We start from the raw sequence: 57098 nt of genomic DNA, 5'->3' as shown, positions 1-57098 counted from the left end.
ACATTGCCCCGCGACGGAAAGGGATGCTATAAGTACAAGGTTTGCGACCACAGGCAACCCTGTGGTCTTTTCATTTTTCGCAGAAGGAGCACCGCATGATCAGCGCATCAAACGTCACCCTCTCCTATGGCAAGAGGGTGCTCTTCAAGGACGTAAACATAAAGTTCACCCCGGGCAACTGCTACGGGCTCATCGGCGCCAACGGCGCCGGGAAGTCGACCTTCCTGAAAATCCTCGCCGGCGACATCGATCCGGACAAGGGGGAGATCTCGATCGGCAAGGGTAGGCTCGCGGTCCTGAAGCAGGACCAGTTCGCCTACGACGAGCACACCGTGTTCAACACCGTCATCATGGGACACAAGAAACTGTACGAGGTGATGGCCGAGCGCGAGGCGATTTACTCGAAGCCTGAGTTCAGCGAGGAGGACGGCATCCGTTCCGCCGAACTGGAGGCCGAATTCGCCGAGATGAACGGCTACGAGGCGGAGAGCGAGGCTGCAGTGCTCCTAAACGGCCTCGGTATCCCGGAGGAGTTGCGCGGCAAGCTGATGAAGGAACTGGAAGCGGGTGACAAGGTACGCGTGCTCCTGGCACAGGCCCTTTTCGGCAACCCGGACGTACTGCTTCTGGACGAGCCGACCAACCACCTGGACCTGAAATCGATCGCGTGGCTCGAGGACTTCCTGTACCGCTTCCAGAATACCGTGATCGTCGTATCCCACGACCGTCACTTCCTGAACCAGGTCTGCACCCACATAGCCGACATCGACTTCGGCCGCATCCAGGTCTACGTGGGGAACTACGACTTCTGGTACCAGGCGAGCCAGCTGAACCTGAAGCAGCGCCAGGACGAGAGCAAGAAGGTCCAGGACAAGGCCGCCGAACTGAAGGAATTCATCCAGCGCTTCTCGTCCAACGCCTCGAAGGCGAAGCAGGCGACCTCGAGGAAAAAGCTTCTCGAGAAACTCACCATCGAGGACATGCCGGTATCGTCCCGTAAGTACCCGTACGTGGTGTTCAAGCCGGAGCGTCCCTGCGGCGACATCATCCTGGAAGTGAAGGGGCTCTCCAAAACGGTGGACGGCGTGCAGGTGTTCAAGAACCTCGACCTCATCGTCAGGAAGAACGACAAGATCGCCTTCGTGGGAAGCAATTCGCTGGCGAAGAGCACCCTGTTCCAGATCCTCGCGGGGGAACTGGAGCCGGACGAAGGGACCTTCCGCTGGGGCGTCACCATCACCAATGCGTACTTCCCCAAGGAGAACGGCGACTACTTCAAGGGGGACCTGAACCTGATCGAGTGGCTGGGGCAGTACTCCCCGCCGACCGAAGGGGAGAGCTTCGCACGCGGCTTTTTGGGGAGGATGCTCTTCTCCGGCGACGAGGCGACCAAGAAGACCAGCGTCCTCTCCGGCGGCGAGCGGGTACGCTGCATGCTCTCCAGAATGATGCTCACGGGCGCCAACGCGCTCATCCTGGACGAGCCGACGAACCATCTGGACCTTGAGTCCATCACCGCGCTGAACAACGGCCTCATCTCCTACACCGAGGTGGTGCTCTTCTCCTCCCACGACCACGAGTTCGTATCGACCGTGGCGAACAGGATCATCGAGATCACGCCGGGCGGCATCATCGACCGCGACATGAACTTCGACGACTACCTCGAGGACGCCGACGTCATCGCCGAGCGCGAGAGGCTGTGCAACGGCCACGCAGAGCTCAGCCTGTAAGCGTCAGGCAGTTGCAGCAGGAAAAACGAAGGGGGCTTCCGGTTACGGAAGCCCCCTTTTTAATGCCTGTTCCCTACGCCTTCAGGAAGTTCCTGACCCCGGTGAAGACGATCTGGGCGGCGAGCGCGGCGACGAAGAGACCGGTCAGCTTGCTAAGGATGGTGATCCCCTTCTTGCCCACGATGTGCTCGATGAAGGAGGCGCACACGAGCAGGATGCCGACGCAAAGAACCGCCATGGCAAGGGCGGCAAGCCCCACGAAGACCTGCCAGTTGTGCTGCACCTCCGCACCCATGACGAGTAGCGCGCCGGTGGTCCCCGGTCCCACCGTTACCGGGATGGCAAGGGGAACGACGGAGATGGCGCCGCGCTTCTCGCTCGGAGGTGCGCTGTCGTCACCGTGCACCATGTGCACCGCGGAGAGAAAAAGAAGGCTCCCCGCGCCGATGCGGAACGAGTCGAGCGTGATGCCGAAGAGGGAGAAGAGCGTGTTCCCGAAGGAGTAGAGGACGAAGCAGGCGACCAGGACGGCGAGGGTCACCCGGAACGCGGTCGCGCGCCGCTCCTTTGCGGTCAACTCCGGGGTCATGGCGAGGAAGGTGGAGAGGACGAAGAAGGGGGTCAGCAGGAAGAAGAACCTGATCCACACGGTGAAGAAAAAATCCGAATAAGCTTCCATCCTTTGCCTGACTCTCCTGTTAAACACGAAAAGCTTTACCACAGAGGACACCGAGGTCCACAGAGGACACGGAGGAAAGGCATGAAGGCGGGTTTAAAACCTTCAAGCTTTTCTCCGTGTCCTCTGCTACTCAGAGTCCTCTGTGTGACGCTTTTCGCTTTTTGTTAATCAGCTACCTTCAGCACGATCTTGCCGAAGTGTTTGTCTTCTTCCATCATGCGGTGTGCCGCGACCACCTCTTCGATCGGGAACACCTTCTCGATGATCGGGACGATGGTGCGGTCGGCGAACTTCGGCATGGCGCGGCGCACGAATTCGGCCGCGATTTCACCCTTCTCGGAGACCGGGCGGGAGCGGAGCACGCTGCCGATGATCTGCTGGCGCTTCACCATCATGAGGGCCAGGTTCAGCTCCGCCTTGATGCCGGAGATGACGCCGATGATTACGAGCCTCCCCTTGTACCCCAGGGAGTTCATGTTGGGCCCGAGATACTTGGCGCCCACATGGTCGAGGATCACGTCGACCCCCTTCTTGTTGGTGAACTCCTTCACGATCTCGGTGAAATCCGGGTTCTCGCGGAAGTTGATCACGAGATCCGCGCCGAGCTCCTTGACGCGCTCGAGCTTCTCGGGGGAAGCGGTCACGATCAGCTTGGAGTTGGGCGCGAGCGCCTTGCAGAGCTGGACCGCCGCGGTGTTCACCCCGCCGCCGCCGCCGTGCAGGAGCGCGGTCTCGCCGTCCTGCAGCCCGCCGATCATGAAGACGTTCAAAAACGCGGTGATGTAGGACTCGCAGATGCAGGCGGCCTCCTCGAAGCTGACCGTATCGGGGATCGCCATCAGGTGGTTCGCGTATGCCACGGCGTACTCGGCATAACCGCCGCCACCCACCAGCGACACCACCCGGTCACCCACCTTCCAGCCGGTGACGCCCGAGCCTAACGCCTCGATCACGCCGGCAACCTCAAGTCCGAGGATCTCGGAATCGCCCGGCGGGGGGGGATACTTCCCTTCGCGCTGCACCAGGTCGGGACGGTTGATGGAGGTCGCGTGGACCTTTACCAGCACCTCGTTTTCCTTGGGCGCCGGTTTCTCCACCTCACCTACCTTGAGCACATCGACCCCGCCAAAGCCTTCCATCAGTACCGCTTTCATGGCCATCCTCCTGTATGTTTTGAATTCACGGCAGCCGGTGCACCGGCCGCGATAGTGTATACGGCGACACACTATCTCAAAAACAGGCGCCGATAATCAACGGAATTTTCTCGGGCGGAGGAAATAAATCAGCGGAATTTGATGGCGGTTCCCCGCGCGGTCATCTCGCTTCTGGGGAAGATGATGAAGGTTTCCGTCTCCACCTTCACCTCCGGGCTGATGACGGCGTCGGCCCCTATCTTGGCGGCCTCGGCACGCAGGGCGTCGTAGGCCCAGTTGTAGTCGGCGGGGGTCAGGGCTTCGGCGGTGAAGTCCCGGGTCCGGTGCACCTCTATGGTTCCCACCTTCTGGTAGGGGCGCATCACCTCTTCTTCCGACAGGATGGGAGGCCCATCGCCCGTGAAGGCAACCCTGGCACAACCGGTCGTCAGAACCAGGCAAAGCAGCAAAAGCACAGGCAGGAAAGTTTTCAACGGCTGACAGTACCTGTTCATGTTTTCTCCCTATCAGGACGGAAGTCCTATCTAGATCAATTCGGCAACACAGTTTAACCGTCATTTTCCCACTTTACAACAGCATTTTGAGCATGATAGTATCTGGCGTTTCAATCACCAACTGATCGAAAGGAAGCAGCCATGTCAGGCCATAATAAGTGGAGTACCATCAAGCACAAGAAAGGCGCCGCCGATGCCAAGCGCGGCAAAATTTTTACCAAGCTGATCAAGGAGATCACCGTTGCCGCAAAACTGGGCGGTGGCGACCCGGATGGGAACCCGCGCCTGAGAACTGCTATCGATAAGGCCAAAGGCGAGAACATGCCGAAGGACAACGTCGAGCGTGCCATCAAGAAGGGCGTTGGCGGGATGGAAGGGGTCAACTACGAGGAGACCACTTACGAAGGGTACGGCCCGGGCGGCACCGCGGTGCTCGTCGAGGTCATGACCGACAACCGCAACCGCACCGTTTCCGACGTGCGCAGCACCTTCTCCAAGTGCAACGGCAACATGGGTGAGACCGGCTGCGTCTCCTGGCTCTTCGACAAGAAGGGTCTCCTGGTCTTCCCCAAGGCCACCGACTTCGACAAGCTCTTCGAAGCCGCAATCGAGGCGGGCGCCGACGACGTGACCGATGAAGAAGAACAGTACGAAGTGCTGACCGACCCGAGCGCTTTCCACCAGGTGAAGACCGCGCTCGAAGCGGCAGGGTTCAAGGCCGAGTCCGCGGAGATCACCATGATCCCGCAGACCATGGTGAAGCTCGACGGCAAGAACGCCGAGAACATGCTGAAGCTCATGGACCGTCTCGAGGACAACGACGACGTCCAGAACGTCTACGCCAACTTCGACATCTCCGCCGAAGACATGGAAAAGATGATGTAGCAAAGGCGTGTTGTTTTGTGGTACTAAGAGCGCGGGCACTCCCCGCGCTTTTTTTATTCGAACCAGAGTCAAAACCATTGGCCACGGAGAAAATCTGAGGAAATCCGAGAACGGCAAAATCTTGAGAAAGGACTGAACATCTTTTTTGAGTCTTTTGCTTTTGGGTTTCTCCGAAGTTCTCAGATTTTCTCCGTGGCTGATGGTTTTAAGGTTTTTACATGATCATCCTCGGCATAGACCCAGGCTCGCGCAAGACCGGCTACGGCCTCATCTCCAAACAGGGCAACCGCCTGGTCCACATCGATAACGGAGCCATCTTCACCGACAAGGCGAAGGACTTCCCGCAGCGGCTGGAAAAGATCTTCTCCGGGCTATCCTCCATCATCGCCGAATACCAGCCGGAAGTGGTGGCGGTCGAGAACGTCTTTCTCGCCAAGAACGCCATGAGCGCGCTGAAGCTAGGGCAGGCGCGCGGGGCGGCCATCGTCGCCGCGGTGAACGTGGGGCTCCCGGTGCACGAGTACACCGCCATGCAGGTGAAACAGGCGGTGGTGGGAACCGGCCGCGCCGAAAAGGCGCAGGTGCAGCAGATGATCAAGGCGCTTTTGAACCTCCCGGAAATCGCCCAGGAGGACGCCTCCGACGCCCTGGCCGTCGCCATCTGCCACGCCCACTCCGCCGGCATCGGTGCCCTGCTGAAAGGCATCAGGTAAAGAACAACTGCAGACGCGATGTCCTGCTGTATCACGTTGTCAATCGCATCGTTCCTACGCTCCAGCTTGGGAACGTTACTTTAAAAGAACGACCTGCAGAAGCCGTCTCTGCAGCATCACGTTGTCAATTGTCCATTTTCAATTGTCAATTGAGGTTCATATGATCGCCCTTCTGACCGGCAAGATCGCCTACAAGGCCCCCGATTACGTCATCCTCGACGTGAACGGCGTCGGCTACCACGTCTTCATCCCCTTCTCCACCTACTACGCCCTTCCCGCCGAAGGTGGTGCTGCGACGCTGCAGATCCACACCTCGGTGAAGGAGGACGCCATCAACCTGTACGGTTTCCGCACGCTTCAGGAGAAGGAACTCTTCCAGCTCCTGATCGGCGTCTCGGGGGTCGGCCCCAAACTCGCCAACGGCATCCTCTCCAACAGCGAGCCTGCCGAACTTGCCGACTCGCTGGTAAACGGCAACCTCGCGCGACTCTCTGCGATCCCGGGAATCGGGAAGAAAACCGCGGAACGCCTGGTGCTCGAACTGAAGGAAAAGATGAAGAAGCTCGGCATGGCGCATCCCGCACCGGGCGGAGCCGCTCTTCCCGCGAAGCAGGAGGTGCGCGAGGACGTCCTCTCCGCGCTGATCAACCTCGGCTACAAGGAATCCGTGGTGCAGAAAGCGCTCGCCGAACTCAAGGTTCCCGAAGACACCACCGTCGAGGCGCTTCTCAAGCAAGCCCTCAAGATCCTGATGAAATAACAGGCGCACACCCTTCTCATCCATCATGAACATCGCACTCGGGGAATCTATCTGAACCAGGCTGACTGACAGAAGATAGAAAAACGGCGCTTTGATTGCCTGCCTGTCGGGCTGGGTATATACTCACAGAGTATTTTCTTTCGGTCACCGGACAAGAAAGGGGAAGCTATGCGCTCGTTAACGATCGCCGTGATTCTGTTCCTGATGCTCGTCGTGCTGCCGGAAAAAGGAAATTGCGCCCCTCTCAAACAGAGAAGCGGCACAGTCACCTTCTCAATAAGACTCGCCTCCCCTCCCCAGATTCAAGACGTCAAGATGTGGTTCCCCTATCCCACCTCCGATCTCAACCAGAGGATCGACAACCTCCAGTTCAACGGCAACTATTCGAACTTCACCCTGTCCAGGGAACCCCAAAGCGGAGCGCTCTACCTCTACACGGAATGGCACGGTCCGCAGAAAGAGCGCCGCCTCACCGTGACCTTCAAGGCAACGGCCCAGGAACGCAAGGTCGAGAAGCTCGTGGAACAGAAGGTGCCGCTTCCTCCCGAGGTCGCCAAATACGTGCAGGCCGAATTCTGGATTCCTTCCGACAACAAGAAGATCAAGGACCTGGCGCACAAGATCACCGCCGGCAAAAAAGGGATCCTCCCGAGGGCCAGGGCGGTCTACGACTGGGTGGTCGACAACACAAGGCGCGACCCCAACGTGCCGGGGTGCGGTGTCGGCAACGTCGAGGCGACTCTCGCGGCGCGAAGCGGCAAGTGCGCCGACTTGAGCACCTTGTTTGTAGCCCTTAGCAGAGCGGCAGGCGTACCAGCACGCGAGGTTTTCGGGTTGCGACTCGGCAGGCCCGGGCAGACCGACATCACCAACGGACACCACTGCTGGGCCGAATTTTACCTGCCGGGAACCGGGTGGGTGCCGGTAGATCCTGCCGACGTCACCAAGGCGGTGCTGGAAAAGAAACTGGACCGGGCCGGGGCGAAACCGTACCGCGAATACTATTTCGGCGCCGTGGACGAGTTCCGCATCGTGCTGCAGAAAGGGGGGCGCGGCATCGCCTTCAGCGAGGGGAACAAGGAAAAGGTCAACTACTTCATGTATCCCTACGCCGAGGTGAACGGCAAGGCCCTCGACTACTGCCGTCCCGAGACGTTCACCTACACGGTCAGTTTCCATGAGCGCTGACCCGGCGCTCCGTGCGTCAATCATGCAGCCGCAATGCAGTCCGGCCGCTCAACGCCCCCGGGACCCGTTCACATGCGCCTGAGCCTCAACATCTCGATCAACCTGATCCTGCTCCTCGTCATCCTCGCCCTTTCGAGCACCATCGGTGCGTTCTTCATCTCCCAGCAAAAACTCGATCTGCAGCACGACATGGAGCACCGCGTCGAGATCATCGGCCGGCAGGTGAGCAGCGAGGTGCAGGCGCCGCTCGCCGCAGGGGAGTCACACCATGTGGGGCGCCTGCTGGACGCCGCGACCGTCGACCGCGAGGTAGCCTTCATCATGGTGAAATCCCTCGACGGGGAGGTCATCGCGGCAAGGTGGCTCAGCAACGTCACCGGCAACATCAGGGAATATTCCTTTCCGGTACTGGCACGCTCCAAAGAGGAAGCGGCCCGCAGCGAGATGGCATTCGGGACGATCACCTCTCTTGCCGGCCGAAACGAAATCGCCACCGTCGCCATCGGGGTCGACCTGGAGCCGATGGCGAAGGCGGAGCGCTCCCTCGTGGTGCGGACGGTGACGGCGATTCTCGTCGGCTCGGTCATCGCGCTCTTTCTCGGCCTGGCCATCGTGCGAAGGCTGCTAAGCCGCTCCATGACCCCGCTCCTAAACGGCATCCGCGAGATAACGTCGGGCGACTTCTCACGCAGAGTCAGCCCCGACCCGCACGTCGAGATCGCCGAAATCGGCAGCGCATTCAACGAGATGGCGGAGAGATTCTCCACGACCCTCATTTCGAAACACGAACTGGAAGAGATGGTGGCGCAGCGCACCGCGGAGCTGAAAAAGGCCCTGGACGACCAAATCCGCATCAGAGAGGCCCTGGCCCAACGGGAAGAGGACATCCGGCTCCTTTTCAACTCGGCGGCCGAGGCCATCTTCGCCATCGACCTCGCCGGCACCTGCACCTTCTGCAATCCGGCCTGCGCAACCCTTCTCGGCTACGAGGGGACTGAGGAGATCATCGGCAGAAAGATGCATGATTTTCTCGGGCATGCGGCGGCCGACGGCACGCCTCTAAGCGAGGCGGAATGCGGCGTCTGCCGCACGCTCGGCGACGGTCAGGCCATGCACATCATGAACGAACATTTCAAAAAAAAGGACGGCGATTCCATACCGGTGGAGTATTGGTCGCACCAGATCGTGCAGGACGACAAGGTGGTCGGCGCCGTCACCACATTCCTCGACATCACGCAGCGCATCCATTTGGAGCGGCAGTTGCTCCAGGCCCAGAAACTCGAGGGCATCGGCGTGCTGGCGGGAGGGATCGCCCACGACTTCAACAACCTTCTCACAGCCATAATAGGCGGCTCGGAAATCGCCCTCTCCGGCATCGAACCGGGATCCAAAGCGGCCCATTCGGTCCGCAGCGTCATAGACGCGGCCACGAGGGCCGCCGACCTGACCCGCCAGATCCTCGCCTTCAGCAGAAAGCAGGTCCTCACCATGAAGGAGCTGAACCTGAACGACGAGGTGCTCGCGCAGACAAGGATGCTGCGCCGCCTGATCAGCGAGGACATCAAGTTCCAGGTGAACCTCTCGCCCGAGCTCATGTACCTCAAGGCGGACCCGGGGCAACTGCAGCAGGTGCTTTTGAACCTCGCCGTGAACGCCCGGGACGCCATGCTCCCCGGGGGGACCCTCACCATCGAGACCTCCGTAACGAAGCTCCAGGCGTCGGACCGCTGGCTTGAAGAGGGTATGCCTCCCGGCCGTTACGCTTTGATAGCGGTGAGCGATACCGGCGCCGGCATGAACGAGGAGACCAAGGCACGCATCTTCGAGCCTTTCTTCACCACGAAGGGGCCGGGGCAAGGGACGGGGCTCGGCCTGTCCACCGTGCACGGCGTGGTGAAACAGCACCAGGGCGCCATCTCTGTCTACAGCGAGCCGGGCAAGGGGACGACCTTCCGCATCTACCTTCCGCTGCTCGAGAAGGTCGCTGCGACCGGAGAGGAACCGGTGGCGGCCGCCGTACCGATGGGCAAGGGAAACATCCTCGTAGTGGAGGACGAAGAGGCGGTGCGGGACTTCCTCGAAAGCGCGCTCAAGGACAACGGCTACAGCGTGACGAGCGTAGGGGGGAGCCAGGACGCTCTGGCCGCGGCGACCGCCACGAACTTCGACCTCCTGATCTCCGATATCGTCATGCCCGGCATGAGCGGACCAAAGCTCTACCAGGCCATCACGGAACTTCAGCCGGAGCTCAAAGTACTCTTCATCTCCGGATACCCGGCAAGATCCGGGGCGCTTCGCGACATCCTCGACTGGGATGCCCCTTTCCTCGCCAAACCCTTCTCCGTCAGCACCCTTCTCACCAGGACCCACGAAGTGATGTCGTCGTAATCCGGCATCTTCCTTGACCTTTAGTGCGAACTGTTATAATTTGGCTCCCTGCAAAATGCGGCCGACGCCGCAAGAAGGAGAGGTATGACCACCCGCTTTATCAGCGCCGAGAGAACCGAAGAAGACCTCCTCGAAGCATCGCTGCGCCCCCGTGCGCTGGCCGATTACGTCGGGCAGGAAAAGGCGAAAGGAAACCTCGGGCTCTTCATCGACGCCGCGCGCGGCAGGGGCGAGGCGCTGGACCACGTACTTCTTTACGGCCCGCCGGGACTGGGCAAGACCACCCTCGCCAACATCATCGCCTGCGAGATGGGGGTGAACATAAAGTCCACCTCGGGCCCGGTGATCGAGCGCCCCGGCGACCTCGCCGCCATCCTCACCAACCTGGAACCGCACGACGTCCTCTTCATCGACGAGATCCACCGTCTCTCCCACGTGGTGGAGGAGATCCTCTACCCCGCGATGGAAGACTTCCAGCTCGACATCATCATCGGACAGGGGCCGAGCGCCCGCACCATAAAGCTCGACCTCCCGAAGTTCACCCTGGTGGGGGCCACCACCCGCGCCGGGCTCCTCTCCTCGCCGCTTAGGGACCGCTTCGGCGTGATCTCGCGCCTGGAGTTCTACACCCACGAGGAACTTGCCTTCATCATCACCCGTTCCGCCCGCATCTTCGGCATGGTGATCGCGCCGGAGGGGGCCATGGAGCTCGCGCGCAGAAGCCGCGGCACCCCGAGGATCGCGAACCGCCTGCTGCGCCGCGTGCGCGACTTCGCCCAGGTGCGTGCCGACGGCGTGATCACGCGCGAGGTGGCGGACCAGGCCCTGGCCCTTCTGGAGATCGACGACATGGGGTTCGACTACATGGACCGCGCCATCCTTTTGACCATCATCGACAAGTTCGGCGGCGGTCCGGTGGGGCTCGACACCATCTCGGCCGCGATCAGCGAGGAGAGCGACACCATCGAGGACGTGTACGAGCCGTTTCTCATCCAGAACGGGTTCCTGAACCGCACCCCGAGAGGGCGCGTCGCGACCGCCGCCGCCTACAGCCACTTCGGCCGTGTGGCGCCCGAGCCGCCGCAGGGCAAACTGTTTTAGGGGTCATATGCAGCTTATCTTCGATTTCCCCGTCGTCCCGCGCTTCGGTTTCGAGAACTTCGTCGTCTGCAGCGGCAACAGGACCGCCTACCAGTTCGCCCAAAGGCTCGCCTCGGGCAGCGACGCGGAGAACCTCCTCTACGTCTACGGCCCCGAGGGATCGGGGAAAACCCACCTTCTGACCGCGCTTGCCGTCGCCCTGGACGGGAGATACTTCTCCTTCCGCGACGCGGCCTCCCTCTACCGCGGCGACTTCATAAACGAAGGCCCCTCGCCGCTTGCCGAGCACTTCGCCGGCGCCAACGCGCTCATCCTGGACGACCTGAACCTGTTGCCCGACAACCAGGAGGTCCGCGTCGAGCTTTGGGAGCTCTTCAACGCCTTCTACAGCGCCGGAAAAAAGATCGTCATCTCCGGACTCACCCCGCCCAAGGAGCTCCCCCACCTGGACGGGCACCTGACCAGCCGCCTTCTGTGGGGACTCGTCGCACGCATGGACGTCTCGGACGACGACTCGAGACGGATGATCCTGAAAAAGCTTGCCGAGGACCGGCAGATGGCCCTGCCGGACGACGTGATAGACGAGATGCTTTTGAAGGTGAGGCGCGACATCCCCTCGCTGGTCTATGCGCTGGAGACCATAAACCGCACCGCCATCGCCACGAAGAGGAAGGTGAGCCTGAGGCTCGCGAAAGAAATCTTCAAGAGCGGCTGACCTCGCATCCGTACGATCGCAGGCATCAATAAACAAAGGCTTCCGAAGAGATCACCTCTCCGGAAGCCTTTGTCGTTTTAAAACCCGGCGTCATCGACCGGGCAGGTATCAGCTGTCAATTGTCAATCATCCATCGTCAATTGCCCTTCTTCGTTTCCAGCTCCTCCCACCGCTCGAAGGCCCTGGCGAGCTCCGCCTCCAGCCTGCCGTAGTCGGCGGTGATGGCGGCGATACCGCCTTCGACGGAACCGTAGCGCGAGGGATCGCCCAGGAGGGCCTCCACCTCGGCGAACTCCTTTTCCAGCTCCGCGATGCTCCCCTCCAGCTTCTCGAGCTCGATCCGCTCGGCGTAGGTGAGCCCCTTCTTCGGCTTCTCCGCCTTCGCCGCCTGGGCTTCCCTCTTCTCGACGCGCTGCGCCGAGGCCGCCTGGCGGGCCGCCTCCCGGCGCTCACGGTAGTTCGAGTAGTTCCCCTCGTAGAAGGTCACCTCCCCTTCCCCCTCGAAGGCCAGGACGCCGGTCGCCACCTTGTCCAGGAAGAAGCGGTCGTGCGTCACCATCAGCACGCAGCCGGGAAAGGACGAGATGGAAGCATCCAGCAGCTGCAGGGTCGGGATGTCCAGGTCGTTGGTCGGCTCGTCGAGCACCAGGAGGTTCGAGTCCTGCAGCATGAGCCGCGCCAGGATGAGGCGGCTTTTTTCGCCGCCGGAGAGGCTGCCGACCGGGCGCCGTCTGTCCTCAGGGGAGAAAAGGAAGTCCTCGAGGTAGCCGATCTTGTGCCGCTTCTCGCCGCTCGCCGTGGTGACGTAGTCACCCTCGCCGAAGAAGTCGTAGATGGTCTGGTTAGGGTCGAGCACCTCGCGCAACTGATCGAAGTAGGAGATGCGTGTTTTCTTGCCGACCACGACCTTCCCCTGGTCCGGCTCCTCCTCACCCATGATCATCCGGATCAGTGTCGTTTTGCCGCAGCCGTTGGGGCCGATCACCCCGACACGGTCGCCACGCTTCATGCCGAAGCTGAGCCGTTTCACGAGATCTCTCGCGCCGAAGGACTTGCTCACCCCGTCCAGTTCGAGGATGGTGCCGCCGAGCCCCTCCTCGGTGTTGAAGCCGATCTTCAGATCGCGGCGCGCCGGTCCGGAGAGGCTCTCCTCGAGGGCGTGGTAGCGGTCGATACGGGCCTTTTGTTTCGTGGAGCGCGCCGGGGGGCCGCGCCGGATCCAGTCGGTCTCGATGCGCAGAAGGTTCAAAAGGCGCGAGCGGCGCGTCGCCTCGTTCATGAGCCGCTCTTCCCGCTGGATGAGGTAATTCGAGTAGCCGCCGGGATAGGAGATCATGCCGCCGCGCTCGAGCTCTAACATGCGCGTCACCACCTCGTCCAGGAAGTAGCGGTCGTGCGTGATCAGCATCACGGCGCCGGGGTAGGCCTTCAGGTGATCCTGCAGCCACTGGGTCGTGTCGGCGTCCAGGTGGTTGGTCGGCTCGTCGAGGAGCAAAAGCTCCGGGGCCTGCAGCAAAAGCTTCGCCAGGGCCACCCGGCGCTTGGTGCCGCCGGAAAGGGTGCCGATCACCTGGTGCGGGTCGGGGAGCTGCAGATGGGTCATCATCTCGAGGACACGGTGGTCGGTGTTCCAGCCGCCATGGTGCTCGATCCAGACGGAGAGCTCACCCTGGCGCGCCAAAAGCCGATCCATGTCGGGCGGGTTCGCCGCCATCTTCTCGGAGAGTTCGTTGAAGCTCGCCATGGCGGCACGGATCGCGGTAAGGCCGCTCTCGATCTCCGAGGCGACGGTGGCCCCGTCGTCAAGGACAGGCTCCTGGCTCAGGTAGCCTACCGAGGCGCCGCGCTTCATGGCGATGGAGCCGCCGTCACGGTCCTCAAGCCCCGCGAGGATGGTAAGAAGGGTCGACTTACCGGCGCCGTTCGCGCCGATCAGCCCAACCCGCTCGTCCTCTCCGACGGCGAAGGTCACGTCGTCCAGAAGGACCCGCGAGCCGAAGCTTTTGGAGAGCCCGGTGATATCAACAACGTTCATGGATACTCCGATAAAGGACCAGACAGCGCCAGACCACCTGGAAGCAGCCCCGGCGTGCCCGCCCCCGCCTGCGGACCGAAGCCCTACGGTGGGCTAAGACCCGGAGGGGGAGGGGTGCCGAGGCACGACGCCTGCCGCTAAAGAGGTCCTAGAATTTGAAAAAGTCGGCGATTTTGCCGAAGATGGCAGCCGGGCGGTACTGCTTCGGGATGGCGTAGGTGCCCGTGTGCTTCACCGGAACGGTCATCTGCCCAAGCGGCGTATCAAGATCGAGACCTGCCGCCAACTGATAGGGAATTTTGTCCGGATCAGGTTTGCGCTTCAGGATCTCCAGGAGATCGGCGTAAGTGACGCGAATGGGGATGCGGACATCGGCCTCTTCGTTGGCCGGAAAGTTGACCTCCTCGCGCGCCCCCCCTTTGACGAGCGGCAGCGCCATCACCTTCAGGTCATAGCTGTAGCCGTGGAGCTTCAGGTCGAAGTTGTTCGGGTTTTTCACTCTCAGGTACACTTCCATGCCGGCCCCGGCCGGATCAACCGAGACCACACTCAGGTCCTGCATGACGACAACCGGCGTCTTGACCAGCGTATTGCACCCTGAAAGAACGACTAACAGCAACAGCAGCAAAGCGATTCTTCTCAAAACAAACTCCTGGAAAAGGGATTGGTGAAAACAAAGCGGGCGGGCCCCCGAAAGGAACCCGCCCACTATAGCACAACGTCTACTCAAACAGCAAAAGGACTATCGGTTGCTGGCCACCTGCATCAGCATGCCCCTTTGCATCTCCCGCAGTATCTCCGTGCGGAAGCGCTTGCGGATCTTGTCATAGGCCCTGGCAGCCGGCCCCGTTCCACAGTAGAGCCTTTTCGCACGGGCCTTGTTTCCACCGGCCATGTCGAGCTTCTCGTAAAGCTCCTTCACGGCCGCCTCAGCGCACTTCTCGTCGTCCCACATGTCCTGCGGCGTGAAGCCGTGGCTCTCGGCCCGTTCCGGCATCAACTGCCACACCCCAAGGGCACCCTTGGATGATACCGCTCTCGATGAGAGCTTGTGCCCGCCGGTTTCCGCGAGAGCTATCTCGGCCAAATCCAGCGGCGTGAAAATGGTTCCCTCCGTCTTCTCATAGCAAATTTCCGCGAGCCACTTGGCCCTCGCAGGGGTCGTCCTGCGGGCAAAGGTGGCGTAGATTGCGGGAACCAGCTTCTTCCTCCCATCCAGTTCGGTCTGTTTCGGGAGGTCCATCTGCACGGCCATGGGAGCAGAGGGAGCCTTGTTATCTCCCTGCTTCTCGCTCCCCTCGGCCCAGGTCAACAGCGCCCGGTCCGACTCCGACACCGACGGAGTCACCGGTACCTGTGCCTGCTGCAGGTGGGACTGATCGCACGATGCCGTCATCAGGAGCACCGCGATCAGCACTACAATTTTTCTTTTCATGATAGATTTCGTGATATGGCTTTTGCCGGCTTTAGGTAGTGATACTTAATGTCGGTAGTGAAGCCCGCGCCAATCATCTCCTTTCTTTAGAATCCCGTTGGCTCATCGCCAACCCGAGGTGTTCTAGTGTAATCAATTCCGACTACATTGCAATACTTGCATTAATTTTTTGCAATCTACGGAAATAAGAAGGGAGGCCCGCCCGTGCGGACCTCCCCCACTAAAGCCTCAAAATTTCATATATTAAAGCTGCACCCCCATAACATCAGCCACGGTATGGATGTCCTTATCGCCCCTGCCCGACAGACAGACGACGATGCTCTCGTTGGTAGAAAGTGTCGGAGCCAGACGCAGTGCGTGAGCCACGGCGTGGGAAGACTCCAGGGCGGGGATGATCCCCTCCTCGCGTGTTAATACCTGGAACGCCTCCAGGGCCTCATCATCGGTGACCGAGACGTAGCTTGCCCGGCCGAGTTCCTTCAGGTAGGAGTGCTCGGGGCCGACCCCCGGGTAGTCGAGGCCTGCGGAAATGGAATGGGCGTGGGCGATCTGCCCGTACTCGTCCTGCAAAAGGTAGGTCTTGTTGCCGTGCAGCACGCCTACGCTGCCGGCGGAAAGCGGAGCGGCATGCTTGCCGCTTTCGATGCCGTAACCCGCGGCCTCGACGCCGATCATCTGCACGTTCGCATCGTTCACGAAGGGGTGGAAGAGCCCGATGGCGTTACTCCCCCCGCCCACGGCGGCGACCAGGTAGTCGGGGAGCCGACCTTCGGCCTCCAGGTGCTGCTCGCGCGCCTCGCGGCCGATGATGGACTGGAAGTCGCGCACCATGACCGGATAGGGATGCGGTCCCGCGACGGTGCCGATGATGTAGAAGGTATCTTCCACGTAGGTCACCCACTGGCGCATCGCCTCGTTCATGGCGTCCTTAAGCGTTGCGGTACCGGAGCTCACCGGGGTCACCTTGGCACCCAGAAGCTTCATGCGGAACACGTTCAGCGACTGGCGGCGGATGTCCTCTTCACCCATGAAGACCTCGCACTCCATGCCGAAGAGGGCCGCAACGGTCGCCGTCGCCACACCGTGCTGCCCGGCGCCGGTCTCGGCGATCACCTTTTTCTTGCCCATGCGCTTCGCGAGAAGGGCCTGACCGATGGTGTTGTTCACCTTGTGCGCGCCGGTGTGGTTCAGGTCTTCGCGCTTCAGATATATCTTCGCCCCCCCCATTTTCGCGGTGAGTTTCTCGGCGAAGTAGAGCGGATTCGGGCGCCCCACGTACTGACGCAGGTAGTAGGCGAACTCCTCCTGAAACCCCTTTTCATTGCGAAAATGGTTGTACGCCTTCTCGAGTTCGAGCAAGGCCGGCATGAGCGTTTCGGAGACGTATCTGCCGCCGAAACGGCCGAAGTGTCCAGTGTGGTCAGGCGTGTCCAAGGTTGCCTCCAGTCGGTGTATGAGGGGGGCATAATAGACTATCTGTCGATAAATTGCAAGCTTACAGAGCACCCCCCCCAGTCAACCTACCGCCGTTACTCACTTTTAGCCGTTTCTCTTTGCCTTATTTTCGGCTTTGAGCTACATATAAACACTGTTTCTCGAGCTCATTTTCCAGGGTAAAAAACGACTCCTGTGAGGACCTTTTTTCGCTCTGACAGAGCCCCTTTTTTACCCTGCCGATCAATCCCGGAGAGGTGAACCGATGGCGTTGCCGAAACCATTTCACATAGTGCTGGTCGAACCCGAGATACCGCCCAACACGGGAAACATAGCGCGGCTTTGCGGCGCGACCGGCACCGTCCTGCACCTCGTGGGCAAACTCGGCTTCTCCACGGACGACCGATACCTGAAGCGGGCCGGGCTCGACTACTGGAGCGAGGTGGACATCCGTTACTGGGAGGACCTGGAAGCCCTGAAGGCCTCCTTCCCGGAGGGACGCTTCGTCTATACCAGCAAGAAAGCGGACCAAAGCTACGTCGAGTTTTCCTTCCTCCCGGGCGATTTCATCGTATTCGGCAAGGAGACGAAGGGGCTTCCCGAAGAACTCATCGCCGCCAACCCGGATACGGCGGTCAGGATCCCGATCATCGGCAAGGTGCGCAGCCTGAACCTCTCCACCTCGGCGGGGATCGTGCTTTACGAGGCGCTGCGACAGACCGGAGCGCTGCAAGGGGCGTAGCTCCCCTCCCCGCCGGCGCGGACGGCCCCGGCATCTGGAAAGGAGAGACGGATGTTCGAAAAGAAGTGCGGTGCAGGTTATCGGGAAGTCCTGCCGGGGATCATGCAGAAGACGCTGGTGCACGGCCAAAAGACGCTGATGGTCGAGTTCGTTCTTGAAAAGGGGGCCCTGCTGCCGATGCACAGCCACCCGCACGAGCAGACGGGATACCTCGTGAGCGGCCGGATCAGGCTGACCATAGCCGGTGTCCCGCACGAGGTGCAGCCAGGGGACGGCTGGTGCATCGCCGGAGGGGCCGAGCATCGCGCCGAGATCATCGAGGACTCGGTGGCGATCGAGGTTTTCTCACCCGTGCGCAAGGAGTACCTTCCGGGCGGCGTCAGCTGAACTGGTAGACAACCACGCCGAAACTCACGGCGGTCACGGCGAAGGCGATGAGGGCCAACAGACCATCGCGGGAAATGAGCGCCAGGCCGAAAGCGGTGAGGGCGAGCCCGGCGCCGTGTGCGGAGAAAGGGACCAACTCCATCATCGGCATGACGATGGCTATGGATGCACAGACAAACGAGATGAGGTAGGTGCTCCCCCCCTGGATCAGCGCGGACATGCGCGGCCTGAGCCAGCGGTCGATGAAACGGGCCGGGGGACTCAACCACCGCACCGCCGTGTGCACCTTTTCCTTGGCCAGCGAGCGGCGCAGGACCCATTTCGGCAGCCAGAAATGTTCCCTGCGAAAGAAGAGCTGCCCTGCGATGAGCAGGATGAAGATCCCCATCGTAGTCGGCACGCCCGGCATGCCGCTGATCGGGGAGGCCGCGATCACCCCCACCATGAGCAGCAAAGGCCCGAAGGATCGATCCCCCACCGACTCAACTATCTGCCCCAAGGAAACACGCCCTTCGTCGTCGGCCGACTGGTTGATGCGGTCCAGCATCTCCTGAAGGTTGGTGATCTCTCTCTCCATGCGGAGCCTCTCTCATACCGCCGTCAAAGCACCCCTTAGACAGCCTTTCGCAGATTACATTGGATGCGACCAATGTCAAGAGGCTCCGCCACCCCCCTCTGCCCTGCCGAAAACCGTATACATATCAGATAAATATAATCTTTCCATTCCTTGACTGTGGAAGATCTCTGTCTATATTCAAACAGCACATTTTAATAACAGGGAGGAAGAGATGTCGACTAAGGAGAATCTTGCCGAAGCGTTCGCCGGGGAGAGTCAGGCAAACCGTAAATACCTTGCCTTTGCTGCGAAAGCCGAGGCGGAGGGGCTGCCGCAGGTAGCGAAACTGTTCCGTGCCGCGGCACATGCCGAGACGGTGCACGCCCACGCGCACCTGCGGGCGATGGGCGGGATCAAGGGGACGGTGGAAAACCTGAAGGAAGCCATCGAAGGCGAAGGTTTCGAGTTCCAGCAGATGTACCCGCCGTTTCTCGAGCAGGCGAAAAAGGACGGTGATCGCGCGGCGGAGAACTCCTTCAAGTTCGCCCTCGCGGTCGAGGAGGTACACCACGACCTGTACCAGCAGGCGCTGGCCGCCGTGCAAAACGGCGTCGATCTGGCCGACCGCCCGATCTATGTCTGCGAAGTCTGCGGCAACACGGTGTACGACGAGGCGCCCGACAAATGCGCCGTATGCCTGGTGCCTAAGGAAAAATTTTCCAGGATCGCATAACGCGACGAGGGCGCGGCCGGCATCGGCTGCGCCCTTTCTTTTTCACGAACGCCCTTTCCGAGACGATCTCCTTTTCCCTTCCCATCAGGGATTCCTGATGCTGACCCGCCCAGGCGTCGCCCAGTCGTTATGCCCCCCCGGTATCTCGTGAAACACCGTCCCCGGCCTGCTCTCCGCCAGGGCCTTTGCGAAGCGCGCCGGGATGACCTCGTCGTCCTTCGCGCCGAAGATCTCCACCTTTCCCGGGTATCCCGCAAGCGACTTCACGTTGTCCCAGTCGTCCGCCAGAAGCAGGCGCACAGGGAGAAACCGGTAGTGGTACTGCCCTACCCTGTGCAGCTTGTCAAAAGGGGCGATGAGGACGATTTTGTCGGGTGGCGGCGTCACCGTGGCGAGAAAAGAAGCCGGCCCGCTGCCGAGGGATTCTCCCGCCACGCAGACCGGCGTGTGGGGATACTGCCGCCGCAAAAGGAGATACGCCTTTTTGGCCGCCTCGTTGATGCTTTCTTGGGAGGGAGTCCCCTTGCGCAGGCCGTACCCCGGGTATTCCAGGATGTAGACCGCATCGGAGCGGGAAAAGGAGGGGACGGCGTAAGCCCGGTCGCTCGCCTGTCCGCCGTTGCCGTGGGTCATGAGCCAGACGTTCGCCGGGGCGTGGACCGGACGGTAAAAGCCTATGAGCTCGCCCTTGTCGCGCCACGGGGTGAGACCGTTGTCCAGGTCATGATGGGTGGGGAAGTAGAGAAGCTGCCGCTGCCAGGCCATGGCGCTCAGCAAAAGCGCCACCAGGCAGACGGTAAGAAGTTTGAGCGATCTGAGCATGAGCCCTCCCGCGGCATGATCAGGGGAGGCAGAAATAGACGGTTGCGCCCTCGTCGACCACGCCGTGGGCCCACACGCTGCCGCCGTGCCGCTCGACGATCCGCTTCACCGTGGCGAGCCCGATTCCCGTCCCCTCGAACTCGGAACCATGCAGCCGCTGGAAGGCGCCGAAAAGCTTGTTCTGGTAAGCCATGTCGAACCCGGCGCCGTTGTCACGCACGAAGAAGGTGCCTTTCAAAGCCCCCCCGCTGCGCCCCACCTCGATCCTGGCCGTCTCACGCACGCTCGAGTATTTCCAGGCATTGGCCACCAGGTTTTCCAGCATCTGCTCCAAAAGCCCCCGGTCACCGTGCACCTCCAGGTCCGGCTCGATCAGCATCTCCACCCGGCGCTGCGGCTCGGCATCCTGAAGCTTGCTCCCTATGGAGCGGGCGACCTCACTCAAGTTGACCGGCACCTTGTTGAGTTCCGAGCGTCCGATGCGGGAGAGTTCGAGCAGGTCGTCGATCAGGGTCCCCATCCTGCGCGTCGAGGCGCAGACCCGCTCCAGGTACTGCTTCCCATCGGGCGGAAGGTGGGAGCCGTACTCCTCAAGCACGATGGATGTGTAGCTGTTGATGTGGCGCAGCGGCCCGCGCAGGTCGTGAGACACGGAATAGCTGAAGGTTTCCTGCTCCTTCATGGCGGCCTCGAGCCGGGCGGTGCGCTCGACGACGCGCCGCTCCAATTCCTCGTTCAGCAGGCTCAACTCCTCGGCCATCCTGCGGGTCTGCGTGATGTCCCGACTGATCCCGAAGACACCGACCACGTTTCCTTCCTTGTCGTGCAGCGGACCTTTCGTCACCTCTACCAGGATGCGCTCGCCTTTTAACGACGCGATTTCGTGCTCCACGACGCTGACGGCGTTGTTGCGAAGCACCCTTTGATCCTCCTCCATGACCCGCCGAGCCTCTTCCGACGAGAACAGCTCCGTGTCGTCCCTCCCGAGGATCTCCGACAATTCCTTTCCGGTCATCTGCAACGAGGCCTTATTGAGGAGAAGGTATCGCCCGTTGACATCTTTCACGAAAACGGCGTCGGTGGTTCCTTCGATTATCGCATTGAGCAACTCTCGGTTTTGCTGCAATGCACCCTCTACCAGCGACCGCTCCACGATGATTTGTTGCAGCTCTTCGTTGACCGACTGCAGGCGTTTCTGTTCGTGATCGTACCTCTTGATCAAGGCCCAAAGCATGGTCGTACACGCACCTGCCGTCACAACGAACCCAACGACCTCGTCGGCTATCCTGTCGTACTGGGACCGGAAAGGAACCACCCACTCCGGGAAACGCAGTTCCAGTGCAAGGAGCGCAATGACGTCAAGCACGGCAATGGCAACTAGCACCTGGCGCTGCCTGCCCCGGAAAAATATCGGCAGGTACATGAAAATGCATACGAAAAAGAAGGGGATGCTGCCTAAAGACGCCCCGTTTGGAAACCACACCAGGTCAAGCAGGGCCAGAAGAAGGAAAAACAGTTTCTTCGGATGTGACCTGCCGCAGCATGACTCACGGAAAAGGACCAGAGCAAAAACAGCAAATAGGGAGAGCAGCACGTTGATGAAAGGAGGGAGGCCCTGCAGATAATTCGCAGGCATCATGACAAACACGGAAACGACAGCGGCCATCAGGCAAAGTACGCCGAAGAGGACCAGCTCCATGCTGTCCTCCCCATCTTGCCATATGCAGGCCTTCAATCTTTCGATGAAAGATGCTCTACAGCTCATGCGTTGCCCCGTATGTCGGCTGATGTCGCAAACGAACCGCAAAGCTAACACATTAATTCAAATTGATAAAGACTTTATTTGTACAGTGACGGTCGGGCAATGGAAGGAGAGCAACACAGCCTCGTCCTCTCCCGGAGGTTCAGCGCCCTCTGCGCCCGATCACCTTGCGGAAGAGGAGCAGTTGCGCCGTGATGTCAACGGCAAGGACTGCAGTGGTGAAGTACAAAAGCCATGCCTTGTTGTCGAAATAGGCGAGGCAGTTGAAGAACATGTACAGGGTGACCACCCAGGACAGCAGTCGCCGGACGCTGCGCACGGTACGCCCGACCTCCTCCTCGTCGGTTCCGACGAGCAGGGCGACGGCGGGCGCTGCATAATAGCCGACCGTGGCGTCGATGAAGATGAGGAAGATGTTGCCGGCGAAGATATACGTCAGATGCTGATCCATTGCTGCTCCCGTCCGGGGGATTGCTTACCAGGAATAATTAAGACAATCGGCGCAGGGAATCAAGCGGAATCGGCCCGACAGCACCACTTCTACCAAGGCCACGAGAGTAGCTGCTTAAAAAAAATTAGAATCGCTTTACAATTCCAAGGCGGCCTGTTACTTTTTTCCGAATCGCGATCTCACACACAAGGAGGAACAGGTATGCCAAACCGTTTTCTCAACGCGGTCGATTTGAAGCTCAGTAACATGTCACATCTCGAACTTGGGCACTACGCCATCAACCTGGGAGACGCCTTCGAGGCTCACTCGGGGCACCAGGGAGAGCAGGCTTTCCCTCCACCCCTTTCGAAGCCTTCCGCACTGAAGGGCATGGGGACCAACTTCCTGGTTTTAAATGCCGCTGCCGAATCCCACGACGTGAACAAGGTAGCGGAACGGGACGCCATGCGTCCCATCGTGGAGCTGCATGTGGCGGGAGCCGTGCAGTGGGCGGTGATGAGGTCGGTTCTTGAGAACAACAACAGTCTGATCGTAAACCTGCCGTTGCAACCCAGGAAGAAGGCGGCTCGGAGTGCGGTTAACGCGAACGTGCACGCGCCGCAGAATCCGAAGGTCAAGCATGGAGTGAACTCCGGCACCATTCTGGCGAGCGCAGCCAAGGTCGAAAAGGCTCGCGCCTACTACCTTGCTTTTTGCACAGGTGATCCATCGCTGGAAGAGTCCTGGACGATCATGGGACCGTTCGACTCCTGCAGAAAGATGGAGCTCTCCGGTCTCGAGCCGGGAAAACTGTACTATTTCAAAATCAGGTGTTTCGGCAAAGGGGGGATGAGCCCTTGGTCGGAGATCATCAGCTTGAGGATTCTCTAGGTCGCCTGACGGAGGAGAGGCCTTGCGCACATACAGGGCCTCTCTTCGTGCTGTCCCCCGACAACGCTTAACAAATCCCCCCATCGCCAACCCGCACGCTCGTTTTTTACTTGGCCGTACGATCGCCTCGACTATATATGTGAAGTCCAGTTTTGCCGGAAGGTAATGCCATCCCGTACGGCGTAAAGACATCTCGGCGCCACGAACCGTTCTATCCCCCGCCCCAAAAGTGTTGCGGCTGACACAACATGCCGCCTCACGGAATAACTGCAGCGCCTGCCGCCGGCAAACGCCAACCTCCGCGAAGGATATGATGCTTCCTCAGGAGAAACGGACTTTCGGCGCCGTGAAATGCGTGTTCGTGGAGGCAATTGCGGCTACTCCTTCCGCGAAATGTCATCTCGCGCGGGGGAAATGCCATCTTGCTGGACGAAACGGCATCTCGTCGGCACGGAATGCCTCTTCCCGGCAGCGAGATGTCATCTCGTCGGGATGAAATGTCATTTCGGAACATGAGGGCGTTGCTTCGTGGGTCGGAACTGAACTTGGCGCGACGACATGCCACTTCCTCTCAGCGAATCATCATAACTCTCACGCGAAAGATCATTTCGTCGGCGCAAAAGATCATTTCGAATTGCGGGATGCGATTTCGAAAGAACGAGTTGTCCTTTCGTCGGCATGCCTTGCGATTTCGTTCATTGAAAGGGGAATTCGTTTCGGAGAAGGGTATTCCGACGAGATGAAGTGGCTTCGTCTGTGACGAAATGTCATTTCGTTCGGACGAGATGTCATTTCGATCCGGTAGGCGTCAAACTCGTTCAGACGAGATGGCATCTCGTTACTAGGAGATGCCATCTCGTCCCCGTACGCTTTATTGCCGATGCAGCGATGCGCTATTTCAGCTTGAAGTTGGCGACAATCTTAGAGCCGTCCAGCGTCGTGACGGTAACCGCGTAACAGCTACCCGGTGTTTTGGGGGTCTGCCAGTTGAAGACGAACTGCCCAGCGGTTGTGTCGTATCTGAGCGCGGTGCCGCCCGTGGTGGTGGCATCGACCGGATCTTCCGTGCCAGCAACCGAATCGCAGCTTATTGACTGCGTCTGGACGCTGGACACTGAAGAGGTGTTGGTCAGTTCAGTCGAGCCCATGAACACCTCGAATTTAAGCGGTATGGTCGCCCCCCCTTTGGCGGTATTGAGGGTGCCGCTGGTCATCACAACCGGGTTGTAGAAACCTTTGAGGGTCCAGGGTTGGACCGTATAGGTTCGAGTCGATGTCCCTGTGTTGTTGGCATTGTCTTTTGCGGTTGCGACCATGGTGTGGGTGCCGACAAAGCTGCTGTAGCCGGAAACCTGGCATGCTACAGGTCCCGAAACGATGTCGTTTGCCGAGCAGGTCGGCGCAGCTGGGGTTTGTCCATAGTAAAAGCTGTCGCCATCTGCGATGTTGCCTGCAAATGCCACGGCAGGCGGCGTTGTATCCTTTACGGTTACCAAGAAACTGCCGTTTGCCTGATTCTTATGCGCATCGCTGGCACTGCAGCTTACCGTAGTAGTGCCGACCGGGAAAATGGCGCCCGATGTCGGCAGACAACTGACCGACTTCTTCCCGTCGACGAGGTCGAGCGCCGACACGGCGTCGGCGTAGGTGATGGTGGCGCCCCCAAGGGTATCGCCTTCGGTCGGCCCGATATCGCCAGGCAAGGTCAACTCCGGCGGCGTGGTATCCACGACCTTCACCGTGAAAGAAGCCTCAGCCTTGTTGGGAGGCGTCGCCAAGTCGCTTGCGCTGCATTGCACTGCAGTCGTCACGTCGAGGGGGAATGTGCTGCCGGATGCCGGGTCACAGGTAACATCCACATCACCATAGTAGGCATCGTGCGCCGTTAGGGCAAAGGTTGCCGCCGCTCCGGCCGCCGAAGTTGCTTCCTTGAGGACCAGGGTTGCAGGGGCCCCGCTGATAATCGGTGGCGTGATGTCTTTGACCTTCACCTGGCAGGAGGCATCGGCAGTGAGATTCCCGTTATCGGTCACCGTTAATCCGAAAGTCATCTTGTCATACGGGAACGAGCTCAGTTTGGGAGCGGCAAATGCAATCTGAGAAGCGGCCAGGTTGGTCTGGCTCAAATCAGCATTGGGAAGCCCTTCCAACTGGGTCCACTGGTACGCCAGAACACCGCCGTCAGGGTCGGACGAGTCCTGGCCTTTGAGCGTGAGGGGATCTCCTTCGTTCACAGTTTCCGGACATGACACCTTAGCGGAGGGAGCGGCGTTGACCGACGTGATTTGAACGAGGATGTCCGTCGAACTGCTAAGGTATCCATCCGAAACCGTCAGGCGAAATCTGAGGGTTTCACCGTTGGGGTACTGCTCCGGCGGGGCGGTGAAGGTGGCCGAGACACCTTCGGGGTTGTTGATGGTCACAGCCGTGACCGGATTGGCCGAGTCGATTACCTGTACCCAGGAATAGGACAGGGCATCGCCGTCCGGATCCACCGATCCGCCGGCGTCCAGCGTTACCAGGGTCCCCTCGTTCACGCTGTATGGCAAAACGCCGCCAGCAACCACGGCGGAGGCCACAGGAGGATGGTTGGTGTTGACGACCGAAATGTTGGTCGTTTTAGTGTCGACTTGGGATGAGCAGCCGGCTTCCAGGGAGGTGACTTTCAGCTCGAAGCGGAAGGTCTGTCCGGACGGGCCGACGTCGGGCGCCTTGAAGGTGGCGAAGCAGGAGTTCTGGTTGATGATCGGCATCGCCGGGGAATCCAGCGAGCGCCATGCGCAGGCGACGTTGTCCTTGGGGTTCGAATTGGTACCATCGAGAGGCACCGTTGAACCTGGTACGACGCCTGTTTGGTTGCCTGGATTAATAATAGCCTGCGCCTTCTGGCAGACCGGCGAACCGGCCAGCGCCGGAGCCGTAACTAAAAGTAAGGCCGCCATGGGAAGAAACGATGCCATTTTCTTCATTTTCCCCTCCTTCGATGAGATATTGAATCCCCTTCGCGAAACGGTAATGTAAAGTTTTATCGGTAAACTAATGCGGATGTCAGGTTCGGTATCTGGTTGTGCGTTTTTATTTCTACAACAAAGCAAAATTAAGCACAATTATTCGACAGATACATTTATCTATACCAGACGGTAGACCCCCTCTATATCATCCGATATAGAAGGAAGCGAGAGAATGGAGCGAGAGGATAGCGAGGGGGATAGCGAGAGAGCGTGGGAGAGCGAGGGGACTTCCCTGAAATCCTATCTTTATATCCATAGGAACCCGTCGCCACAGCTGGTTCGATGGTGCTTGCGCACCACGCGCCTTGCCGGACGCACGAACGAAAAGGGCGGAAGGTTTCCCTTCCGCCCCTTGTTTGCTGCGTATGCTGCTTGTTACTTGAACAGCGACTTCTGGTACTCGCGGTTCAGCCTTGCGATGAACTTGACGTTGATCCCTTTAGGGCACGCGGCCTGGCACTCGTAGTGGTTCGAGCAGTTGCCAAAGCCTGCTTCCTGCATCGCGTCGGTCATGGCACAGACGCGCTGTGCAGCCTCAGCCTTGCCCTGCGGCAGGGCGGCAAGCTGCGCCACCTTGGCGGAGGTGTAGAGCATCGCGGAGCCGTTCGGGCATGCCGCGACGCAAGCACCGCAGCCGATGCACTCGGCGGCGTCCATTGCGTAGTCGGCATCCACCTTCGGGACGAGGATGGCGTTGCCGTCGGCGACACCGCCGGTGTGGCAGGAGGTGTAACCACCCGCCTGCATGATCTTCTCAAGACCACTCCTGTCGACGATCAGGTCCTTCACGATCGGGAAGGCAAGAGCGCGCCACGGCTCGATGTAGATGGTATCGCCGTCGTTGAAGTTCCTCATGTGCAGCTGGCAGACGGTGGTCCGCTCCTGGCCGCCGTGCGGCACGCCGTTGATGACCTGGGAGCACATGCCGCAGATACCCTCGCGGCAGTCGTGGTCGAACACGATCGGATCCTTGCCTTCCTTGATCAGCTCCTCGTTCACTTCGTCAAGCATCTCCAGAAAGGACTGATCCGGGCTTACGTTTTTGGCATCGTACTGCTCGAGCTTGCCCGGCTGATTGGGGCCACTTTGGCGCCATACGTGTAGTGTGAGGTTCATTATTTATAACTCCTTACCGCCAGATGAACGTTCTCGAACGTCAACGGCTCCTTGTGCAGTTCGGGCTCCTTGTCGACACCTTTGAACTCCCAGGCTCCAACGTAGCAGTAGTTCTCGTCGTCACGCTTCGCTTCACCGTCGGGCATCTGGTGCTCGACGCGGAAGTGGCCGCCGCAGGACTCGTTCCTGTGCAGCGCGTCCTTCGCCATCAGCTCGCCGAACTCGAGGAAGTCGGCGACGCGGCCGGCGTTCTCCAGCTGCTGGTTCAGTTCTTCGCCCTTGCCGGTGACCTTGACGTTCTTCCAGAATTCCTCGCGCAGGGCCGGGATACGCTTGATGGCGTCCTTGAGGCTCTCTTCGCTCCTCGCCATGCCGACGTTCTCCCACATGATCTTGCCCAGTTCGCGGTGGAACTCGGAGACGGTCCTCTTGCCGTTGATGTTGAGGAGGCGGTTGTTGTAAGCCTTCACATCCTCGACCGACTTCTTGCACTCGGGGTGATCCGCCTTCACGGTCCCCGGCTTGGTCTTCGCGAGGTAGTTCGCGATGGTGTAGGGGATGACGAAGTAGCCGTCGGCCAGACCCTGCATGAGTGCGGAAGCGCCCAGGCGGTTCGCACCGTGGACCGAGAAGTTAGCCTCGCCAAGGACGAAGAGGCCCGGGACGTTGCTCTCGCAGTTGTAGTCGACCCAGAGGCCGCCCATGGAGTAGTGCGGTGCCGGGTACATACGCATCGGCTGCTTGTACGCGTTCTCGTCGGTGATCTTCTCGTACATCTCGAAGAGGTTGCCGTAGCGCTCGCGGATGGTGTGCTCGCCCACGCGCTTGATCGCGTCGGAGAAGTCGAGGTTTACGCCGCGGCCGCCGGGGCCGACGCCGCGCCCGTCGTCGCACTGCTCTTTAGCGGCGCGCGAGGCGATGTCGCGGGGAGCGAGGTTACCGAAGGAGGGGTATTTCCTCTCCAGGTAGTAGTCGCGCTCGTCTTCCGGGATATCGTTCGGGTGACGGTTGTCCCCCTTCTTCTTCGGAGCCCAGCAACGCCCGTCGTTCCTGAGGGACTCGGACATGAGGGTCAGCTTGGACTGATGCTCACCGTGCTGCGGGATGCAGGTCGGGTGGATCTGGGTGTAGCAGGGGTTGGCGAAGAAGGCACCCTTTTTGTGGGCACGCCAGTTCGCGGTGACCGAGCACCCCATCGCGTTGGTGGAGAGGTAGAACACGTTGACGTAGCCGCCGGTGCAGAGCACGACCGCGTCGCCCACGTGGGTGCGGATCTCGCCGGTGATGAGGTCGCGGACCGTGATCCCTTTCGCCTCACCGTCGACCACTACGAGGTCGAGCATTTCGGTGCGGGCGAAGAGCTTGACGGTGCCGGCCTTCACCTGGCGGGAAAGGGCCGAGTAAGCGCCCAGAAGGAGCTGCTGACCCGTTTGGCCGCGGGCGTAGAAGGTACGGGAGACCTGGGCGCCGCCGAAGGAGCGGTTGTCCAGGTAGCCTGCGTAGTCGCGGGCAAACGGAACGCCCTGGGCGACACACTGGTCGATGATGTTGTTGGACACCTGCGCCAGACGCCAGACGTCCGCCTCGCGGGCACGGAAGTCGCCCCCTTTGATGGTGTCGTAGAACAGACGGTAGATGCTGTCGCCGTCGTTCGGGTAGTTCTTAGCGGCGTTGATGCCGCCCTGCGCTGCGATGGAGTGGGCGCGACGCGCGCTATCCTGGTAGCAGAAGGCTTCGACGTTGTAGCCGAGTTCGCCGAGGGTCGCCGCGGCTGCGCCACCGGCCAGGCCGGTGCCTACAACGAGAACTTTGTACTTACGCTTGTTTGCGGGGTTAACCAGCTTCAGGTCGAAGCGGTGCCTGTCCCACGAGGTCTGAATCGGTCCTTTCGGACATTTTCCGTCGAGTATCACTTGAACCCCCTAAAGTTTCAATAAGCCAGCCAGGATGACGGCAGGAATCGAGATGTATGCGAGCATGAGAACGGCGGAGATCACCTTGCCGCCGGTACCGAAGGCCGGGATGGTCTTCTCGTTGTTCCAACCCATGGTCTGCAGGAAGCTCGGGATGCCGTGGGAAAGGTGGAGGAACAGCATGATCATCGCGAAGACGTAGGCCAGGGCGATGAGGCCGTTGCCGAAGCTGGTGACCACCATCCTGAAGACGTCCGGACGGTTGGCGGAGTCGAGACCGACGACGACGTCGGGGGTGCCATGGACGGTGAACTGAAGCAGGTGGTACACGATGAAGGCCAGCACGAGCAGACCGGTCCAGATCATGTTCTCGGAGGCGAAGCTCGCCTTGAGGTTTTTCTTCACCGCGTAGGCGCCGGGGTTGGCGGCCTTGTTCTCCAGGGTCAGCATGACGCCGTAGCAGATGTGAACGGCGATGGCTGCGCCCATGAAGAGGCGGAAGGCCCATACGAGCGGCGGCAGGCTATGCAGGTGCTCAGCATAGGCGTTGATGCCGTTGGGGCCGAAGAAGATGGTGGAGTTTCCGATCAGGTGGATCAGGATGAAGAGGATCAGGAGCTGACCCGTGATGGACATCAGGATCTTTCTTCCCACAGAGCTAGTTAAGATTCGCATGTTTTTTGTCCCTTTGCCTTTTTTCTATTTGAATCAGATGGTGGAAATGCTTGCGTACACCGGAGGAGTACAAGTCCCGAATACCCGATAACGGGGCGGACTCGCGGCTTCCGCTTCAGGGGATGGAGGACCTCGCCACGGGATCAGTGTCTGCATAGCTTTTCTCCTTTTATTAAATTCACATGAGCATCTGCGGATGGTATCTATAGCACAAAAATCGGCGGGTTGATAGACGCGCATATTAAATGCCGTTATACGAAAATGCAACAGTTTTTTGTATACAGCATACAATTAATGGTTCAAGCAAGTTAGCCCCCTCTAAATCTCACTAACCCTGTTTTGAAATACCGCTTACGCGGCGTTGCTGTTGCTTTTTACAACCCTCTCTGCTAATTAGGATAACGGTTCGCAGTAAAACACGAGAAGCAATGGAAGGTTCATGATTTACAAACTACTGAAGAAAGACAAAAGGTCCGCCGCACGCCGGGGCGTAGTAAAAACCGCACACGGCGAGATCCAGACTCCTATATTCATGCCGGTGGCAACCCACGCCGCCATGAAAGCGATGACGCCCGCCCAGGTCAAAGAGACCGGCGCCCAGATCATCCTGTCCAACACCTACCACCTGCACCTGCACCCGGGCGAGGCCCTGGTGGAGAAGGCGGGCGGGCTGCACAAGTTCATGTGCTGGGACGGCCCGATCCTCACCGACTCCGGCGGGTTCCAGGTCTTCTCCCTGCCGAAGAAGAGGATCACCGAGGAAGGGGTCTTCTTCCGCCACGAGGACACCGGCGAGGAGATCTTCCTCGACCCCGCAAAGGCGGTCGCAATCCAGGAGGCGCTCGGCGCCGACATCATCATGAACTTCGACGAGTGCATCCCCTACCCCTGCGACAAGGGATACGCCGAGCGCTCGACCGAGAAGACCATCCGCTGGGCGAAGCAGTGCCGTGACGCGCACAAGCGTGAAAACCAGTACCTCTTCGGCATCGTGCAGGGAAGCGTCTTCGAGGACCTCAGAAAGCGCTGTGCCAAGGAACTCGTGAAGATGGACTTCCCCGGTTACGCCATAGGCGGTGTCTCCGTCGGCGAGGGGCTGGAACTCCTGAAGCAGGTGGTGGGTTATACGGCGCCGCATCTCCCCGAGGACAAGCCGCGCTACCTCATGGGCGTGGGGCTTCCCGAGGACATCCTCGAGAGTGTCGAGCGCGGCGTGGACATGTTCGACTGCGTCATCCCGACCCGCTACGCGAGGAGCGCAACCCTCTTCACCAACCGCGGCCGCATCAGGCTCACCAACAAGAACTACCGGCGCGACTTCTACCCGGTCGAGCCGAATTGCACCTGCTACACCTGCCGCAACTTCACGAGGGCCTACCTGCACCACCTGTTCACCTCGAACGAGGTGCTCTCGGCGATCCTTGCGAGCATCCACAACGTGCACTTCTACCTGAACATGATGTCCGAGATCCGGACCGCGATCGAGGAAGACCGCTTCGTCGAGTACAAGCAGCAGTTCCTCGCCGCCTACATGAAGGGTAAATAGGAGGCCGCCATGAAGAGGTGCCTACTCGCAGCGGTTATGGCGACCACACTTGCCGCCGGTTGTTCCAGGCACGAGGAGACTCAGGCTCCGCAGCAGAAGAAGTCCCCGGCGCAGATGGAACTTTACGGGGAGGAACTCTTCAACGAGCGCTGCCGGGACTGCCACGTGGTGCGCGACAAGGGGGGAGCGGTCGGCCCCGAACTAAGCCACGTGGGAAGCGCGCGCGACCGTCGCTTCCTGGAACGGGTGATCCGTGAGCCGGCAAAGGTCTATCCCGGCACCGCCATGCCCCCCTACGACACCTTCTCGAAAAAGCAGATCGACTCGCTTGTCGACTACCTGAGCGGGCTCAAGTAACTCCAGCCCCTCTCTCGCTTCGCTCCTCCCCCTGGAGGGGGGAGGTCGGGAGGGGGGACTCCGTTGTCACCGGCATACAAGCCCCCTCCCCCTCCCCTGCCCCTCCCCCTCCGGGGGAGGGAGATCTTTCCGGAGAACCACCCATGTCCACCGAAACCACACAGAACCGCTTCGACCGACTCATGCACATCATGCGCAAGTTGCGTGCACCGGGGGGATGCCCCTGGGACGCCGAACAGACCCACGATTCCCTCAAGCGCTACCTCCTGGAGGAGTCCTACGAGGTGCTCGAGGCGATCGACGCCAAGGACGATGCGCTTTTGAAGGAGGAACTGGGGGATCTGATCCTGCAGCCGGTCTTTCATGCGGCGGTCGCCGAGGAGCGCGACGCCTTCACCATGGACGAGGTGCTCGACGCCATCAACGAGAAGCTGGTGCGCCGCCACCCCCACGTCTTCGGTGACCAGGTGATCGAAAGCAGCGCGGCACAGGTGGAGAACTGGGAGAAGATCAAGAAGGGAGAAAAGGGAGACGAGCGGAAATCGGCCCTTTCCGGCATCCCGCCGCACCTTCCTGCGCTCATGAAGGCGCAGAAGATAACGGAGAAGGCGGCGCGGGTCGGCTTCGACTGGGAGCACACGGACCAGGTCTTCGCCAAGGTAATGGAGGAGCTGCACGAATTTCAGGAGGCGATGGCGGCCGGGGATCAGCAGGAGATGGAATCGGAGCTGGGCGACCTCCTTTTCGCCATCGTGAACCTGGGGAGGTTCCTCGCCATCGACCCGGAGGAAGCGCTGAGGAAGACCATCCAGCGTTTCACCCGGCGCTTCAGCCACATCGAGGACACCCTGCACGGCAGGGGGGAACGACTGCAGGACACGAGCCTAGAGGAGATGGACAAGCTCTGGGAAGAAGCCAAGAAAATGGAGAAACGTTGAATCTAGTTAATGTTTTTGGAGGACCAGAGAATTATCCACACATTTTGTGGAAAAGGTGTGGATAACGGTGTTGACAATTTTAGAAACCTACGCCTTTTAAGCACTTTCCGCGTTCTGCATAAATATTGGCCACGCTGATATTCGAACGAAAAAACAGCTACTTACAAATTTTTGTATACATTTGAGGATTATCACCCCCAATAAAATTAATCCAACCTAATTAGGCTTAAAGCCGTAGTGGAAATCCTGTGCATAAGTGTAGGAATTCTACCGAATCACGCCCCCTCCCGCCGCGACATTCACCCCTTCCATCATGAGAAGATCCCGCTTGGAATCGATCCCCCCCGGGGCGGTGAACCCGGTCATGACCCCGCTCGCCCCGACCACGCGATGGCAGGGGATGATGATCGGCAGCCGGTTCCTCGCCATGGCGCCGCCGATGGCCCGCGCCCCCTTGGGTGTCCCGCAGGCACCGGCCACCTCGCCGTAGCTTTGCACCGTTGCGTACGGTATCGCGGCGACCACCCGGTAGACCTCCTGCTGGAAGGGGGTGAAGCCGGTCAGGTCCAGGGGAAGGCCGAAATCGACCCGCTCGCCGCGGAAGTAACGTTCAAGGAGCGCGGCCGCTGCGCGGGTCAGATCGCTCCCCTCCTGCGCCAGCGGATGGGACATCGAGGCGGCTTCAAGCGCATCGGCGCGAGTCCTCAGGCCGTAGGGAAGATGATGGGCCAAAAGCCCCTGTGTGCTTGCCGCGACAAGGCCGAAACCGGCGGCGCTCTCGTAAATGCTCCAGGCGGTGGCTGCTGCTTCCTGTTTCATAGTTCGACTCCATAAAAAAACGCGCAAGATCCGTGACATGCCACAAAGAACAAGGGTGACGATACCATTTCGCCCCCCTTTCTTTCCAGCGTAATCTGCACGTTCCTGCGCGTCCGGGTCCTGCCGTGACACTGCCTATCTTCTGAGCAGCTTTTTCCTCACCAGGGCGACCACGTCCCGCGCCTCGTCGCAGCGCAAGAGGTGAGAGGCGGCAAGAAAAACGACGATCCCCGCCAGTACCCCTCCCCCGAGCACGCCCCCCTTGAGCAGGCGCCTGCCGGCAGTGGACCAGTCGATGAGCCCCATGATCCAGTAAACCGCGACGGCCATCGGCACCGAAGCGACGATACCCTTCACGGCGGACACGGTGATCGCCCTACCCCCGAAGCGCCCGATCTTTTTCCTTAAAAACCAAAGGAGCAGCAGCATGTTGCCGAGCGCCGAGAGGGACGAGGCGAGCGCCAGGCCGCCGTGCAGCATGGGCCCCATCAGGAGCAGGCTGAAGAGGAGGTTGAGCAGGAAGGCGATGAAGGCGGTGGTGACCGGCGTCTTCGTGTCCTTCAGTGCGTAGAAGGCGGGAACCAGCACACGCACGAGGGCGACGAAGGTAAGGCCGATCGAGTAGTACAAGAGGGCGACGCCGCACTTTTGCGCCTTGGCGTAGTCGAAGGCCCCGCCCATGAAGAGGAGCGAGAAGATGGGGGTGGCGCAGAACATGAGCCCGACCATGGCCGGGATGGTGATGAAGAGGGTGAGCCTCACCCCGTAGTTCAAGGACTCCTTGAGGGCGTCCATGTCCCCCACCGCAGCCTGCCGGCTCATCGAGGGGAGCACCGCCTGGGCCACCGATACCGTGAAGATCCCTTGGGGGAACTCGAAAAGCCGCTGGGCGTAGTAAAGGTAGGAGACGCTACCCTCCGGGAGCAGCGACGCGAGGATGGAGCCGACGGTGATGTTGAGGTAGTAGACGCCGACGCCGAAGACCGACGGCCCCATGAGGAGCGTGATCCGTTTCAACGCGGGGTGGTTCAGGTTGAAGTTCGGGCGGATCGGGAACCCCATCCGGTAGAGCACGGGGAGTTGCAGCGCAAGCTGCAAAACCCCTCCGATGAGGACGCCGACGGCAAGCGCCACGATCGGGACCCGGAAGCGGTCGTGCAGCAACAGGGCCGAGAGGATCATCGAGATGTTCAGGAAAACCGTGGAGATGGCCGGGGTGAAGAAGTGGCGCAGCGTGTTCAGTATCCCCATGCAGAGCGCCACCAGGCTCACGAAGAAGATGTACGGGAACATGAGGCGGTTCAGCAGGATGGTGACCGAGAGTTTCTCGGGGTTCCCGGAGAAACCGGGGAACATCAGGTGCACGATCTGCGGCGAGAAGATGATGCCGAGAATGGTGACGGCCGCCATCACGATGGTGAGCGCGGTGAAGCAGACGTTCGCGAGCGCCCGGGTCTCCTCCTCACCTTTGGTGGTATGCCATTCAGAGAAGGTGGGGACGAAGGCCGAGGTGAGTGCACCTTCCGCGAAGAAGCGGCGCAGCATGTTGGGGATCTGGAACGCGGCGAAGAAGGCGTCGGTGTAGAGGCCTGCGCCGAACAAGCGGGAGACCACCATGTCGCGAATCATCCCCATGATGCGGGACAGCATGGTGGCGGCGCCCAAAACGCCGGCGGCGCGGGCTATGTTCTTCTTTTCAGACAAAATCCCTCCAAAAAATCAAAAACTTCAAGACTCAACGCAAAGACGCGGAGCGCGAAGAAAACCTCATGCAGCGTTGAGGTCCTTAAACGCTAGTAAGTTGAGGGACGCTGGAGCGTCCGCGGCTTGCGTACCACGCTGGAGCATGGGAACGATCTGTACCCAGCATTACTACCCATAGCCATCGTTCCTACGCTCCAGCGTGGGAACGAAACTTGGGGACGCTCCTGCGTCCCATCACCATCAATCACCCACCTACCACCAACGGTCCATCTCTATCAGTCCTGCTTCCCCGGTGTAACTGCGGGCGCTCGAGTAGCGCCACTGCTCCGGCTTGTCGACGTAACCGCGCCTGACAGGGTTGACATGTATGTAGTCCAGTTTCTCTCGCATCATCGACTCGTTCAGCACCAGCTCAGCATGTACTCCTTCCTGCCAAAATTGATGATCTCTGTCGTTCTTAAATGCCTTTTTGCAGAAGCCGAGCCGAGATAAAAGTGACTCCCGACCGTTTGCTTCCAGCCAGGAGATGATCTTCCTCCCCGTAAAGGACTTGAAACTGGCTAGACATTTGTCAAGGTGCTCGGACTGAGCGATGAAGTGGGTATGGTTTTCCATCACCACGTACCCGTAAAGCCTTAACCCTTTTTGTTCTCTCAAAAAGCCCCAGCTGGCGAGGAGAATGGCGACAGCGTCCGGGTGGGAAAAAACCGGGAGCCACTCCATCACAGTGCAGGTGACAAAATGAGGCATATCGGGTTCCGTGATGGTGTATCGCGATCGGGACATGGTCGGCCTCGCGTCAAGGACGCTGGAGCGTCCTGAGCTTGCGTTCCCACGCTGGAGCATGGGAACGATCTTGCGCTTCCTCCGCTTCCTCCGCTTCTTCGCGCCTGGGCGCTTTTGCATTAAAGCACTTTTCCGTCCACGCGCCGGAAGTATTCCTCCCGGCAGAAGTTCTCCACGTCGACCATGGTGGCGAAGGCCTCGCCGAACCCCTCGCGCCCGAGCGTGAAGACGCCGTGCCCGTAGACGATGGCGGACCCGCTCGCGCCGATCACCGGAGGTACGCGCTTTGCCAGCCCCCCGGCGCCGATCTCACCGGCGACGACCGGCGTTCCGCCCAGGTCGCGTACGTGCGGACAGTCCTTCCAGCAGTCCTTGATGTTGCACTCCTTCTTCCGGTCGCAAAGCATGCTCATCACCACGGCGAACTTCGGGTGGCCGTGTAGGATCACCCGCGCACCGGTCTGCTCGTAGATCTTGCGGTGCGCGAGAAGCTCGCTGGAAGCGGTGATCCCGGTGGTCGAGGAGTTGTCGGCGGGAACCGGATCGATGCACCCTTTCAGCTCGTCGAGGCTCGCGGCGGTCTGCGAGATGTAGATGAGCTCTCCCGCCGCGGCGGAGATGTTGCCGAAGAAGGAGTCGACGAGTCCGCGTTCCACGGTGTAGCGCCCCACCCGCTCGATCTCGTCCAGAATCGCTTCTTTATCCCCAGGCAGTGACGGGACGAAGTCGAGTCCTGCGGCCGACAGCGGCCTCAGCCATTGGCTGCGGAACGCCTGGAACGCCTCCCGCTCGCCCGGAAGCCTGAAGCCGTCCGCCAGCACGTCCTGCAGGTACTTCACGAAGGTGGAATGGAACACCGAGGAGTAGTTGATGAAGGCCTGTTCCACGGTGATGGCGCCGACGGCGACGATCCCCACCCCTTCCACGATCACCCCTTTCCGGTTGCCGAGCAGCTTGGCAAGGACGGGGGAGGGGTCGCCGGTAAGGTCCTTTCGACGCAGGAAGGGGATGTCGTGCAGGAAGGTCCGCGTCTCGGTGTCCTGCGGCACGATGCAATCCTCCCCCTCAGCGGCGCGTGCGATGAGGAAATCGGCAAAGGGAAGCGAAGGGCGCGCGGCGACGAGCGCCAGGGAGTTCAGGCGCGAAAGCGTGTTGCCCGCCAGTTCGGCGAGTCCTGGCGCGCCTGCCGTGATGAGGACATCGTCCTGCGCCGCGAAGGCGATGCCGTCCGCGCAGGCGGAACGGTCGGCAAGGAGTTTTCCGGTGTACTTACTGATTTGGTCTCGCATGTCTCACCTTAGTCCCGGTTTAGGGCAGCTCCTCCAGGATGTTGCGGCCGCCGAAGCCGCCGTTCTCGTCGAGGCCGCGAATCCGGTAGTACTTCTGCAGCTCCTCCGAGAAGCGCTCCCGGTCCACGGGGGGGACGTCGATCCCCTCGCCGCCGCTCCCCGGCTCGGTGAAGAAGCGCTCCGGGAGGGTGTCGTCCTTGCGGGAAAAGCCGTTCTCGCAGTTGTAGAACCGCTCGGTCAGGTAGATGCGCTCCCCGATCGCCTTGAGGGATTCCGGGCCGTACTCCACGCCGGTAGCCGCGGTCAAGAGTTCCCCGTACTCCTCCAGCGTCGCGCCGAAGAAGGCGAACTTGCAGGCGACGAGGGAGTCGACCGCTGCGTTCACGTCCTCGGCGATCTTGATGATGCGGGCCTTGCCCGAGAAGGAGAAGCGATCGGTGGGGACCGGCTTTCTCAGGATCTCGTGCGAGATGGGGTAGGCGCGCAGATGACAGCCGCCGCGGTTCGAGGTCGCGTAGGCGAGCGCCATGCCGTAGGCGCCGCGCGGGTCGTAGGCAGGGAGCTCAAGGGATTTTACCGACATGGACACTTCGGAGTGCCCGAGCTGCTCGGCAAGGCGGCGCGAACCGAGCCCCAGGAGTTCCCCTTCTCCCCTGCGGCATGCAATGTCGGCCAGGAGGCTTGCGACTTCCGCGGGGTCGGGGAAGCGTCCACGTGCCTCGCCGAAAGCGGAAAGCGTTGCCGCCGCCGAGATGGTGTCCATGCCGAGCTCGTTGCAAAGCGAGTTCGCCCTCACGATGGCATGCAGGTCCGAGATGCCGTTCAGTGCGCCGAAGTGGTTCACCGTCTCGTACTCGGGGAGGGCCTCCCCCTGCGCGCTCGCCTTCTTGCACTGGATCGGGCAGCCGTAGCACCCCTCTTTTTTGGCGCCGCACTCCCTTTTTATCGCGGGGCCGGAGTAGTTCCCGGAGTCGGCGAAGAAGGTGGCGCGGAAGTTCTCGGTGGGGGCCATGCGGCGCTGCGCCATCAGGTCGACGAGGGCGGGCGTGCCGTACTCGGAGATGCCGAGTTCGCCGAAGATGACCGGCGAGGCACGGAAAAGGCGCATGACGTCGGCGCGGGCGGCATCGAAGCGTTCCCGGTCCGCGACCGGCGTCGTCCCCTCCCCCTGCACGGTGATCGCCTTCAGTCTTTTGCGCCCCATGACGGCGCCGAGCCCGCCGCGGCCGATCGAGTTCCCCTCCCCCATCATGATGTTGGCGAAGAGGACGCCGTTTTCGCCGGCGGGTCCGATCGCGGTTACCGAGCCGCGCTCCTTCAGTGAGGCCACGGTCTCCTTCACCCCTTTCCCCCAGAGGGCTCCGGCGGGGAGGAGTTCGGCGCGTGCGCCGTCGATGGCGAGGAGTGCGGGTCGGGCGCTTTGGCCGGTGATGAAGACGGCATCGAGACCGGCGGCCTTTAAGCGCCAGGCGAAGCGACCTCCGGCCGAGCAGTCGTAGATCGTGCCGGTGAGCGGTGAGCGGGAGACGCAGGCAAGGCGGGCCGCGGTAGGGGAGTTGGTGCCGCAAAGAGGCCCCACCGCGAAGATGATCGGCATATCCGGGTCGAAGGGATCGAGGCGGAAGAAGTCGCGCATGAGGCGGACGCCCAAGCCCCTTCCGCCGAGGTAGGCGTGCAGTATTTCAGCGGGGATCTCCCTGCGCTCGCAGGTACCGCGGGTGAGATCGACGTGCAGCAACTTTCCGGTCCAGCCCATGAAAACCTCGAAATCCGTTCAACGTTCAGCGTTCAACGTTCAACAACCACTTTCCTTGTCATCCATTTGCAATGGTACGGCATCGTATCGCTTCGCAATGCTCAGACCAGTACTATAAATGTGGAACTTTGAGGAGGAACGCCCTCGAACGTCGAACGTTGAACGTTGAACGGCCGTTAAGTTACAGCAGTTCCACCTTCCCCTGCCGCTCCAGCTCCTCCACCACCTTCTTCACGTCCTGGGCGGCATCTTTCGCGCAGACCAAAAGCGCATCCGGGGTGTCCACCACGATCAGATCGCTGACACCTACGAGCGCCACCACCTTGCCGCCGCCATAGGCGAGACAGGCACTCGCGCCCACCGATATCGCTCCGCTCGCATTGATCACCACATGCCCCGCCGTATCGGCATCCATCACCTCGGGCAGCGCGCTCCAGGATCCGACATCACTCCAGCCGAACGACGCCGGTATCACCTGCACGTCCTTCGCCTTCTCCATGACGCCGAAGTCGATGGACTCCCCCTTGATGGCACAGTAGATCTCGGCTATCTGCGGCTTCAAGTCGGCAATCTCCCAGACGTTGGACTCGAAGGTGAGCCGTGCCAGCGCCTGCGCGAGCTCCGGCATGTACCGCCCGATCTCGTCCAAAATGGCACAGGCGCCCCAGACGAACATGCCGCTGTTCCAGTAAAAACGCCCGCTCGCCAGAAACTCCATGGCCCGCTCGAGGTTCGGCTTCTCCACGAAGCGCTCCACGGAAGCGGCACCGGAATCTGCCGCGACGGCGGCCTGGATGTAGCCGTAGCCGGTCTCGGGGCGCGTCGGCGTGATCCCGAGCGTCACCAGGGCGCCGCTCACCGCGACGGAACGCGCGGCAACCAGCGTCGCCCGGAAGGTCTCCTCGTCGACGATGTAGTGATCGGCCGGCAGCACCGCCATGATCCCGTCGGGATCGAAGCGGGCGATGATCGAGGCGGCAAGGCCGATGGCAGGCGCCGTGTTGCGGCCTACCGGCTCCTCGATGACGTCGACCGGGACGTCCTTTATGTACGCCAGCTGGTTCCTGGTCTCGGCGGCCTGCAGGGCGTTGGTGACCACCAGAACCCGCTTCGGGCCAAGCGGCAGGACCCGCTCCACGGTGCGCTGCAACATGGATTTGCCGCCGAAAACCGACATGAGCTGCTTCGGCGTGCTCTTTCGGGACAGGGGCCAGAACCTGGTGCCGGATCCCCCGGCGAGAATGACTATGTACATGGTTTCCTCCATGAACGGCGTTGTCAGGATGAGCGCCCGCCGCGTCCGAGCTTGGCCACGAGGGCGGCGGGGACAAAGGCGCAAAGGCTGAGCATCGCCCCCATCTTCGCGGAAGAGGCCAGATCCTGATCCGCAAACGCCTCTCCGGCGACGAAGAGGGCGACGGTGAAGCCTATGCCGGCGGTGAGGCCGGTCGCCACGAGTTCGCGCACCCCGAGGCCTATGGGAAGCGGGAAGCCAAGCTTTGTCCCCAATAGACCGAAGGCGGTGATGCCGACCATCTTCCCGGCGATCAGGGAGGCGAGCACGAGCCAGGTGGCGGTACCGACGGCTCCGAAGGTCACGCCCGCGTTCACGAGACCGAAAACGAAGAGCCCCAGGTCGACGAAGAGCTTCCAGTCGTGCTCGAACCGGGAAAGCGGGGTGAGGTCCTCGGGATCGATGTCGAACATGTGGCGCTTTTCCATGCTCGGGTGGGGCAGAAACGGCACCACCAAGGTCAGCGCCAGCGCCGGGTGCAGGTGGGCCAGGTGCAGGCCGAACCAGCTCAGCGTGCCGCCGAGAACGAGATAGGGCCAGTAGTTCGCCACCTTGAACCGGCGCAGGAAATAGCAGACGGCGAGCGCCGCGCCGCAAAGCAAAAGCCAGACCGGCTGCACCGGAGCAAGAGGGTCACCGTAGAAAAGGGCGATGATGACGAGCCCCACGGCGTCGTCGGCTATCGCCAGCAAAAGCAGAAAGGCGATGGCGGGATGTCCCTTGCCGAAGATGAACCGCGCGGCAAGCCAGGCGAGCGCGATATCGGTTGCGGTCGGGATGCCCCATCCGCGGGCGAGCGCAGGCTCGCCGATCCAGGCGTTGAGGATGAGATAGAGCGCAACCGGCCCCAGTATCCCCCCTACCGTGGCGAGCAGCGGGTTCACCGCGCGCTTCAAGGGATGCAGATCACCGCCGGGCAGACAGCTCTGGGTGATCTCGACGGCGGCGATGCCGAAGAAAAACGCCATGAACAGGTCGTTGGTGACGAAGTGAACAGAAAGACCCGCGAGAAGCGGGTCATGCAGGAAGTGGTGGTACTGCTGCGGTGCGAGGTTGGCCCAGGCGAGCGCGGCGATCACGCCGGCAGCCAGTGGGACCGAGAACTCCCGCAGCAGGCTTAGCTGCTTTTTCATCTATACGACAGGCTCCACGCCGCCCCCGACGCCGTCGGCCTCGGGCTCATGCTCCACGCGGTGGTAGTCGTCCTGGAAGCGGACGATGTCGTCCTCGCCCAGGTACTCGCCGCTTTGCACCTCGATGATCACCAGGGGGATGACGCCCGGGTTCTCCAGACGGTGCGTCGAGCCGATGGGGATGAAGGTGGATTCGTTGATGTTGATGATCTTGACCGTCTCACCGCAGGTGACCCGTGCCGTGCCGGAAACGACGATCCAGTGCTCGCTTCTGTGGTGGTGCATCTGCAGCGACAGCCTCTGTCCCGGCATCACCTCGATGCGCTTTATCTTGTAGCTGCCGTTTTCTTCAAGTACGGTGTATGTCCCCCAGGGACGCTCTCCGCGCTCCATGACGGCCTCCGTTTGTTCCTGTTTCATGGTTATTTTTCCTCCCTGAGCTCCAGATAGCGCCTGAGCGCCTCCTGCCAGGGCTGCGGTGTGAATCCGGTATCCCGGGAGAGCTTGCCGCAGTCCAGGGTTGAATAGAGCGGGCGCGGCGCCGGCCGGCCGAGTTCTTCCGTGGTCATGGCGAGAACCGCGACGTCAAGGCCCGCCAGGCGGAAGATCTCCTTGGCGAAACCGTTCCAGGAGACGAATCCCGCGTTGGCGGCATGGTAGACCCCCTCGCACCCCTTCTCCAGGAGGGCCTTGATGGCCAGGGCGAGGTCGCCGGTCCAGGTCGGGGAGCCGATCTGGTCGTCCACCACGGAGATCTCCTTTTTGTCCTTTGCGAGCCTCAGCATGGTCTCCACGAAGTTCTTCCCGCCGTGCCCGTAGAGCCACTGGGTGCGTACGATCAGGTGGTTCGGGTTGAACCAGGCGTTCATCTCGCCGGCGAGCTTCGATTCGCCGTACACGCTCAAAGGCGACGCCAGGTCGTCCTCGAGGTAGGGGGTCCCCTTCTTGCCGTCGAAGATGTAGTCGGTGCTCACCTGCACGAGTTTCGCGCCGATCTCCTTGCTGACCATGGCGAGGTAGCCGACCCCCTCGCCGTTCACCTCCATGGCGCGTTCGGCGTTGTCCTGGCAGCCGTCGACGTCGGTGTAGGCCGCCGCGTTGATCACCACCGACGGTTTGATGGTGGTGAGGACGCGTTGCACCGAAGCGAGGTCGGTGATGTCGATGTCGTCGATGTCGACGCCCCGCGCGCGGTCGCCGTAAAGCGCCATCAACTCCTGCCCCAACATCCCTTTGCTGCCGACTACCAGAATCATCACAAACCCCTATAAACCGTTCTACGTTCTATGTTCTACGTTCTACGTTACCGTCAGAATCCTATCGCTTGCAAGAAGGTGGTCCCCATGGAAACAGCCCCCGAGGCACCAGGCAAAGATTCTAACCTAGAACGTAGAACTTAGAACGTAGAACCCGTTTTTTTTTAAGCCCGGCCGTACTGCATCTCGTAGTATTCGCGGTAGGCGCCGGAGGCGACTTCCTCGACCCACGCCTGGTTCGCCAGGTACCAGTCGATGGTCTCGGCGATGCCGCGCTCGAAGGTGTAACTGGGCTCCCAGCCCAGATCGCGCTTCAACTTCGAGGCATCGATGGCGTAACGCCGGTCGTGCCCCTTGCGGTCCTTCACGAAGGTGATCAGCCCGCGGCTCTCACCGGCGGCACGCCCCAACCGATCATCCATCAGATCGCAGACGAGCTTCACGATGTCGATGTTCTTCCACTCGTTGTTCCCCCCCACGTTGAAGATCTCGCCCGGCTTCCCGTTTTTCAACACACGCTCGATCGCCGCGGAGTGGTCCTTCACGTGCAGCCAGTCGCGCACGTTCAGGCCGTCGCCGTACACCGGCAGGGAGCGCCGCTTCAGTATGTTGTGGATCATCAGCGGGATGAGCTTCTCGGGGAAATGATAGGGGCCGTAGTTGTTGGAGCAACGGGTATTAAGGGTCGGCAGGCCGAAGGTCTCGAAGTACGCCCGCACCAGGAGATCCGCCCCGGCCTTGCTGGCGGAGTACGGGGAGTTGGGGGCAAGCGGAGTCTCCTCGGTGAAGTACCCTTCGGCCCCCAGGCTGCCGTACACCTCGTCCGTGGAAACCTGCAGGAAGCGGAAGGCAGGGAGACTCTCGGCGTGTTTGCGGCTCGCCTCGAGGAGGGTCTGCGTACCGAGGACGTTGGTCTTCACGAAGATGTCGGGACCGGTGATGGAGCGGTCGACGTGCGACTCGGCGGCGAAGTGCGCGACGGCGTCTATCTTCTCCTCTTCCAGAAGCCTGGCCACCAGGGACGCGTCGCAGATGTCCCCTTTCACGAAACGGTACTGCGGGTTCGCCTCGACCGCGGTGAGGTTCTTGAGGTTTCCGGCGTAGGTCAAAAGGTCGAGGTTGACGACCCGGCAGTCGGGATTGCCGGCCATGAAGTGATTGATGAAATTGGAACCGATGAAACCCGCTCCCCCGGTGACCAAAAGCGAGGTGGGGGTGAATGCATCCTTCATGTGAACCTCCAGACCAGGATCTGCCGTTGTCCTCAGCGCGGCGTTCCGGCTTTGGCAGCGGCTTCTCTTAGATACACCGGTGAAAAGAATAATGTCAACTTCTTACGGCTGCGCCGGGCGACCGGGGCAATCCGGCTACATGGTCCGCATCGGCCCCAGCGATCCCAGGCCGGCCAGCGAGAAATTTATCGTGAACTGCTGCTCGCCGGTCACCTGGTGGCTGCGCACACGGTCGGAATAGGCGAGGACCACGCTCCAGCACTGCTGGCGGTATTCCAGGGCGTAGCGGGAGCCGAGGAAAGCGCCCCTGTCGAAGGAGTAGCGCCCCTCAAGATCGGCGGTGAACCGTGTCCCGAGCGGGAAGACCAGACCGGCGTCCAGGTAGTCCAGCTCGCCCTTGCTGTGGCGATAGGAGAGCCGGGCCATGTCCTTCTTCCCCTCCCCCTTGTACTCGACCCCGATGTTGGCGGTGGAGACTTCGTTGTCCTCCATGTTGTAGCGCCCGTCCAGGAGCAGGGAAAGGTTCTGCATCGGGGTGACCACGCTCTCGAGCATCAGGTCGGTGAGCTTGTTCCCCTCGTCGACCAGCGTGAGGAGGTCGCGGCGCTCACCCGAGAACTGGTACCCTTGGGCCAGTTTCAGGTACAGGATGTCGCGGTACTCGTCCGGCATCCCCTCCCTGACGTACTTCCTGGTGAAGGTGTTGGAGAGGGAGAGGTAGGCGATGCTCTGCCCCAAGACGCGGTCATCGTAGTCGAAGAGCGGGAGATCCTGATCGGCGCGCCGTTCCACGTAGACGTACTGGAGTTCGGGAACCAGCAGGTGGCGCGTCGTCCCGTCGTAGATCCGCTCCAGGGGAAGCGACACCGTCGCCCCGCCGTCGGCCTGACCGATCCGGTGCCATCCGGGATCGGGGCTGTCGCCGCGTGCGTTGTACAGGCGCTGCTGGAACCCTCCGTACAGCGAGAGGTCGAGCGCGCCGCCCGGCTTCGCGTAGTAGGCAAGCCGCGGGTGCACGACGAGGCGCTGTCCGGTCGCGCCGATGTCGCGGATGAAATTGGAGACGCTCGAGTCCATGGAGAAAAGAAGCGGGCCGATTCTGTCCCCTGCGGCGATGAAGCTCAGTCTCGGCAAGCGCTGCAGCGTGGCATCGTTGGTGGGCGCCTCGAGGTCCTGGGCGTAACGCAGGTCGCCGCTCAAACCGTAGCGGTCCCAGCGCCGGTCGAAAGAGACGGTCGATTCGAGGAGCTGGCGGTTGTATTCGCCGGAGAACTCGCCGTAATCGAGGTAGTAGCGGCGGTCCGAGATCATGTGGATGGTGGAGGCAAGGGTCAGGTCGGGCGTGAGGATTTCCAGGTGCCTTTGCTGCACCTCGCCGCGGAACCCGTTCTCATTGGTGTCGTAGATACCGAAGGCGTGCAGGTACCCCTGGCTGCCGCGCGGCCGCAGGTACCGGTACTCTACGCCGCTCCCCACGCCGCGGGAGGTCTCGACGTCCAGATTGAAGGTCGCCTCCTGGCTCTGGTTTATGGCCCAGTAGTACGGCTGGTCGATGTAGAAGCCACGCTTCGATGAGAAGCCGAGCTTCGGTATCATGAGCCCGGACTGCCGCTCGGTGTTGGCCGGGAAGATGAGGTACGGGGTGTAGAACAACGGGATGTCGCCGACGTAGAAGACCGCGTGTTTCGCCGTCGCGTATTCGTCCAGGGTAAGGTCGACCCTGCTCGCCTCGAAGTGCCAGCTCGGGCGGTCGCCGTCGCAGGTGGTGAAGGTCCCACGCTCCACCCGGTAGTCGGCATCCCCGGTCTTCAGCAGCCGGTCGGCGCGCAGGCGGAAATTGGATCTTTTCACGAAGAGTTCGCCGTTCAACAACTCCCCGTGCTGGGTGACCAGGTTCAAAAGGAGCTTATTGCCGTTCATGGTATCGCCGCCGCGCTCGAGTCGGACGTCCCCCTCGGCAACCGCATCTCCGGTCAACCTGTGATAGATGACGCTGTCGGCGAGCAGGGATGCACCATCCTGGGTGATGCGCACGTTCCCCTCGGCGTGGTAGCTGTCGGTCGGGGTGTCCACCGACAGGTGGTCCGCCTTGATGGTCGCCTCCTTGTTCGGGAGGGCCATCTCGCCCCGGGCAATCCCGGCGGAGAAAAGAAGGTATGTTAGGAGCCACAAGGCTCTTGCAGGTTTCATCGCACTCCGGTTCGGGCGGAACTTCCCGCCGTGCAGTCTGCCGTCCCGTTTCATCCCCGGAACGGCTCGAAGGTCTTGGATTTCAGGTGGCCCCTCGCCTCACCGACGGTGAAGAGGGAACCGCATACCACGATCAGGTCGTCGTCACCGGCCGCGTTTCTCGCAAGCTCGACCCCCTCGCCGACGCTTCCGGCCGCCAGCGCCTCGACCCCGGCCCCCAGACAATAGCCGGCAAGTTCCACGGCGGGCAGGGCGCGGTCGATGGCCGGCGCCACCGCGAAGACCCGCTCGACGAGCGGCAAAAGCGGAGAGAGGATGCCGGAAAGCTCCTTGTCGGCCATGACGCCGATGACGAGGAACAGACGCCCGCGCGGGATGTCCTCGAGCGCCTCGGCAAGGGCCTGGGCACCGGCCGGGTTGTGGGCGCCGTCGAGCAGCACGCGGGGTGCGTCGCCTATGAGCTCCATCCGTCCGGGCCAGCGGGCGTTGGCCACCCCGGCGGCCATGGCCTGAGGCGTCACCGGAAAGCCGATGGCCCCGAGAAGCTCCGCGCAGGCCAGGGCGAGGGCCGCGTTGCCGCTTTGATAGCGCCCCAAAAGACCGCATTGCAGGCCGTCCAGGGTGAGCGAGACGCCCCGGTAGTAAAGGGAGCGGTCCATCCAGAAGGCGTCGAAGGCCTCCCCCTGGCGGTAAAGCGGTGCGGCGAGGCGGTTCGCGTTGTGCTCGATGATGAACTGCGCCTCGGCCAGCTGGCGCGCGGTCACCACCGGGGCGCCGGGTTTGCAGATCCCGGCCTTCTCCGCGGCGATCTCCTCGACGGTACTGCCGAGATAATCGGTGTGCTCGAGGGAGATCGGCGCGATGGCGCAAAGGATACCGTTGAGTGCGTTGGTGGCGTCGAGGCGTCCTCCCATCCCCGCCTCGAAGATGGCGATGTCCACCCCGCTCTCGGCGAAATAGAGGGCGGCCAAAGCGGTGACGATCTCGAAGAAGGTGCTCTCTTTCGGGGCGGCGGCAAGCACCAGGGCGGCCAGCCGCGCCACTTCGTCCTCCTCGATCTCCGCGCCGTTCACCTTCATGCGCTCGGTGAAGGAGATCAGATGCGGCGAGGTGAAAAGTCCGGTTCTGTAGCCGCCGGCGCCTAGGATGGAGGCGAGGAAGGAAGAGGTCGACCCCTTGCCGTTGGTGCCGACCACGTGGACCGTTTTGAAGGTCTCCTGCGGATTGCCCAGTGCGGCGAGAAGCGGGATTATCCTGTCGAGCCCCGGCTTGATGCCGAAGCGTCCCAGGGCGTAGATGTGCTCGAGGGTCTCCGCGTAGGTCATGACAGGGCGGGATTATAGGTAAAGAGCATGAAAAAGTCCATATCAATCGGGGCTAAAGGGCGCCTGCCTCAGGCCTCGGGCCAGGCCAGACGCAGCCCGAGGGCCATCAGGATGCAGCCGGCCACCTGCCCGATCCGGTTCCCGGCGCCCGCACTGCGGTTCAGCCACCGCCCGATCTCACCGGAGAGAAGCGCCACAAGGCCGAAGCCGAGCATGGTCAGAACGACGAAGGTGCTGCCGAGAACGAGCATCTGCATGGGTACGCCGCCGCGCGAGCGCTCCACGAACTGCGGGAAGAAGGCGAGAAAGAAGAGCGCCACCTTCGGGTTCATGATGTTGGCGAGGATGCTTTGACGAAAGATCACCCGGCAGGCGAGTTCCCCCGCCGCCCCCTCCGGGACGATGGACGCCTTGCTGCGGAGCATCTTGTAGCCGATGTACATGAGATAAGCGGCACCGGCGTACCTTACGCAGGCAAAGGCGGTCGCCGAAGAGGTGATCAGGGCGGAGAGGCCGACGATGGCGAAGAAGGTGTGCGCGAAGTTGCCGAGCGCGAACCCTGCCGCCGCCGCGAGGCCGGCCTTTCTCCCCTGTGCCACGCCGCGCGTCATCACGTAGATGATGTCGGGGCCCGGGGTGAAGATGAGCAGCGTGGAGGCGACGGAGAACAGGGCGAGCTGGGTGAGGGATACCATGGGAACCTCGGGCTAAGGTTAAAGTTGCGTCGGACAAGAAAAAAAAGGGGCCAAGGTTGGGGAGGGAGCCCTCCTCTGCCTTAACCCCTCGATGTCAGCGCCGGTCAGGTTTCTTTTTAGTTTCTGTAGAGCATCTTCAGGATGCTGGAGAGCTGCGCTTTCATCTTGCTCCGCTCGACGATGACGTCCACCATGCCGTGGTCGAGCAGGTACTCGGAACGCTGGAAGCCCTGCGGGAGCTTCTGGCGGATGGTCTGCTCGATGACGCGGGGGCCTGCGAAACCGATGAGCGCCTTCGGCTCGGCCATGTTGACGTCGCCCAGCATCGCGAAGCTCGCGGTGACGCCGCCGGTGGTCGGGTCGGTCAGGATGGAGACGAAGGGAAGCCCGGCCTCGCGGAGCTTGGCAAGGGCCGCGGAGGTCTTCGCCATCTGCATGAGGGAGAGGATGCTCTCCTGCATCCTGGCGCCGCCGGAAGCGGAGACGATGATGCAGGGGGTGCCTTCGGCAAGGGCGCGCTCGATGCCGCGGGTGATCTTCTCGCCCACGACGCTCCCCATGGAGCCCCCCATGAAGGAGAAGTCGAAGACGCACAGCTGCACCGGGGTCCCCTCGATCTTGCCGGAGCCGCAGACGATGGCGTCCTTGCTCCCTTTCTTCGCCAGGGCCTGGTCGATGCGCTCCTGGTAGCTCTTGCTGTCCTTGAACTCGAGGAAGTCGACCGACACCATCCCGGCGTCGAACTCGACGAAGGTCCCCTCGTCGATGAGGAGTTCGATCCTCCTCTTGGTGGAGATGCGGTAGTGGTGGCCGCACTTAGGGCAGACGTTCAGGTTGCTCTCGATGTCCTTCGTATAGATGGTCTCTGCGCAGCTAACGCACTTCGTCCAAAGCCCTTCCGGCACCTTCACCTTGTGCTCCGGCCCTCTTGCCTTAGGCGGGTTGTCTCTTTTGAACCAAGCCATATGTGCCCTCTCGTGGGGAAGTCCCCAACTGTTTTATTTAGTCGTAAATCAGCGCTGTTTCTTAGCAGATCGCTTGATGCATGTCAAACAAAACGGTGCGCCATGCGCGCCAACTTACCGGAATAACGGGATTATCCCGCGGACGATTGCCGCACCCCCTGTTTTAGAGCGCCGACGAAGGAGGAGAGCTCCCGCAGCAGTTCCGCCCCCTGGTATTTCTCGAAATACTTCACCAGGGCGCTCCCCACCACCACGCCGTCGGCGACCTGAGCCACCTGCCCGGCCTGCTCCGGGGTGGATATGCCGAAGCCGACCACGAGCGGCAGGCTGAGCGCGTCCCGCACCTCGGTGACGCGTTCGGCGAGGGTGTCGGCCACCGCGCTCCTCGCACCGGTCACGCCGGTCACCGAGACGTAGTAGATGAAGCCGCTACCCTGGCGCGCAACCGACGCGACGCGCTCGGCGTCCGAGGTCGGCGTCAGGAGGAAGATGAGGTCGAGGCCGCAGCGGTCGGTGTGCTCCTTCAACTCGGGCGCCTCTTCCGGGGGGAGGTCCACGACGAGGAGCGCGTCCACGCCCGCCTTGGCGGCATCGCAGGCGAAGCGCTCGGCCCCGTAGGCGAAGATCGGGTTGAAGTACCCCATGAGGACGATCGGGATCTCTGTTTTCACGCGCAGGCGCGCGACCAGTTCGAGAATGCCCGGGAGCGTGGTCCCCGAGGCCAAGGCCCGGTCCGAGGAGAGCTGGATGGTCGGCCCGTCCGCCATCGGATCGGAGAAGGGTACCCCGAGCTCGATCAGGTCGGCCCCGGCCTTCTCCAGTTCCAGTACCGCCTGTTCGGTGGTGGCGAGGTCCGGGTCGCCGGCGGTGATGAAGGTCACCAGCCCCTTTTCCCCTTTTGCTTTGAGTGCTGCGAATCTATCGGCAATCCTGCCCATGGCAACTCCTTAAAACCTGAAAGACGTTCTACGTTCTACGTTCAACGTTCTACGTTATGAGTTGAAGGCTCCGGCCTTCCGGCGGCTTCCCCTTATAACAAAAAAAGTCCCCCTCGGGGAGAGGGGGATTTGATCGGTACGGCAAAAGAGGGCGCCGGAGGCGTCCCTAGATCTTGAAGGCTTCCATCTCCTGCTTCAGCATCTCGGTCTGGCGGAAGAGCTTGTAGACCGCCTCGTCCATGACACGGGTCGACTCGAGGTTCACCTCGGTCGCCTGCTGGATGTCCTCGACGGACATGACGATCTGCTCGGAGCCGCGGGACTGCTCGTCGCAGGCACGCTTTATGTGACGGATCATCTCGGTGATGCTCTCGGTGGACTGGGCGATCAGGTTCCCCACCTTGTTCTGCTCGCGGGTGGAGGAGAGCACCTGGGAGGTCAGGCTCTTCATGTTCTCGACGGCTGCCATGATGAGCTCGCTCCCCTGCCCCTGCTCGCGGGTCGCCTTGGCGATCTGGGCCACCATCTCGGAGACCTGCTCCATCGCCTCACGGATCATCTGGCTCCCTTTGGCCTGCTCGACGGTGGTGCGGGCAATCTCGGTCACCTGTGCGGTCGCTTCGGTGACCCCTACCACGATCTTGGTGAGCGCCTCGCCGGACTTCTGCGAGAGGAGCTCGCCTTCGGCGATGGAGCGCTCGGACTGATCGATCGCCTCCACCGCGCGCCGGGTCTCGTCCTGCACCGCCCGGATCACCAGGGAGATCTCGCGGGTGGAGCTGGAGGTCCTCTCGGAGAGCTCCTTGATCTCGTCGGCTACGACAGCAAACCCCTTGCCGTGTTCACCGGCCTGGGCCGCGATGATGGCGGCATTCAGGGCCAGAAGGTTCGTCTGCTCGGCGACCTCGTCGATTACGGAGAGGATGTCGCCGATGTCGGTGGCACGCTCGGAAAGGGTCGCGATGACCTCGCTCGTGATCTGCGAGGCGTGCTTGATTTCCTGCATGCCGGTGATCACCGCCTCGACCGCCTCGCGGCCGGTCTCCGCGTCGACGCGGACCGCCTTCGAAATGGCCGCGGTCTCGTTGGCGTTTCGCTCGACCTGCTTGATGGAGCTGTCCATCTCCATGACCGAGGATGCCGTCGCCGTGGATACCTCCATGAGGCTCACAACGCCGTTACCCACCTGCTTTATGGAAGCGCCCATCTCGACGATGGAGGAGCTCACCTCGTTCACCGAGAGTGCGAGGTTCTCCATGTTCTGCACGACCTCCTCGACGCTCGAGGCCATCTCGAGGATGGAGGAGGAGCTTTCCGAGGCGGAAATGGAGAGGGAGTCGACCCCCTGCCCCACCCCTTTCACCGAGGTGTTGATCTGCACGATGGCGGCCGAGGTCTTGGAGACGCTCTCCGCCTGCGTCTTCGCCGACTGCACCACGGTGTGGGAGGCCTTGGCCATGGTATCGGAGATGACCGCGAGTTCGCTCGAGGAGCGGGAGACCTTGCCGATCATCCCGGAGAGCCTGCCGACCATCTCGTTGAAATCGCTGCCGAGCTTGCCGATCTCGTCCTGGTTCCCAAGTTCGATCACGGCGGTGAGATCACCCTCGGCGCCGCGGTTCACGGCGGAGGCCATCGTCCTCACGCGCGTGACGATGTTGCGGGTGATGAGAAGCCCGAGCGCGATGGCCAGCGCCACGGCGACCACGATGACCGCCGCGAAGGTGACCCCTGCCGAACGCTGAATCTCGGTGACCTGCTTGTTCGCCGCGGTCATCTTGTTGCCGACCTCGACCAGGATGTCGTCCAGATCCTCCTTCGCCTTGTCGTTGGCGATGGCGATCTCCTCGTTGGCGAGCTTGTTTAAGCGCGCATCGGCGAGGGCATCCTTGGCCGCCTGGCTGATCACCCCCGGTGGAACCCCCTTCAGTAGGGCTTCTTTACGCGCAATCAGCTCGTCGGCTACCTTCTCGAACTCGCCCCAGCTCGCCAGGAACTGACGGGTGCGCTTCTCGACCACGCTCCCCTTCTCGGCCGGGAGCACGCCGAGCTTCTTGTTCCCCTCAAGGATGATCTGGGCCTGGCTCAGCAGGGTGTCCCGCTTCATCTGGTAGTCGTCGATGTATTCCTGCAGCTTCTCCGGGTCGTTATGAACCAGGGCCGCCTGCATGAGGCTCACGTGGCAGTACTTCTGGGTCACCCCCATGAGGAGCACCAGTTTCTGCTGCTTGGAGAGCTGCTCGAGGATGTTCTGGATCTGGCCGCCGACCCGCTTGATGTTGAGGGCACCGAAACCGCCGGTGAAGGCGACCAGGACGGCCATGATCAGGAACGACCCGATCAGGCGGCTGCGCAGGGTCAGGTCTTTCATGTCGGTTACTTCTCCGATTCAGAGAGGAGGTAGTTCATCAGGTCGACGGAGGCCTTCACTTCGGCCTTGTTCATGTTGGAGTCCGGCTTCCTCAGCATCTTGATGCCGTACGCCTTGGTGGCGTTGCGGTCGAAGGGCTGGCCGGAGATGGGAGCAACACCGGTCTGGATGGCGACGATGGTGCGCTCGAGGGTGTGACATTTGACACATTTGACCCTGACGATCTCGTAGTTCGCCTTCATGGCCGGGGGAAAGGAGGAAGGATCAAGGCGCATGGCGTCGCCCCTGCCGATGACTTTGAGACCGGCGTGGGCCGAGGTTGCGGTGGCTGCGACGAGGAGCATGGTAACGAGGAGCTTTTTCATAGGGGTGCTGATTCCTCCGAGACATTATCTACGACGGCAGAAGCCGCCGTGCTGAGCATTTCCGGTGCCTTAAGCTAGAGGCTGAAGGCGATGGAGGCGAAAGCGATGTTGCCCGTCCCCTCCGGGGCGATGCTGTGGGTGTACTCAAGCGACAGCCTAAGGTTCTGCAACGGGGCATAGGCCAGGCCCGGGGTTAAACGTTTTACCGAGCCGTAGCCGGCGTTCAGGTACTCGTAGCGGAAAAGCGGGACCAGGCTGACCGGCGCGCCGAGGTAGTACTCGCCTTCCAGGGTGTAGGCGCGGCTGTCCACGCTCGCAGCGAAGAGAGAGAAGTCGGGGTTGGAATCCCTGCCGAAGCTGCCGCTTCCCTTCAGATGCAGGCGTTTGTAAAGGATGTCGGCCTCTGCGCCGATGCGGCGGAAGTTGTTGCGGTTTCGCGAGATGCCGTCGCCGTCCAGCTCGCCGTTTTGCCCCCAGTAGCCGAAGCCGCCCAGGGTCACGCTCAAAAAGTCCCAGATGCTGTCATGCTCCAGGTCCACCTCGGGCTCCTGTCCCTTCAGGTCGGTCCCGCCGATCTTGTAGGAGATGTGCCCGTAGCCGTCCTCGCGGTCCTGGCCGTTTCGGTCCACGACGCCCGCCGCGACGAAGAGGCGGTTGCCGAGAAGCGCGTTGAGCTCGACGCCGTCTTCGGTCGCGTCGCTGCTGAACGGGGAGAAACCGACGCGGTAGGTGGTCGAGGCGTAGGACGGAACCGGAAGGATGCGGTTGCTCTTCTTCCAGAGGGAGAGTTTCGGCTCGAACCGTCCGACCTTTACATTTATCGGCGTGCCGGCGGCCTGGCGCCATACGATGAACAGTTCGTCGAGGTCGGGGGTGTTGCCGGGAGGAACGTTGGTGTTCGCTGCGGGGGTGGAGAGGGTCGAAGCCCGCTGCATCCCCTGGGAGTAGAGGTTGTAGGTCGCGAAGAAGCCGACCAGGTCGCGGAAGGAGCCCCCCGCCTGCAGCGTGATGGATCTTGCCGAAAGGTCGACCTTGTTGCCGTCGGCGGCGTCCTCGTCGTAGGCTAGGTCGGCGCTCGCGGTGAGCGAAATCGGGATCTGCTGCGGCAGGCCGGAGATGGCGGCCCACTCGTTGCCCACCGGCTCGGCGCCCTTTGCCGCCTCGCCCTTCTTGTGGGGCCACACGTAGCCGTTTTTCAGGAAGGCGTCGCCGAACTCGTTCAGTTCGGGGTAGATGGTGTGGCAGGTGGAACATTCCGTCTTGTGCTGCCGGCTGAAGGCGGGTATCGCATCGGCATGACCCGGGACCAGCAGGGGAGCAAGGGAGACACCGAGAAAGAACATGACTGCGGAAGTATGCTTTTTGAGAAACATGATGGACTCCTGCATTGCAATCAGCACTGAAAATTAAATACAACTAATGGCACTGGCCCGGCTGAATTCCCCGCCTGATGCATACTTGGCGCAATTGGACGGATGATTATTACAATATTGACGAAGTGAAGTCAACTTAACAAAAAGGAGGAAACAGAAAAGCGCCGCCCCTGTGAGCCGATACTCATTTTTCTCTACTTTTTTGCTGTGGATAATGCTATAAGATAGCGTCTAAAATTCTGGGAGGGCATGCTATGTTGCTAAGAAATATTGTATTCATAATCCTCATTTCTCTCCTTCTCGCCGCATGCGGGAGCAGCACCACCGGTACCTCGGGGAGTGTTTCCAAACTCGCCCAATCCCAGAAATGCATGGACGCGAGCTGTCACGGCGGCTCGGTCTCCCCCGGTACGGGAGAGCTCATCGTAAAGGAGTGGATGGCCTCATCCCACAACACCGCCAACGCGGCAGGATGCGCCGACTGCCACGAACCCCATCCCGGGCATCCGAGCTCCTGCTCCAAGTGCCACGGCGGCGGCAGCGGCGTAGCACTCCAGAATCCGGACGCCTCGGGCAAATGCGGCAAATGCCACGGCCTCTCCCACCCGACCGATCTCATGGTCAGGCTTGCACCGCAGCACTTCGGCAACATGACGACCAGCTTCTCCGACAGCAAGTACCGCGCCTCGTACGTGAGCTCGAACTACGTCGGCAACTGCCGCAAGTGTCATAACCCGCACAACCCGACCGCGGCCATCAACGTGAACAGGGACTGGGCCGACTCCGGGCACGGCAACGTGACCAAGGCCAGGTCCAACTACGACTTCAAGACCCGTGGCACCTACGAACCGGCCGCCACCACCTTCCAGTACTACTGCGTGCGCTGCCACACCTCCACCGGCTACATCAACTTCGTGACCAGCGGCTTCAAGGTTCAGAAACCCTTTGCCGGTCCGAACTACCAGGTGGTGCAGAACTACCCCCAGAAAGTGGCTCCCGGCGCGGCGCAGCCTGCGGACACCCCGTCGCCGGACAAGACTAAGGAAGTCACCGGCTGCGACGTATGCCACGACAACGGCAAGGGACGCTCCTACAGCTGGGTGGCACGCACCGTCGCCCCTGCCGTCATCTATTACAACTTCTCGTCGGCCAACAGCTCCCCGACGGTGAAACTGAACAACAAGGCAACGACCTACCCCGACGTCACCGCATCCAACATCTGCGTCCCCTGCCACTCCGGCCGTGGCATCGGCTCGATGATCTATGACGCGGTTGCCGCCGGGATGGACTTCAGCAACACCAACACCCCGGGAGCCCACGACCGCGCCGCGGCAACCCTGGTCTTCCGCACCGGGGGGTATGAGTTCCCCGGCCGCAACTACGTTCCGGACTACTACCTGCACAGGCTCATCGGCGTCGCAAACGAGCACGGCACCGGCAACAGCGGCCCCTGCGTGACCTGCCACATGAACAGCAACGCCACGCACACCTTCCTCCCGGTGGAAGAGGACAGCCAAGGCATCATCTCGGCCATCACCAGCAAGACCTGCGCCCACTGTCACATAGGCGATCACGAGCTGAGCCCGGCATTCCTGCAATCCGAAAAGGACGGCTACGCCGCAGCCCTCGCGATGTTGAACGTTCTCAAGACCGACCCGTCCCTGCCGGCCAGCACGCTCAACCCCTCGCGCTCCAAGGTGCGCCCTCTGGCGAACAAGAACTCCGACTACAACGCCGCGTTCCCCGGCGGCGGCGCCAACACCATGGGTGCGTTCTTCAACTCGAGCCTGCTGCAAAACGACCCCGGCGCCTTCGCGCACAACCGCATCTACACCAAGCGGCTCATCTACGATTCCATCGACTGGCTCAACAACGGCATCCTCGACAACGACGTGGAAAGCGCCATCAACAACGCCACCCTTGCCGTGAACAGCGGCACCGGCAAGGTATCGCTCAGCAACCCGATCATGGGAGGGTACTTCATCGCGTCGCAGGTCCCGAGCACGGCCTACGCGGACGCCTTTGCCAAGGTCAAGGCGGATGCCATAAAGTACCTGTTGGGTGGCCCGGGTGGGGCGCGTCCATAAGGCGGACCATGAAGATACTTCTGCATATATGCTGTGGCCCCTGCGCCATCTATCCGGTCAAGGAGCTCCGCTCCGCCGGGCTTGACGTCACGGGGCTCTTCTTCAACCACAACATCCACCCCTACACGGAGTACAAGCTCCGGATGGAGGCGCTGAAGAGTTACGCGCAGATGGTGGAACTCGAGGTGATCTACCGGGAGGAATACCTCCTGGAGGAGTTTCTCTCGAACGTGGCGGGCGAGCCGCAGGGGCGCTGCGCCTACTGCTACCGCTCGAGGCTCGAGGAAGCGGCGAGAACCGCGGCGGAGCTGGGCTTTAGCCGGTTCAGCTCCACCCTTCTCTACAGCAGGTACCAAAACCAGCAGATGATACGCGAACTTGGTGTCAAACTTGGCGAGCGTTACGGGGTGGAATTCCACTACGAGGACTTCAGGACCGGCTGGCAGGAAGGGATCAACCTTTCCAAGGAAATGGGTCTTTACCGCCAGAAATACTGCGGCTGCATCTACAGCGAGAAGGAACGCTACGTCAGGAAGTAGGCCATAGCGCTGCAATAGCCCCGGCGTTCCCCCCTTTGCGAAGGTTCATCGGGGAATTCCGGGGAACGGCGACAAGTGTGTCCACGAAGCGCTGCAGGTGACCTCGCGCTCCCCCCTTTGCGAAGGGGGAGCCTGCCCCACGTAGCCTTGGCGAAGGGGGGACGGGGGGGATTTACCCACACCCTACAGCCACCTCAAGCAAACCACAGGACCAAAGATGCCCTCCTTCGGCAAATCCCTCATCATACTAGGGCTCATCATCGCCGCCATCGGCGCCGTCTTCACCCTCGCCGGAAAGATCCCCTGGATAGGACGGCTGCCGGGCGATATCTACGTGAAGAAGGAGAACTTCACCTTCTACTTCCCGCTCGCCACCAGCATCATCATCTCG

Annotated in this window: 51 protein-coding genes (1 of these 51 only partly in view); 18 read left to right on the top strand and 33 right to left on the bottom strand. The window is 61.3% G+C overall.

What is annotated here, in order from left to right; all coding sequences use genetic code 11:
• Positions 1-95: 95 nt before the first annotated feature.
• The gene (locus D6Z24_RS11240; protein ID WP_129126689.1) at positions 96-1730 is read left to right on the top strand and encodes an ABC-F family ATP-binding cassette domain-containing protein; all 1635 of its coding nucleotides are present in this window, start codon (positions 96-98) and stop codon (positions 1728-1730) included.
• Positions 1731-1803: 73 nt separating this feature from the next.
• On the opposite strand, the gene D6Z24_RS11235 is transcribed toward D6Z24_RS11240, so the two are convergent.
• From D6Z24_RS11235 to D6Z24_RS11225, 3 genes are all read right to left on the bottom strand, one after another.
• Positions 1804-2409: a MarC family protein gene (locus D6Z24_RS11235; RefSeq protein ID WP_129126688.1), complete on the bottom strand. Its 606-nt coding sequence runs from the start codon at positions 2407-2409 to the stop codon at positions 1804-1806.
• A 164-nt stretch (positions 2410-2573) separates the two neighbouring features.
• Positions 2574-3563 carry an NAD(P)H-quinone oxidoreductase gene (locus D6Z24_RS11230; RefSeq protein WP_129126687.1) on the bottom strand — a complete coding sequence of 330 codons (990 nt, stop codon included), beginning with the start codon at positions 3561-3563 and terminating at the stop codon, positions 2574-2576.
• A 128-nt stretch (positions 3564-3691) separates the two neighbouring features.
• Positions 3692-4057, bottom strand: a complete 366-nt coding sequence (locus D6Z24_RS11225; RefSeq protein WP_129126686.1) for a YbjQ family protein — start codon at positions 4055-4057, stop codon at positions 3692-3694.
• A 141-nt stretch (positions 4058-4198) separates the two neighbouring features.
• Here D6Z24_RS11225 and D6Z24_RS11220 point away from each other — a divergent pair, with 141 nt between their 5' ends.
• The 7 genes from D6Z24_RS11220 to D6Z24_RS11190 all read left to right on the top strand — a co-directional run bounded on the left by D6Z24_RS11220 (position 4199) and on the right by D6Z24_RS11190 (position 11807).
• On the top strand, positions 4199-4942 hold the full coding sequence (locus D6Z24_RS11220) for a YebC/PmpR family DNA-binding transcriptional regulator (protein WP_129126685.1): 744 nt from the start codon (positions 4199-4201) through the stop codon (positions 4940-4942).
• A 218-nt stretch (positions 4943-5160) separates the two neighbouring features.
• The gene (ruvC, locus tag D6Z24_RS11215; RefSeq protein ID WP_129126684.1) at positions 5161-5655 is read left to right on the top strand and encodes a crossover junction endodeoxyribonuclease RuvC; all 495 of its coding nucleotides are present in this window, start codon (positions 5161-5163) and stop codon (positions 5653-5655) included.
• A 160-nt stretch (positions 5656-5815) separates the two neighbouring features.
• Positions 5816-6415: a Holliday junction branch migration protein RuvA gene (gene ruvA / locus D6Z24_RS11210; RefSeq protein WP_129126683.1), complete on the top strand. Its 600-nt coding sequence runs from the start codon at positions 5816-5818 to the stop codon at positions 6413-6415.
• Positions 6416-6583: 168 nt separating this feature from the next.
• Complete coding sequence (locus D6Z24_RS11205) at positions 6584-7603, top strand: transglutaminase-like domain-containing protein (RefSeq protein WP_129126682.1); 1020 nt, start codon at positions 6584-6586, stop codon at positions 7601-7603.
• 72 nt (positions 7604-7675) lie between these two features.
• Positions 7676-9991, top strand: coding sequence for a hybrid sensor histidine kinase/response regulator (locus D6Z24_RS11200; RefSeq protein WP_162605117.1), 2316 nt, complete (start codon positions 7676-7678; stop codon positions 9989-9991).
• Between the two features lie 84 nt (positions 9992-10075).
• On the top strand, positions 10076-11092 hold the full coding sequence (gene ruvB / locus D6Z24_RS11195; RefSeq protein ID WP_129126680.1) for a Holliday junction branch migration DNA helicase RuvB: 1017 nt from the start codon (positions 10076-10078) through the stop codon (positions 11090-11092).
• A gap of 7 nt (positions 11093-11099) precedes the next feature.
• Entirely contained in the window at positions 11100-11807 is a 708-nt protein-coding gene (locus D6Z24_RS11190) for a DnaA/Hda family protein (protein ID WP_129126679.1), read from the top strand.
• Positions 11808-11943: 136 nt separating this feature from the next.
• Here the strand turns inward: D6Z24_RS11190 and D6Z24_RS11185 are convergent, their stop codons facing one another.
• The 4 genes from D6Z24_RS11185 to trpB all read right to left on the bottom strand — a co-directional run bounded on the left by D6Z24_RS11185 (position 11944) and on the right by trpB (position 16711).
• Positions 11944-13842 carry an ABC-F family ATP-binding cassette domain-containing protein gene (locus D6Z24_RS11185; RefSeq protein ID WP_129126678.1) on the bottom strand — a complete coding sequence of 633 codons (1899 nt, stop codon included), beginning with the start codon at positions 13840-13842 and terminating at the stop codon, positions 11944-11946.
• 148 nt (positions 13843-13990) lie between these two features.
• Positions 13991-14485, bottom strand: a complete 495-nt coding sequence (locus D6Z24_RS11180) for an LEA type 2 family protein (protein ID WP_129126677.1) — start codon at positions 14483-14485, stop codon at positions 13991-13993.
• A 99-nt stretch (positions 14486-14584) separates the two neighbouring features.
• Positions 14585-15277, bottom strand: a complete 693-nt coding sequence (locus D6Z24_RS11175; protein WP_129126676.1) for a transglycosylase SLT domain-containing protein — start codon at positions 15275-15277, stop codon at positions 14585-14587.
• A 243-nt stretch (positions 15278-15520) separates the two neighbouring features.
• Complete coding sequence (gene trpB, locus D6Z24_RS11170; protein ID WP_129126675.1) at positions 15521-16711, bottom strand: tryptophan synthase subunit beta; 1191 nt, start codon at positions 16709-16711, stop codon at positions 15521-15523.
• A 265-nt stretch (positions 16712-16976) separates the two neighbouring features.
• Here trpB and D6Z24_RS11165 point away from each other — a divergent pair, with 265 nt between their 5' ends.
• Positions 16977-17453, top strand: a complete 477-nt coding sequence (locus D6Z24_RS11165) for a tRNA (cytidine(34)-2'-O)-methyltransferase (protein ID WP_129126674.1) — start codon at positions 16977-16979, stop codon at positions 17451-17453.
• A gap of 51 nt (positions 17454-17504) precedes the next feature.
• The gene (locus D6Z24_RS11160; protein WP_129126673.1) at positions 17505-17840 is read left to right on the top strand and encodes a cupin domain-containing protein; all 336 of its coding nucleotides are present in this window, start codon (positions 17505-17507) and stop codon (positions 17838-17840) included.
• On the opposite strand, the gene D6Z24_RS11155 is transcribed toward D6Z24_RS11160, so the two are convergent.
• On the bottom strand, positions 17833-18417 hold the full coding sequence (locus tag D6Z24_RS11155; protein WP_129126672.1) for an exopolysaccharide biosynthesis protein: 585 nt from the start codon (positions 18415-18417) through the stop codon (positions 17833-17835). The two genes, D6Z24_RS11160 and D6Z24_RS11155, sit on opposite strands and share 8 nt — an antisense overlap.
• A gap of 211 nt (positions 18418-18628) precedes the next feature.
• On the opposite strand from D6Z24_RS11155, the gene D6Z24_RS11150 reads away from it, so the two are divergent.
• Positions 18629-19129, top strand: a complete 501-nt coding sequence (locus D6Z24_RS11150; protein ID WP_129126671.1) for a rubrerythrin family protein — start codon at positions 18629-18631, stop codon at positions 19127-19129.
• An 84-nt stretch (positions 19130-19213) separates the two neighbouring features.
• Here D6Z24_RS11150 and D6Z24_RS11145 read toward each other — a convergent pair whose 3' ends face one another.
• From D6Z24_RS11145 to D6Z24_RS11135, 3 genes are all read right to left on the bottom strand, one after another.
• A complete protein-coding gene (locus D6Z24_RS11145) occupies positions 19214-19951 on the bottom strand; it encodes an alpha/beta hydrolase (protein WP_129126670.1) in 738 nt (245 codons plus the stop codon).
• A gap of 19 nt (positions 19952-19970) precedes the next feature.
• Positions 19971-21335: a sensor histidine kinase gene (locus D6Z24_RS11140; protein ID WP_246014644.1), complete on the bottom strand. Its 1365-nt coding sequence runs from the start codon at positions 21333-21335 to the stop codon at positions 19971-19973.
• A 520-nt stretch (positions 21336-21855) separates the two neighbouring features.
• Positions 21856-22164 carry a hypothetical protein gene (locus tag D6Z24_RS11135; protein WP_129126668.1) on the bottom strand — a complete coding sequence of 103 codons (309 nt, stop codon included), beginning with the start codon at positions 22162-22164 and terminating at the stop codon, positions 21856-21858.
• Positions 22165-22365: 201 nt separating this feature from the next.
• On the opposite strand from D6Z24_RS11135, the gene D6Z24_RS11130 reads away from it, so the two are divergent.
• Positions 22366-23034, top strand: coding sequence for a fibronectin type III domain-containing protein (locus D6Z24_RS11130; protein ID WP_129126667.1), 669 nt, complete (start codon positions 22366-22368; stop codon positions 23032-23034).
• Between the two features lie 893 nt (positions 23035-23927).
• Here the strand turns inward: D6Z24_RS11130 and D6Z24_RS11125 are convergent.
• The 4 genes from D6Z24_RS11125 to D6Z24_RS11110 all read right to left on the bottom strand — a co-directional run bounded on the left by D6Z24_RS11125 (position 23928) and on the right by D6Z24_RS11110 (position 29749).
• Positions 23928-26003, bottom strand: coding sequence for a PxKF domain-containing protein (locus D6Z24_RS11125; protein ID WP_129126666.1), 2076 nt, complete (start codon positions 26001-26003; stop codon positions 23928-23930).
• Positions 26004-26420: 417 nt separating this feature from the next.
• Positions 26421-27161 (bottom strand): succinate dehydrogenase/fumarate reductase iron-sulfur subunit, encoded by a 741-nt coding sequence (locus D6Z24_RS11120; protein ID WP_129126665.1) that lies wholly within the window; start codon positions 27159-27161, stop codon positions 26421-26423.
• Positions 27161-29074, bottom strand: a complete 1914-nt coding sequence (locus tag D6Z24_RS11115; RefSeq protein WP_129126664.1) for a fumarate reductase/succinate dehydrogenase flavoprotein subunit — start codon at positions 29072-29074, stop codon at positions 27161-27163. Before D6Z24_RS11115 ends, D6Z24_RS11120 begins: the two co-directional genes overlap by 1 nt.
• Positions 29075-29083: 9 nt before the next feature.
• Positions 29084-29749, bottom strand: a complete 666-nt coding sequence (locus tag D6Z24_RS11110; protein WP_129126663.1) for a succinate dehydrogenase cytochrome b subunit — start codon at positions 29747-29749, stop codon at positions 29084-29086.
• Positions 29750-30188: 439 nt separating this feature from the next.
• On the opposite strand from D6Z24_RS11110, the gene tgt reads away from it, so the two are divergent.
• From tgt to mazG, 3 genes are all read left to right on the top strand, one after another.
• Positions 30189-31295, top strand: coding sequence for a tRNA guanosine(34) transglycosylase Tgt (tgt, locus tag D6Z24_RS11105; protein WP_129126662.1), 1107 nt, complete (start codon positions 30189-30191; stop codon positions 31293-31295).
• A gap of 9 nt (positions 31296-31304) precedes the next feature.
• Positions 31305-31652 carry a c-type cytochrome gene (locus D6Z24_RS11100; RefSeq protein WP_129126661.1) on the top strand — a complete coding sequence of 116 codons (348 nt, stop codon included), beginning with the start codon at positions 31305-31307 and terminating at the stop codon, positions 31650-31652.
• Between the two features lie 143 nt (positions 31653-31795).
• Positions 31796-32590 carry a nucleoside triphosphate pyrophosphohydrolase gene (gene mazG, locus D6Z24_RS11095; protein WP_129126660.1) on the top strand — a complete coding sequence of 265 codons (795 nt, stop codon included), beginning with the start codon at positions 31796-31798 and terminating at the stop codon, positions 32588-32590.
• A gap of 267 nt (positions 32591-32857) precedes the next feature.
• Here the strand turns inward: mazG and D6Z24_RS11090 are convergent, their stop codons facing one another.
• The 18 genes from D6Z24_RS11090 to D6Z24_RS11005 all read right to left on the bottom strand — a co-directional run bounded on the left by D6Z24_RS11090 (position 32858) and on the right by D6Z24_RS11005 (position 54081).
• Positions 32858-33409, bottom strand: a complete 552-nt coding sequence (locus D6Z24_RS11090; protein WP_129126659.1) for a methylated-DNA--[protein]-cysteine S-methyltransferase — start codon at positions 33407-33409, stop codon at positions 32858-32860.
• A gap of 135 nt (positions 33410-33544) precedes the next feature.
• Complete coding sequence (gene murJ, locus D6Z24_RS11085; RefSeq protein WP_129126658.1) at positions 33545-35113, bottom strand: murein biosynthesis integral membrane protein MurJ; 1569 nt, start codon at positions 35111-35113, stop codon at positions 33545-33547.
• A gap of 252 nt (positions 35114-35365) precedes the next feature.
• The gene (locus D6Z24_RS11080; RefSeq protein ID WP_129126657.1) at positions 35366-35899 is read right to left on the bottom strand and encodes an REP-associated tyrosine transposase; all 534 of its coding nucleotides are present in this window, start codon (positions 35897-35899) and stop codon (positions 35366-35368) included.
• A 119-nt stretch (positions 35900-36018) separates the two neighbouring features.
• The gene (locus tag D6Z24_RS11075) at positions 36019-37188 is read right to left on the bottom strand and encodes a class II aldolase/adducin family protein (RefSeq protein ID WP_129126656.1); all 1170 of its coding nucleotides are present in this window, start codon (positions 37186-37188) and stop codon (positions 36019-36021) included.
• Positions 37189-37207: 19 nt separating this feature from the next.
• A complete protein-coding gene (locus tag D6Z24_RS11070; protein ID WP_129126655.1) occupies positions 37208-38944 on the bottom strand; it encodes an aldehyde ferredoxin oxidoreductase family protein in 1737 nt (578 codons plus the stop codon).
• Positions 38945-39125: 181 nt separating this feature from the next.
• Complete coding sequence (locus tag D6Z24_RS11065) at positions 39126-40199, bottom strand: mannose-1-phosphate guanylyltransferase (RefSeq protein ID WP_129126654.1); 1074 nt, start codon at positions 40197-40199, stop codon at positions 39126-39128.
• A 23-nt stretch (positions 40200-40222) separates the two neighbouring features.
• A complete protein-coding gene (locus D6Z24_RS11060) occupies positions 40223-41371 on the bottom strand; it encodes a Na+/H+ antiporter NhaA (RefSeq protein WP_129126653.1) in 1149 nt (382 codons plus the stop codon).
• A complete protein-coding gene (locus D6Z24_RS11055; protein ID WP_246014663.1) occupies positions 41372-41764 on the bottom strand; it encodes a cupin domain-containing protein in 393 nt (130 codons plus the stop codon).
• A 29-nt stretch (positions 41765-41793) separates the two neighbouring features.
• Positions 41794-42627: a dTDP-4-dehydrorhamnose reductase gene (gene rfbD / locus D6Z24_RS11050; protein ID WP_129126651.1), complete on the bottom strand. Its 834-nt coding sequence runs from the start codon at positions 42625-42627 to the stop codon at positions 41794-41796.
• Positions 42628-42791: 164 nt separating this feature from the next.
• Entirely contained in the window at positions 42792-43859 is a 1068-nt protein-coding gene (gene rfbB, locus D6Z24_RS11045; protein WP_129126650.1) for a dTDP-glucose 4,6-dehydratase, read from the bottom strand.
• A 135-nt stretch (positions 43860-43994) separates the two neighbouring features.
• Positions 43995-46049: an LPS-assembly protein LptD gene (locus D6Z24_RS11040; RefSeq protein ID WP_129126649.1), complete on the bottom strand. Its 2055-nt coding sequence runs from the start codon at positions 46047-46049 to the stop codon at positions 43995-43997.
• 50 nt (positions 46050-46099) lie between these two features.
• The gene (locus D6Z24_RS11035) at positions 46100-47374 is read right to left on the bottom strand and encodes a bifunctional folylpolyglutamate synthase/dihydrofolate synthase (RefSeq protein WP_129126648.1); all 1275 of its coding nucleotides are present in this window, start codon (positions 47372-47374) and stop codon (positions 46100-46102) included.
• 68 nt (positions 47375-47442) lie between these two features.
• Complete coding sequence (locus D6Z24_RS11030) at positions 47443-48069, bottom strand: LysE family translocator (RefSeq protein ID WP_129126647.1); 627 nt, start codon at positions 48067-48069, stop codon at positions 47443-47445.
• A gap of 116 nt (positions 48070-48185) precedes the next feature.
• Positions 48186-49034 carry an acetyl-CoA carboxylase, carboxyltransferase subunit beta gene (gene accD, locus D6Z24_RS11025; RefSeq protein WP_129126646.1) on the bottom strand — a complete coding sequence of 283 codons (849 nt, stop codon included), beginning with the start codon at positions 49032-49034 and terminating at the stop codon, positions 48186-48188.
• A 131-nt stretch (positions 49035-49165) separates the two neighbouring features.
• On the bottom strand, positions 49166-49972 hold the full coding sequence (trpA, locus tag D6Z24_RS11020; RefSeq protein ID WP_129126645.1) for a tryptophan synthase subunit alpha: 807 nt from the start codon (positions 49970-49972) through the stop codon (positions 49166-49168).
• A 166-nt stretch (positions 49973-50138) separates the two neighbouring features.
• A complete protein-coding gene (locus D6Z24_RS11015) occupies positions 50139-52343 on the bottom strand; it encodes a methyl-accepting chemotaxis protein (protein ID WP_129126644.1) in 2205 nt (734 codons plus the stop codon).
• A 5-nt stretch (positions 52344-52348) separates the two neighbouring features.
• Positions 52349-52708, bottom strand: a complete 360-nt coding sequence (locus D6Z24_RS11010) for a cytochrome C (RefSeq protein WP_129126643.1) — start codon at positions 52706-52708, stop codon at positions 52349-52351.
• Positions 52709-52782: 74 nt separating this feature from the next.
• Positions 52783-54081: a cytochrome C gene (locus tag D6Z24_RS11005; RefSeq protein WP_129126642.1), complete on the bottom strand. Its 1299-nt coding sequence runs from the start codon at positions 54079-54081 to the stop codon at positions 52783-52785.
• A 254-nt stretch (positions 54082-54335) separates the two neighbouring features.
• Between D6Z24_RS11005 and D6Z24_RS11000 the strand changes: the two genes are divergently transcribed.
• From D6Z24_RS11000 to D6Z24_RS10990, 3 genes are all read left to right on the top strand, one after another.
• Positions 54336-56168 (top strand): cytochrome C, encoded by a 1833-nt coding sequence (locus D6Z24_RS11000; protein ID WP_129126641.1) that lies wholly within the window; start codon positions 54336-54338, stop codon positions 56166-56168.
• A gap of 8 nt (positions 56169-56176) precedes the next feature.
• Entirely contained in the window at positions 56177-56707 is a 531-nt protein-coding gene (locus D6Z24_RS10995; protein ID WP_129126640.1) for an epoxyqueuosine reductase QueH, read from the top strand.
• Positions 56708-56924: 217 nt separating this feature from the next.
• Positions 56925-57098, top strand: partial view of a DUF2905 domain-containing protein gene (locus tag D6Z24_RS10990; RefSeq protein WP_129126639.1) — the 5' portion only. The gene runs 39 nt beyond the window's last position; 174 of the gene's 213 nt are visible here — the first part of the coding sequence; its start codon is at positions 56925-56927; the stop codon falls past the right edge of the window.

The organism is Geomonas oryzae (assembly GCF_004117875.1).
GTDB classification, from domain to species: Bacteria; Desulfobacterota; Desulfuromonadia; order Geobacterales; family Geobacteraceae; genus Geomonas; species Geomonas oryzae.
This window is presented reverse-complemented; position numbering and strand designations above follow the sequence as displayed.

Bases quoted from the DNA above. Each gene is read 5' to 3' on its own strand.
- D6Z24_RS11240 (WP_129126689.1), top strand. From the start codon at position 96: ATGATCAGCGCATCAAACGTCACCCTCTCCTATGGCAAGAGGGTGCTC.
- D6Z24_RS11235 (WP_129126688.1), bottom strand. From the start codon at position 2,409: ATGGAAGCTTATTCGGATTTTTTCTTCACCGTGTGGATCAGGTTCTTC.
- D6Z24_RS11230 (WP_129126687.1), bottom strand. From the start codon at position 3,563: ATGAAAGCGGTACTGATGGAAGGCTTTGGCGGGGTCGATGTGCTCAAG.
- D6Z24_RS11225 (WP_129126686.1), bottom strand. From the start codon at position 4,057: ATGAACAGGTACTGTCAGCCGTTGAAAACTTTCCTGCCTGTGCTTTTG.
- D6Z24_RS11220 (WP_129126685.1), top strand. From the start codon at position 4,199: ATGTCAGGCCATAATAAGTGGAGTACCATCAAGCACAAGAAAGGCGCC.
- ruvC (WP_129126684.1), top strand. From the start codon at position 5,161: ATGATCATCCTCGGCATAGACCCAGGCTCGCGCAAGACCGGCTACGGC.
- ruvA (WP_129126683.1), top strand. From the start codon at position 5,816: ATGATCGCCCTTCTGACCGGCAAGATCGCCTACAAGGCCCCCGATTAC.
- D6Z24_RS11205 (WP_129126682.1), top strand. From the start codon at position 6,584: ATGCGCTCGTTAACGATCGCCGTGATTCTGTTCCTGATGCTCGTCGTG.
- D6Z24_RS11200 (WP_162605117.1), top strand. From the start codon at position 7,676: ATGCGCCTGAGCCTCAACATCTCGATCAACCTGATCCTGCTCCTCGTC.
- ruvB (WP_129126680.1), top strand. From the start codon at position 10,076: ATGACCACCCGCTTTATCAGCGCCGAGAGAACCGAAGAAGACCTCCTC.
- D6Z24_RS11190 (WP_129126679.1), top strand. From the start codon at position 11,100: ATGCAGCTTATCTTCGATTTCCCCGTCGTCCCGCGCTTCGGTTTCGAG.
- D6Z24_RS11185 (WP_129126678.1), bottom strand. From the start codon at position 13,842: ATGAACGTTGTTGATATCACCGGGCTCTCCAAAAGCTTCGGCTCGCGG.
- D6Z24_RS11175 (WP_129126676.1), bottom strand. From the start codon at position 15,277: ATGAAAAGAAAAATTGTAGTGCTGATCGCGGTGCTCCTGATGACGGCA.
- D6Z24_RS11165 (WP_129126674.1), top strand. From the start codon at position 16,977: ATGGCGTTGCCGAAACCATTTCACATAGTGCTGGTCGAACCCGAGATA.
- D6Z24_RS11160 (WP_129126673.1), top strand. From the start codon at position 17,505: ATGTTCGAAAAGAAGTGCGGTGCAGGTTATCGGGAAGTCCTGCCGGGG.
- D6Z24_RS11155 (WP_129126672.1), bottom strand. From the start codon at position 18,417: ATGGAGAGAGAGATCACCAACCTTCAGGAGATGCTGGACCGCATCAAC.
- D6Z24_RS11150 (WP_129126671.1), top strand. From the start codon at position 18,629: ATGTCGACTAAGGAGAATCTTGCCGAAGCGTTCGCCGGGGAGAGTCAG.
- D6Z24_RS11145 (WP_129126670.1), bottom strand. From the start codon at position 19,951: ATGCTCAGATCGCTCAAACTTCTTACCGTCTGCCTGGTGGCGCTTTTG.
- D6Z24_RS11135 (WP_129126668.1), bottom strand. From the start codon at position 22,164: ATGGATCAGCATCTGACGTATATCTTCGCCGGCAACATCTTCCTCATC.
- D6Z24_RS11130 (WP_129126667.1), top strand. From the start codon at position 22,366: ATGCCAAACCGTTTTCTCAACGCGGTCGATTTGAAGCTCAGTAACATG.
- D6Z24_RS11125 (WP_129126666.1), bottom strand. From the start codon at position 26,003: ATGAAGAAAATGGCATCGTTTCTTCCCATGGCGGCCTTACTTTTAGTT.
- D6Z24_RS11120 (WP_129126665.1), bottom strand. From the start codon at position 27,161: ATGAACCTCACACTACACGTATGGCGCCAAAGTGGCCCCAATCAGCCG.
- D6Z24_RS11110 (WP_129126663.1), bottom strand. From the start codon at position 29,749: ATGCGAATCTTAACTAGCTCTGTGGGAAGAAAGATCCTGATGTCCATC.
- tgt (WP_129126662.1), top strand. From the start codon at position 30,189: ATGATTTACAAACTACTGAAGAAAGACAAAAGGTCCGCCGCACGCCGG.
- D6Z24_RS11100 (WP_129126661.1), top strand. From the start codon at position 31,305: ATGAAGAGGTGCCTACTCGCAGCGGTTATGGCGACCACACTTGCCGCC.
- mazG (WP_129126660.1), top strand. From the start codon at position 31,796: ATGTCCACCGAAACCACACAGAACCGCTTCGACCGACTCATGCACATC.
- D6Z24_RS11090 (WP_129126659.1), bottom strand. From the start codon at position 33,409: ATGAAACAGGAAGCAGCAGCCACCGCCTGGAGCATTTACGAGAGCGCC.
- D6Z24_RS11080 (WP_129126657.1), bottom strand. From the start codon at position 35,899: ATGTCCCGATCGCGATACACCATCACGGAACCCGATATGCCTCATTTT.
- D6Z24_RS11075 (WP_129126656.1), bottom strand. From the start codon at position 37,188: ATGCGAGACCAAATCAGTAAGTACACCGGAAAACTCCTTGCCGACCGT.
- D6Z24_RS11070 (WP_129126655.1), bottom strand. From the start codon at position 38,944: ATGGGCTGGACCGGAAAGTTGCTGCACGTCGATCTCACCCGCGGTACC.
- D6Z24_RS11065 (WP_129126654.1), bottom strand. From the start codon at position 40,199: ATGTACATAGTCATTCTCGCCGGGGGATCCGGCACCAGGTTCTGGCCC.
- D6Z24_RS11060 (WP_129126653.1), bottom strand. From the start codon at position 41,371: ATGAAAAAGCAGCTAAGCCTGCTGCGGGAGTTCTCGGTCCCACTGGCT.
- D6Z24_RS11055 (WP_246014663.1), bottom strand. From the start codon at position 41,764: ATGGAGCGCGGAGAGCGTCCCTGGGGGACATACACCGTACTTGAAGAA.
- rfbD (WP_129126651.1), bottom strand. From the start codon at position 42,627: ATGATTCTGGTAGTCGGCAGCAAAGGGATGTTGGGGCAGGAGTTGATG.
- rfbB (WP_129126650.1), bottom strand. From the start codon at position 43,859: ATGAAGGATGCATTCACCCCCACCTCGCTTTTGGTCACCGGGGGAGCG.
- D6Z24_RS11040 (WP_129126649.1), bottom strand. From the start codon at position 46,049: ATGAAACCTGCAAGAGCCTTGTGGCTCCTAACATACCTTCTTTTCTCC.
- D6Z24_RS11035 (WP_129126648.1), bottom strand. From the start codon at position 47,374: ATGACCTACGCGGAGACCCTCGAGCACATCTACGCCCTGGGACGCTTC.
- D6Z24_RS11030 (WP_129126647.1), bottom strand. From the start codon at position 48,069: ATGGTATCCCTCACCCAGCTCGCCCTGTTCTCCGTCGCCTCCACGCTG.
- accD (WP_129126646.1), bottom strand. From the start codon at position 49,034: ATGGCTTGGTTCAAAAGAGACAACCCGCCTAAGGCAAGAGGGCCGGAG.
- trpA (WP_129126645.1), bottom strand. From the start codon at position 49,972: ATGGGCAGGATTGCCGATAGATTCGCAGCACTCAAAGCAAAAGGGGAA.
- D6Z24_RS11015 (WP_129126644.1), bottom strand. From the start codon at position 52,343: ATGAAAGACCTGACCCTGCGCAGCCGCCTGATCGGGTCGTTCCTGATC.
- D6Z24_RS11010 (WP_129126643.1), bottom strand. From the start codon at position 52,708: ATGAAAAAGCTCCTCGTTACCATGCTCCTCGTCGCAGCCACCGCAACC.
- D6Z24_RS11005 (WP_129126642.1), bottom strand. From the start codon at position 54,081: ATGTTTCTCAAAAAGCATACTTCCGCAGTCATGTTCTTTCTCGGTGTC.
- D6Z24_RS11000 (WP_129126641.1), top strand. From the start codon at position 54,336: ATGTTGCTAAGAAATATTGTATTCATAATCCTCATTTCTCTCCTTCTC.
- D6Z24_RS10995 (WP_129126640.1), top strand. From the start codon at position 56,177: ATGAAGATACTTCTGCATATATGCTGTGGCCCCTGCGCCATCTATCCG.